The sequence below is a fragment of the Salegentibacter flavus genome (assembly GCF_900115145.1).
In the GTDB taxonomy this organism is placed as follows: domain Bacteria; phylum Bacteroidota; class Bacteroidia; order Flavobacteriales; family Flavobacteriaceae; genus Salegentibacter; species Salegentibacter flavus.
The window spans coordinates 1-57,106 of record NZ_FOVL01000022.1 but is presented as its reverse complement, the minus strand read 5'-3'; the positions used below and the strand labels follow the sequence as shown (position 1 = coordinate 57,106).

The 57,106-nt window shown below is 39.0% G+C and carries 54 protein-coding genes, 1 tRNA gene and 1 pseudogene; 37 read left to right on the top strand and 19 right to left on the bottom strand.

Going from position 1 to position 57,106, the window contains the following annotated elements:
- The first annotated feature begins 599 nt into the window (after nt 1-599).
- The 6 genes from BM266_RS14535 (at nt 600) to BM266_RS14510 (ending at nt 7,566) form a co-directional block, all read left to right on the top strand.
- The gene (locus tag BM266_RS14535) at nt 600-1,217 is read left to right on the top strand and encodes a DUF4097 family beta strand repeat-containing protein (protein ID WP_093410970.1); all 618 of its coding nucleotides are present in this window, start codon (nt 600-602) and stop codon (nt 1,215-1,217) included.
- A 324-nt stretch (nt 1,218-1,541) separates the two neighbouring features.
- The gene (locus tag BM266_RS14530) at nt 1,542-2,624 is read left to right on the top strand and encodes a sensor histidine kinase (protein ID WP_093410968.1); all 1,083 of its coding nucleotides are present in this window, start codon (nt 1,542-1,544) and stop codon (nt 2,622-2,624) included.
- A 381-nt stretch (nt 2,625-3,005) separates the two neighbouring features.
- Nucleotides 3,006-4,001, top strand: a complete 996-nt coding sequence (locus BM266_RS14525; protein WP_245760460.1) for an efflux RND transporter periplasmic adaptor subunit — start codon at nt 3,006-3,008, stop codon at nt 3,999-4,001.
- A complete protein-coding gene (locus tag BM266_RS14520) occupies nt 3,998-5,260 on the top strand; it encodes an ABC transporter permease (RefSeq protein ID WP_093410964.1) in 1,263 nt (420 codons plus the stop codon). Before BM266_RS14525 ends, BM266_RS14520 begins: the two co-directional genes overlap by 4 nt.
- Before the next feature lie 7 nt (nt 5,261-5,267).
- Nucleotides 5,268-5,942 (top strand): ABC transporter ATP-binding protein, encoded by a 675-nt coding sequence (locus BM266_RS14515; RefSeq protein ID WP_093410963.1) that lies wholly within the window; start codon nt 5,268-5,270, stop codon nt 5,940-5,942.
- A 163-nt stretch (nt 5,943-6,105) separates the two neighbouring features.
- Nucleotides 6,106-7,566, top strand: a complete 1,461-nt coding sequence (locus tag BM266_RS14510) for a glycoside hydrolase family 130 protein (protein ID WP_093410961.1) — start codon at nt 6,106-6,108, stop codon at nt 7,564-7,566.
- Nucleotides 7,567-7,582: 16 nt separating this feature from the next.
- Here BM266_RS14510 and BM266_RS14505 read toward each other — a convergent pair whose 3' ends face one another.
- Genes BM266_RS14505 through BM266_RS14495 form a run of 3 tightly spaced genes read right to left on the bottom strand, consistent with a single transcriptional unit; the run spans nt 7,583 to nt 10,604 of the window.
- Complete coding sequence (locus tag BM266_RS14505; protein ID WP_093410960.1) at nt 7,583-8,773, bottom strand: glycoside hydrolase 100 family protein; 1,191 nt, start codon at nt 8,771-8,773, stop codon at nt 7,583-7,585.
- Between the two features lie 11 nt (nt 8,774-8,784).
- Nucleotides 8,785-9,927, bottom strand: coding sequence for a glycosyltransferase family 4 protein (locus tag BM266_RS14500; RefSeq protein ID WP_093410958.1), 1,143 nt, complete (start codon nt 9,925-9,927; stop codon nt 8,785-8,787).
- Nucleotides 9,928-9,956: 29 nt separating this feature from the next.
- Entirely contained in the window at nt 9,957-10,604 is a 648-nt protein-coding gene (locus BM266_RS14495; protein WP_093410980.1) for a PIG-L deacetylase family protein, read from the bottom strand.
- 188 nt (nt 10,605-10,792) lie between these two features.
- Between BM266_RS14495 and BM266_RS14490 the strand changes: the two genes are divergently transcribed.
- A complete protein-coding gene (locus BM266_RS14490) occupies nt 10,793-11,290 on the top strand; it encodes a PepSY-like domain-containing protein (RefSeq protein ID WP_093410955.1) in 498 nt (165 codons plus the stop codon).
- A gap of 65 nt (nt 11,291-11,355) precedes the next feature.
- On the opposite strand, the gene BM266_RS14485 is transcribed toward BM266_RS14490, so the two are convergent.
- The 6 genes from BM266_RS14485 to surE all read right to left on the bottom strand — a co-directional run bounded on the left by BM266_RS14485 (nt 11,356) and on the right by surE (nt 17,068).
- The gene (locus BM266_RS14485) at nt 11,356-11,817 is read right to left on the bottom strand and encodes a 5'/3'-nucleotidase SurE (RefSeq protein ID WP_093410954.1); all 462 of its coding nucleotides are present in this window, start codon (nt 11,815-11,817) and stop codon (nt 11,356-11,358) included.
- 18 nt (nt 11,818-11,835) lie between these two features.
- The gene (locus tag BM266_RS14480; RefSeq protein ID WP_245760459.1) at nt 11,836-13,302 is read right to left on the bottom strand and encodes a glycosyltransferase family 2 protein; all 1,467 of its coding nucleotides are present in this window, start codon (nt 13,300-13,302) and stop codon (nt 11,836-11,838) included.
- A gap of 91 nt (nt 13,303-13,393) precedes the next feature.
- Nucleotides 13,394-14,392, bottom strand: coding sequence for a hypothetical protein (locus tag BM266_RS14475; protein ID WP_093410952.1), 999 nt, complete (start codon nt 14,390-14,392; stop codon nt 13,394-13,396).
- A 2-nt stretch (nt 14,393-14,394) separates the two neighbouring features.
- Entirely contained in the window at nt 14,395-15,615 is a 1,221-nt protein-coding gene (locus BM266_RS14470) for a YaiO family outer membrane beta-barrel protein (RefSeq protein WP_093410951.1), read from the bottom strand.
- Nucleotides 15,616-15,620: 5 nt separating this feature from the next.
- Nucleotides 15,621-15,983, bottom strand: a complete 363-nt coding sequence (locus tag BM266_RS14465) for a response regulator transcription factor (protein ID WP_093410949.1) — start codon at nt 15,981-15,983, stop codon at nt 15,621-15,623.
- Between the two features lie 353 nt (nt 15,984-16,336).
- Nucleotides 16,337-17,068 carry a 5'/3'-nucleotidase SurE gene (gene surE, locus BM266_RS14460; RefSeq protein ID WP_093410947.1) on the bottom strand — a complete coding sequence of 244 codons (732 nt, stop codon included), beginning with the start codon at nt 17,066-17,068 and terminating at the stop codon, nt 16,337-16,339.
- Between the two features lie 215 nt (nt 17,069-17,283).
- On the opposite strand from surE, the gene BM266_RS14455 reads away from it, so the two are divergent.
- Nucleotides 17,284-18,231, top strand: a complete 948-nt coding sequence (locus BM266_RS14455) for a diacylglycerol/lipid kinase family protein (RefSeq protein ID WP_093410946.1) — start codon at nt 17,284-17,286, stop codon at nt 18,229-18,231.
- Here the strand turns inward: BM266_RS14455 and nadB are convergent.
- Together nadB and nadA are read right to left on the bottom strand one after the other, a co-directional pair.
- Nucleotides 18,228-19,763 (bottom strand): L-aspartate oxidase, encoded by a 1,536-nt coding sequence (nadB, locus tag BM266_RS14450; RefSeq protein ID WP_093410944.1) that lies wholly within the window; start codon nt 19,761-19,763, stop codon nt 18,228-18,230. The genes BM266_RS14455 and nadB overlap by 4 nt on opposite strands.
- 123 nt (nt 19,764-19,886) lie before the next feature.
- Nucleotides 19,887-20,837: a quinolinate synthase NadA gene (gene nadA, locus BM266_RS14445; RefSeq protein WP_093410942.1), complete on the bottom strand. Its 951-nt coding sequence runs from the start codon at nt 20,835-20,837 to the stop codon at nt 19,887-19,889.
- Between the two features lie 257 nt (nt 20,838-21,094).
- Between nadA and BM266_RS14440 the strand changes: the two genes are divergently transcribed.
- From BM266_RS14440 to mgrA, 5 genes are all read left to right on the top strand, one after another.
- Nucleotides 21,095-21,322: a hypothetical protein gene (locus tag BM266_RS14440; RefSeq protein WP_093410941.1), complete on the top strand. Its 228-nt coding sequence runs from the start codon at nt 21,095-21,097 to the stop codon at nt 21,320-21,322.
- Between the two features lie 84 nt (nt 21,323-21,406).
- The gene (gene deoC, locus BM266_RS14435; RefSeq protein WP_093410939.1) at nt 21,407-22,045 is read left to right on the top strand and encodes a deoxyribose-phosphate aldolase; all 639 of its coding nucleotides are present in this window, start codon (nt 21,407-21,409) and stop codon (nt 22,043-22,045) included.
- A 13-nt stretch (nt 22,046-22,058) separates the two neighbouring features.
- Nucleotides 22,059-22,757 (top strand): purine-nucleoside phosphorylase, encoded by a 699-nt coding sequence (deoD, locus tag BM266_RS14430; protein ID WP_093410937.1) that lies wholly within the window; start codon nt 22,059-22,061, stop codon nt 22,755-22,757.
- A 59-nt stretch (nt 22,758-22,816) separates the two neighbouring features.
- On the top strand, nt 22,817-23,707 hold the full coding sequence (locus BM266_RS14425) for a serine hydrolase (RefSeq protein WP_093410977.1): 891 nt from the start codon (nt 22,817-22,819) through the stop codon (nt 23,705-23,707).
- Between the two features lie 13 nt (nt 23,708-23,720).
- Nucleotides 23,721-24,716, top strand: coding sequence for an L-glyceraldehyde 3-phosphate reductase (gene mgrA, locus BM266_RS14420; RefSeq protein ID WP_093410936.1), 996 nt, complete (start codon nt 23,721-23,723; stop codon nt 24,714-24,716).
- A gap of 150 nt (nt 24,717-24,866) precedes the next feature.
- Here the strand turns inward: mgrA and BM266_RS14415 are convergent, their stop codons facing one another.
- On the bottom strand, nt 24,867-25,838 hold the full coding sequence (locus BM266_RS14415) for a type I phosphomannose isomerase catalytic subunit (RefSeq protein WP_093410934.1): 972 nt from the start codon (nt 25,836-25,838) through the stop codon (nt 24,867-24,869).
- Between the two features lie 187 nt (nt 25,839-26,025).
- Between BM266_RS14415 and BM266_RS14410 the strand changes: the two genes are divergently transcribed.
- Nucleotides 26,026-26,099, top strand: a tRNA-Arg gene (locus tag BM266_RS14410).
- Nucleotides 26,100-26,168: 69 nt separating this feature from the next.
- Here BM266_RS14410 and BM266_RS17160 read toward each other — a convergent pair.
- Nucleotides 26,169-26,306 (bottom strand): hypothetical protein, encoded by a 138-nt coding sequence (locus BM266_RS17160; RefSeq protein ID WP_175494816.1) that lies wholly within the window; start codon nt 26,304-26,306, stop codon nt 26,169-26,171.
- A 690-nt stretch (nt 26,307-26,996) separates the two neighbouring features.
- Here BM266_RS17160 and BM266_RS14405 point away from each other — a divergent pair.
- The 15 genes and pseudogenes from BM266_RS14405 to BM266_RS14335 all read left to right on the top strand — a co-directional run bounded on the left by BM266_RS14405 (nt 26,997) and on the right by BM266_RS14335 (nt 41,099).
- Nucleotides 26,997-27,521 (top strand): sigma-70 family RNA polymerase sigma factor, encoded by a 525-nt coding sequence (locus tag BM266_RS14405; RefSeq protein WP_093410932.1) that lies wholly within the window; start codon nt 26,997-26,999, stop codon nt 27,519-27,521.
- Between the two features lie 206 nt (nt 27,522-27,727).
- Nucleotides 27,728-29,035, top strand: coding sequence for an APC family permease (locus BM266_RS14400; RefSeq protein ID WP_093410931.1), 1,308 nt, complete (start codon nt 27,728-27,730; stop codon nt 29,033-29,035).
- A 955-nt stretch (nt 29,036-29,990) separates the two neighbouring features.
- The gene (locus tag BM266_RS14390; RefSeq protein WP_093410929.1) at nt 29,991-30,398 is read left to right on the top strand and encodes an HYC_CC_PP family protein; all 408 of its coding nucleotides are present in this window, start codon (nt 29,991-29,993) and stop codon (nt 30,396-30,398) included.
- Between the two features lie 110 nt (nt 30,399-30,508).
- A pseudogene (locus tag BM266_RS14385) lies at nt 30,509-30,748 on the top strand (hypothetical protein); the annotation flags it as partial.
- Between the two features lie 119 nt (nt 30,749-30,867).
- Nucleotides 30,868-31,404, top strand: coding sequence for a hypothetical protein (locus tag BM266_RS14380; protein WP_093410928.1), 537 nt, complete (start codon nt 30,868-30,870; stop codon nt 31,402-31,404).
- Nucleotides 31,405-31,653: 249 nt separating this feature from the next.
- Nucleotides 31,654-32,103, top strand: coding sequence for a HipA domain-containing protein (locus BM266_RS14375; protein ID WP_310687357.1), 450 nt, complete (start codon nt 31,654-31,656; stop codon nt 32,101-32,103).
- A gap of 377 nt (nt 32,104-32,480) precedes the next feature.
- Nucleotides 32,481-34,373 carry a decarboxylating NADP(+)-dependent phosphogluconate dehydrogenase gene (gene gnd, locus BM266_RS14370; protein WP_093410926.1) on the top strand — a complete coding sequence of 631 codons (1,893 nt, stop codon included), beginning with the start codon at nt 32,481-32,483 and terminating at the stop codon, nt 34,371-34,373.
- Between the two features lie 11 nt (nt 34,374-34,384).
- Nucleotides 34,385-35,728: a GntP family permease gene (locus BM266_RS14365; protein ID WP_093410924.1), complete on the top strand. Its 1,344-nt coding sequence runs from the start codon at nt 34,385-34,387 to the stop codon at nt 35,726-35,728.
- Between the two features lie 145 nt (nt 35,729-35,873).
- Nucleotides 35,874-36,458, top strand: a complete 585-nt coding sequence (locus BM266_RS14360) for a DUF6448 family protein (RefSeq protein WP_093410922.1) — start codon at nt 35,874-35,876, stop codon at nt 36,456-36,458.
- A gap of 132 nt (nt 36,459-36,590) precedes the next feature.
- Nucleotides 36,591-37,298, top strand: a complete 708-nt coding sequence (locus BM266_RS14355) for a VIT1/CCC1 transporter family protein (RefSeq protein ID WP_093410920.1) — start codon at nt 36,591-36,593, stop codon at nt 37,296-37,298.
- Nucleotides 37,299-37,935: 637 nt separating this feature from the next.
- On the top strand, nt 37,936-38,145 hold the full coding sequence (locus tag BM266_RS14350; protein WP_217648165.1) for a helix-turn-helix domain-containing protein: 210 nt from the start codon (nt 37,936-37,938) through the stop codon (nt 38,143-38,145).
- Between the two features lie 490 nt (nt 38,146-38,635).
- On the top strand, nt 38,636-38,764 hold the full coding sequence (locus tag BM266_RS17410) for a HipA domain-containing protein (protein WP_245760457.1): 129 nt from the start codon (nt 38,636-38,638) through the stop codon (nt 38,762-38,764).
- A 3-nt stretch (nt 38,765-38,767) separates the two neighbouring features.
- Nucleotides 38,768-38,983, top strand: coding sequence for a hypothetical protein (locus tag BM266_RS17405; protein ID WP_245760456.1), 216 nt, complete (start codon nt 38,768-38,770; stop codon nt 38,981-38,983).
- 92 nt (nt 38,984-39,075) lie between these two features.
- Complete coding sequence (locus tag BM266_RS14340; protein ID WP_093410918.1) at nt 39,076-40,557, top strand: exonuclease domain-containing protein; 1,482 nt, start codon at nt 39,076-39,078, stop codon at nt 40,555-40,557.
- A 146-nt stretch (nt 40,558-40,703) separates the two neighbouring features.
- Nucleotides 40,704-41,099 carry a hypothetical protein gene (locus BM266_RS14335; protein ID WP_139220663.1) on the top strand — a complete coding sequence of 132 codons (396 nt, stop codon included), beginning with the start codon at nt 40,704-40,706 and terminating at the stop codon, nt 41,097-41,099.
- Nucleotides 41,100-41,280: 181 nt separating this feature from the next.
- On the opposite strand, the gene BM266_RS14330 is transcribed toward BM266_RS14335, so the two are convergent.
- The 5 genes from BM266_RS14330 to BM266_RS14310 form a co-directional block, all read right to left on the bottom strand.
- On the bottom strand, nt 41,281-42,108 hold the full coding sequence (locus BM266_RS14330) for a hypothetical protein (RefSeq protein ID WP_139220662.1): 828 nt from the start codon (nt 42,106-42,108) through the stop codon (nt 41,281-41,283).
- A 339-nt stretch (nt 42,109-42,447) separates the two neighbouring features.
- A complete protein-coding gene (locus BM266_RS14325; RefSeq protein WP_093410913.1) occupies nt 42,448-43,602 on the bottom strand; it encodes a porin in 1,155 nt (384 codons plus the stop codon).
- Nucleotides 43,603-43,974: 372 nt separating this feature from the next.
- Nucleotides 43,975-45,276 (bottom strand): ferredoxin reductase family protein, encoded by a 1,302-nt coding sequence (locus tag BM266_RS14320; protein ID WP_093410911.1) that lies wholly within the window; start codon nt 45,274-45,276, stop codon nt 43,975-43,977.
- A 235-nt stretch (nt 45,277-45,511) separates the two neighbouring features.
- Complete coding sequence (locus tag BM266_RS14315; RefSeq protein ID WP_093410909.1) at nt 45,512-45,964, bottom strand: hypothetical protein; 453 nt, start codon at nt 45,962-45,964, stop codon at nt 45,512-45,514.
- 155 nt (nt 45,965-46,119) lie between these two features.
- Nucleotides 46,120-46,500, bottom strand: coding sequence for a hypothetical protein (locus BM266_RS14310; protein ID WP_245760455.1), 381 nt, complete (start codon nt 46,498-46,500; stop codon nt 46,120-46,122).
- Between the two features lie 255 nt (nt 46,501-46,755).
- Here BM266_RS14310 and BM266_RS14305 point away from each other — a divergent pair, with 255 nt between their 5' ends.
- The 7 genes from BM266_RS14305 (at nt 46,756) to BM266_RS14275 (ending at nt 55,184) form a co-directional block, all read left to right on the top strand.
- A complete protein-coding gene (locus BM266_RS14305) occupies nt 46,756-47,418 on the top strand; it encodes an ArsR/SmtB family transcription factor (RefSeq protein ID WP_093410908.1) in 663 nt (220 codons plus the stop codon).
- Between the two features lie 18 nt (nt 47,419-47,436).
- Nucleotides 47,437-48,075, top strand: coding sequence for a class I SAM-dependent methyltransferase (locus tag BM266_RS14300; RefSeq protein WP_093410906.1), 639 nt, complete (start codon nt 47,437-47,439; stop codon nt 48,073-48,075).
- Between the two features lie 7 nt (nt 48,076-48,082).
- Nucleotides 48,083-49,336, top strand: a complete 1,254-nt coding sequence (locus tag BM266_RS14295; RefSeq protein ID WP_093410905.1) for an MFS transporter — start codon at nt 48,083-48,085, stop codon at nt 49,334-49,336.
- Between the two features lie 135 nt (nt 49,337-49,471).
- Entirely contained in the window at nt 49,472-50,848 is a 1,377-nt protein-coding gene (locus BM266_RS14290) for an MBL fold metallo-hydrolase (protein WP_093410903.1), read from the top strand.
- Between the two features lie 329 nt (nt 50,849-51,177).
- Nucleotides 51,178-51,741: a flotillin family protein gene (locus BM266_RS14285; protein ID WP_139220661.1), complete on the top strand. Its 564-nt coding sequence runs from the start codon at nt 51,178-51,180 to the stop codon at nt 51,739-51,741.
- A gap of 376 nt (nt 51,742-52,117) precedes the next feature.
- Nucleotides 52,118-54,850 (top strand): aconitate hydratase AcnA, encoded by a 2,733-nt coding sequence (acnA, locus tag BM266_RS14280; RefSeq protein ID WP_175494815.1) that lies wholly within the window; start codon nt 52,118-52,120, stop codon nt 54,848-54,850.
- 115 nt (nt 54,851-54,965) lie between these two features.
- Nucleotides 54,966-55,184, top strand: a complete 219-nt coding sequence (locus tag BM266_RS14275; protein WP_093410898.1) for a hypothetical protein — start codon at nt 54,966-54,968, stop codon at nt 55,182-55,184.
- A 169-nt stretch (nt 55,185-55,353) separates the two neighbouring features.
- On the opposite strand, the gene BM266_RS14270 is transcribed toward BM266_RS14275, so the two are convergent.
- Nucleotides 55,354-56,496, bottom strand: coding sequence for an FAD-dependent monooxygenase (locus BM266_RS14270; protein ID WP_093410896.1), 1,143 nt, complete (start codon nt 56,494-56,496; stop codon nt 55,354-55,356).
- A gap of 407 nt (nt 56,497-56,903) precedes the next feature.
- Between BM266_RS14270 and BM266_RS14265 the strand changes: the two genes are divergently transcribed.
- A partial coding sequence (locus BM266_RS14265) for a DUF4372 domain-containing protein (protein ID WP_139220597.1) occupies nt 56,904-57,106 on the top strand: 203 nt, incomplete at its 3' end.

The following is a 57,106-nucleotide window of genomic DNA, read 5'->3' as shown; positions in this document are numbered from 1 at the left end:
GAGAGGATTAATAATCCAATTATTTGTATATTTGGTTAGGTCAGAATATCAAACTGCACCAATACGTTCTATTTAAATTGTGAGTTAATCGTGAGTTCAAAAAATTGGATCTGCGTGAAACCATATAAATACTGGGGTTTGCAGCGTTTTAAAAGTGTTCTGCCACCCCGACAAAGAAAAGCCCTGCACGGAAAGTGCGGGGCTTTTTTGTTGCATCCAGGCGAAAGCTTGCTTTCAAGCCGCAGGACCAACAAAAAAGGGGTCAAGCCTGAAATTCTTCTCTAACTTTCGAGAATGATTCAAATCTTCGTAGCCCAGTAAAAACGTGGGGGTTTTCATGAATAAACATCTTTCTCCAGGCATTGCTAATATCTTAGATACTGAAAAATTCATGTATTTGCCTATAAGGGGGGTTATTGAGATGTCCCTGTTATCTGCAACTTTTAAATTTTGATATCGTCATTATAGCAAACAGGTGAAGTACCTGTTATAAAATCAATCAAAATTTACAATTATGAAAAATGTACTAATTATTCTCTTTGTTTTTGCATCAATAAATATTCAGGCGCAAAAAAATATTAAAAAGGAGACGGCATTTAATGATCAATCAGACTATTGATGTTGATCTGGATTTCGCATCTTCCATTGAAATTATCACCTGGGATCAACCTACGATCCAGGTTGTAGCAGTAGTGAAAACACAAGACCCAAAATACACCGAGCTATTTAGGGTTGAACTCAAAGAAGAAAAACATACTGTATTTATTACCTCCAATTCCAAATATGTTATGAAGGCGTACCAGAAAGATCAGGAATTACCGGATATCGGTGTTATCTACACCAATGGATTAGATCACGAATTCAATTATCAATTAATGGTTCCAAAGAATGTGAAACTTAATATATCCAGTATTACTGGCGAAATCATATCTGATTATGTTAAAGGGAATATTGCTATTGATTTAGTCAACGGGAATATCAAAATTAAACAATTTGAAGGTGACTTAAAATTAGATACCGTGAATGGAAGGATTGAACTTCCCGGAAAAGATTCTTCTGTAATTGCTAAAACTGTGATTGGAAGAATCGAAACTACTGAAGAATTAGCATTTCACCACAAAGAAAATTTTATAGGAGAAGAAGTGTCATTAGAAAATGAAAACTCCCAAAATTCTATACAATTAAATACAGTAAACGGAACTATTGTTTTAAATTAAATTCATCAAAAATTCCGCCTCTAGCTATTCCACCTGTAGTTCTAAACTCCCTGAATAAAAAGCTATACGTTTAAAACCAATTCTGAAGAAAGGTTTAAAGCGAAAAGGGAATAGTAGACAGCAGTTTCCGCCGAAGCTTCGGGGGATGTCACTCCGGTGTAGGTGTTTCATCCCTTTTGTTGGATGAAATAACGGAGGAAAGCCGGCTGAATATGCTAAAACTAATTAAAAATTATTTTAATATCTAAAGAGTTATTCGGCAGCTATTTTACGTTTTTATTTTTGTTATATGTTGCTAAAAATTAATGTCTTAGATTTGTCCATATGACTGAGACGCCTAGAAGAGATGCCCGGCAATTACGGAAACTCAATTTTGACCTATCAAATTACTTTTCTAATACTATAATTCCGCAGCTTTTTGTGGATGCAGATCTTATTTTGAGGATCTTCACCCCTCCTGCTATGAAGCAGTTTTCGCTCACCTATGATCACGTGGGAAAGAGCATCTCAGACATCAAAGACAATTTGCGTTATCCTCACGTTGTTGAAGATATAGAAGCTGTAATAGATAATACCAACAAGTTTCTCGAAAAAGAAGTGCAGACCACTGATGGTCGTTGGTTCCAGATGAATATTGTGCCTTATATAGAACACGAGGAGGATGTTATCAATGGAGTGATCATCACTTTTGTAGACATCACAAAGCGATTGAAGGCCTTGAGAGAATTGGAAAAATTGAATTCTCAATACGAGACTCTTAAGTATGCCTTATCACACGACATAAGGCAACCCATTTCAACCATCACTTTAATCGCCGATGGCTTATTATTGGCCCATCAAAAAAACGATTCCATGCAGTTTGTAAAATGGATCAAAACCCTCAAAGAGTCTTCAAAAACTCTGGATACCATGGTTGAGGATTTTACTTCGGGTAAGGTCGATGAGAATGGAGAATCTTCCGAAGAGATGGCGCTAAACATTGAAGATATCTGCCATAACATACTTACCGCCCTTAAGGGGGAAATCAAAGAGAAAAAGATAAGGGTGATTACAGATTTGAAGGTAGCAGAAATCATCTTTCCTAGGAACAGCCTCAGAAGCGTGTTCTATAACCTTATTTATAATGCTGTTAAATTTAGCGATCCCAGAAAAAATTCAAAGATTAAAATATCCACAGAGGAAGTGAAAGGTTTTGTTATCCTGTGTGTGCAGGATAATGGATTGGGTATCCCCATTAAAGATCAAAGGCGGGTATTTAAAAAATCTTCAAGGTTATCTGAGAATATCCAGGGAACCGGAATGGGGCTCTATGTAGTAAAAAGAATGATCGAGGATAATGAGGGCAAGATAAAACTCGAGAGCGAAGAGGGAGAAGGTGCCACCTTTAGTGTCTTCTTTAAAAAATAGCTTGATCTAACCGTTTGACTTAGCTTTCTGTAAATGGAGGTCTTCTACCCTACAACTTAAGTTAACTAAGAATAAAAAAAACACTGATTTCGCTACCACACCAGAGATCACCGGCCGCAGGTAAGTAAACTATTTTTCATCTAACCCTCTCTCTCCTACTATCCATGATATTTACATTTATAAAATTTGGATTAATATAAATCTCCTCATTTGCACATAAAGGCATAGCCTTCAATGACTTTCCTCATATTTTTCCAACAGAATTTTGATTTAATTTGAGAAAGATTTGATCCAATGAAAGCTGCTTTTATAATTTCTGTCTTTCTGATTTTTTACTCTTGTTCAAAGCCGGCAGAGAAAATTACACCTCAAAGGGCCAAATTGGTAGAATCTGTATATTCTTCCGTAGTTATTCAACCTGACAGTCTTTATAAGGCTTATGCTACTGTAATTGGCATTCTTGACCGAAATCTTGTTGAAGAAGGTGACCGGGTGGAAGCTGAAGCTCCTATCATTCAACTCATAAATATTGCTCCCGAATTAAGTATGGAGAACGCAAAACTCAGTTTTCAGCAAGCCAGGGACAATTACAGTGGCACCTCTGCATTACTTAAATCATTGGAAAAAGAAATTGAATCGGCGAGGCTAAACCTGCGAAATGATTCTATTAATTACCACCGACAAAAAAGATTGTGGGAACAAAAAATAGGTTCTAAATTGGATTACGAAAACAGAAAGCTTGCATATGAGCTTTCCAGTAATAAACTTCAGGTTTTAAAAGAAGAATATGAACGTACCAGAAATGACTTATCGATTCAGGTGCGACAGGCCTTAAATAATTATAAATCTTCGGAATTCACTTCCGGAGAGTTCACCGTCACCAGCAAAATTAATGGAGTTATATATGCGCTTTATAAGGAGCCGGGTGAGATTGTGAATACCGTAGAACCATTAGCCCTTATAGGAAGTGCGAATAATTTTGTGATAGAGCTCCTGGTAGATGAAATGGATATCGTTAAGGTTGAAGTAGGACAGAAAACTTTCGTCACTTTAGAGGCCTACGGTTCCCGGGTTTTCGAGGCTAAGATTAAAAAAATATACCCGGCTAAGGATGAAAGCACTCAAACCTTTAAAATTGAAGCTAACTTTTTAAAAGATCCTCCTAAATTATTTCCGGGGCTGGTGGGAGAAGCAAATATTGTTGTAGCTGAAAAAGAAGATGCTTTAATTATTCCCAAAGAGTATCTTTTGGATGAGGACCGGGTTCTTACTGAGGATGGACCGGTAAGGATTGTTCCCGGAATCCAGGACATGGAACATATAGAGATCATTTCTGGTATTGATGAAAATGAACCTATTTACAAACCGGAACAATGAGATCCTGGAAAGTAATATTAGAAATTGCGAAGACGCATCTGTTCACTAAACTGAAATCTACCGTCACAGCTTCAATTGGAGTAACCTTTGGAATAGCAGCTTATATAACTCTGGTGAGTTTTATGACAGGCCTAAATTCCATGCTCGACGACCTTATTTTAAATCAGGTGCCCCACATTCATCTCTTCAACGAAATAAAACCAAGCGAAAAGCAACCAATCGCTCTTTACAAGGAATTTGAGGATGCCATTCCTATCATTCATTCTATAAAACCCAGGCAAAACCAAAGGAAAATCCATAATGCACTACCCATATTAAATGATCTTGAGAAAAATGAAAAGGTCCTGGGAGCAAGTCCACAGTTACAGTCCCAGATCTTCTACCTCTCAGGAACTATTGAATTAGGCGGGAATTTAACCGGAGTAGATATTATGAAAGAATCCAAACTCTCCAACATTCAGGATTATATTACCCAGGGGAGCATCATGGATTTGAAAAACACTGAAAACGGTATTCTGCTTGGATCCGGCATAGCCAAAAAAATGTCTCTCTCGGTTGGGAGGAAAATAATGGTTAGTACTGCCAGGGGTGATAGATTCCATTTAAAAGTAGTAGGTATATACCAAAGCGGTATAGCCGAAATTGATGATATACAAAGTTTTGCCAATCTAAAAACAGTACAAAGGATCTTAGGCGAGGCTGAAAATTATATCACCGATATCAATATTAAGCTAAATGATATCACCCAGGCCCCTGCCCTGGCCAGAGTCCTGGAAAGGAAATATAATGTTTCTGCTATAGACATAAATGAGATTAACGCACAGTTTGAAACGGGAACCAACGTGAGAAATCTTATCACTTATGCAGTATCCATCACCCTACTAATAGTTGCGGGTTTTGGGATCTATAATATTCAGAATATGCTTATTTATGAAAAGATGAATGATATTGCTATTCTGAAAGCAATTGGTTTTTCAGGGGCAGATGTGCAATTGATTTTCCTGAGCCAGTCCGCATTTATCGGAATATCCGGAGGAATTCTAGGGCTTATCCTTGGCTTCGGACTGTCTAATTTTATAGACAATGTTTCCTTTGAAACCGAGGCTTTGCCCACTATCACCACTTATCCTGTTAATTATAATCCAGCCAGTTATATAATCGGGTTCTTCTTCGCTCTTTTATGCACTTTTATCGCAGCTTATTTTCCTTCTAAAAGAGCAAAAAATATAGATCCGGTACAAATAATTCGTGGAAACTGAAATTATTATGAGTTTAATACTGGAAACAAAAAATATCAATAAATATTTTGGAAAGGCAAAACCTTTCCATGTCCTAAAGGATATAAGTCTGGGTATCAAACAAGGAGAATTTGCAAGTATTATGGGTAAGTCGGGTTCCGGGAAATCTACTTTGCTCTATATCCTATCAACTATGGATACCGACTATACCGGGGAGCTTTTTCTCCAGAATGAATTAGTAACCGGAAAATCCCAGCAGGAACTATCCCATATTCGGAACAAAAAGATAGGTTTCATATTTCAGTTTCACTATCTCTTGCCGGAGTTCAGTGTGCTGGAGAACGTGATGCTTCCTGCGAAGAAATTAGGACTCAAAACTCCGGCGGAAATCAGGGAAGAGGCTATGGATTTACTTAAGAAACTAAATATTGGGCATCTGGACTCTCAAAAGGCCTCGAAAATTTCAGGAGGTGAAAAACAAAGGGTTGCTGTTGCCCGCGCTCTTATAAATGAACCGATTCTTCTTATTGGAGATGAGCCTACCGGAAACCTGGATAGTAATAATTCAGAGAACTTGTTCCAGATTTTAAAAACTTTAAAAGACGACAAAGGCCTTTCCCTACTTATGGTTACTCATGATGAAGATCTTGCCAAAAGAACCGACCGCACGATCTACCTGGAGGACGGCCGTATTATTGAATAAACTTTTGAATAAAACTTTAAAAGCTGATATTTCATTTAAAATATTACTGGCTTTTCCTGAAAGAAAAATTTTGATTTCAATTTAAAACTTCCTGTTAATTGATCTCTAAAAAACGCACTAATTCACTATCTTTAATAGTACTATCGCTTTTAAATTCAATAAGATGAGTGTTTCAGTTATTCGAAAAGATGTGGAGTTCCTTCCGGATTCCAGCAGAATTATTGGCCGGTTTTTTAGAGCCGGCGATTTAAGAACCCAAAAACTGGTTGCCAGAGTTCTTGCCCTGGAAGAGACCGAGGTTCAACTTGCCCTGGAACAAACCCTGCGTGAATTTGCTCACAGGCATAGAAATATTTCCCGGGTTTTCATCAGGCATTTTCAACATTTGCAGGGAATAATCGAAAAAATGCAAGTGGATATCAATCAACTTTCTGAAGAACGCAAGTTGCTGATAGGGGCATATTGCACAATGGAGTATTCAATCGAATCTGCTGCATTCTTTAATCCTTCAATAATGGAAGATTTTGATCAGACCTTGCTGGAACCTGGCGAGAAAAGGGTTATTTTATCCTTCCGGGCAACAGGAGAAGGGCACATCTCTTCAATTGTCTTCAGAAGGGCTATAATCGATAAAAACTGTAATATTAAACTTCGCAAGATTGGGGTAGATATCGATATGCCGGAGATCTCGCATAAGAAACTTTATGATAAAGAACGCTTTATCAAGAAGCTTAAAGAAATGGATATCCCCGAAAAGTATATAATGACCATCATGGAACCCCTCCCTGATAAATTTGAATATTATTCCCTAAAAGAATCAGTGGCCGAGGTGTTAAATAACAAACGAATAAAAGCAGAAAAGCAATTGGCTTTAGAGGAGATAACCTGGCTGGTAGATTCATTCTATGACCTGAAATTCCATCACGATTCCGATATTACTGAAAGGGTGATTTTCCCTATATCTGCTTCAGAAAGCCGGGGAATTGAGGACGCCCGTTTTGTTTGCTTTCACGACGAGGATAATACTGCAAAAATATACGCTACTTATACCGCCTTTGACGGGCACACAATTCTGCCAAAACTCGTCTCTACTGACGATTTTTATACCTTCAGAATTATGCCACTCCACGGGAATGGCGCAAAAGATAAAAACCTGGCCTTCTTTCCAAAGAAGGTGAATGGAAAATATGCCATGCTTGCCCGCGTTGATGGGGTAAATAATTATGTGATGTTTTCTGAAAGATCAACCTTGTGGAATGATCCAATTAAAATTCAGGAACCCAAATATCCCTGGGAATTTACCCAAATTGGAAACTGTGGATCTCCCATCTGGACCGAAGAAGGCTGGCTTGTTTTAACTCACGGTGTTGGCCCCATGCGCCGTTACTGTATTGGCGCATCCCTTTTTGATCTGGATGATCCCACTAAAGAAATTGGAAGGTTAAAAGAGCCTTTAATTACTCCTTTAGAAAGTGAACGCGAAGGCTATGTCCCTAATGTGGTATATTCCTGCGGATCTATAATTCACAACAATCACCTAATCCTACCTTATGCCGTATCAGACTATTCTTCCACTTATGCCGTAGTGAATATGGATGAGTTGTATTCAGAATTAAAAAAATAATTAATCTTAGATCAATTTAATCTTCGTCCAAAACAGGCCTTTTTCTCATCTCATCAAAAAAATCGGTTTTCCTGATAGTCACACAATTGGCGGCATAGAGATATAATGCTGCACTCCAAGTTTGCCAGTCCTGTCCTTTGGGAGTTCCATCCTGTGCCTTTATCCATTCATTAAAACCAAATTCCAGTTCCGGATCCCTGGACATAGAAACTATCCGGGTTAGTTCCAGCAGTTTTTTTTCTGCAAGAGCAAATTTTCCTGCGGCAACAAGGGCAGCTATATAAATTCCATCTATAAATGGCCAGTTCCCGCCATTATGATAATCTCCCGGAAGATTAAATGAGCTATATCTCTCGTGCCAGTCAAGGTCCCGGGGTTTAATGAATGGAAAAAAGTTTGGGGGAAGGTCCACTGCCAGATCCCCACTTAATTGCATAGCTTCGCATTCTTTTTCGATCCAGTTAATCATTCGTCGTGCTCTGGATGGAGAACTTAAACCGGAGAGAATGGCCAGACTGTTTCCCAATAGATCAAAGCGTTCACTTCTCAATATCTTGTAAGACCATAAAGCATAATAGGGTTTGTTCTTTAACACCAAACCTTCGTGCACATAATGGTGCATTTTTTCTGCGGTGATGGCAAATCTGTCCATTTCCTTGCGAACCGAATCTGCTCTTTCATTATAACCTAACATCCTCAGGTAGCTGTAAACCAAGGTATTTACAAAAAGGCCATATCCCAAAACCCATTGTTCGTCCCGCCAGTCACTTGTAGGTTGCTGGGCTACAAGATATTGATCTGCGGGACTTTGATATTCCATCCACAGAAGAGCTTTTTCTACGGGTTCCTTCAGAAAATCGGGATCTTTTAGGAGTTTCCTGTAAATCCCAACCCCAAGTAAAAATAAGGGTGTGGTGTCACTGGCGCCCCTGTCTTCCTTGTCATTGGCAAGAGAAGGAATATGTCCTTTTTCAGACTGCGTTTCAGAAAGCTTTTCTAAAACCTTCTTATAACTTGCAATCAACTCAGAATTACCGCTCACAGCGACGCCTAATATAGCAAGCATCAGGTCTCTGGTATAAGGTTCGGGGTAACCCCAGGCAGCTGTTCTGGGAAGACCATGCTTTGTTCCTCTTGAATTATTAAGCAGGACCTCCAAAGCCGCTTTTTTAGCCTCAGCTATTTTATGTTGATTTTCAGCATTCATTTTTAATAATTTTAATCAATACCCAGTTTATTCTGAATTATCTGTACAAATTTTTTTGCCACTATTTTATAGTCAAAATTATTGACCACATGTTCACGGGCTGCTTCTCCCATATTTTGGCGTAATTCGGGATCATTCATTAACTGAAGCAGATACTTAGCAATATCCTGAACATTGGCTCGGTAATCTACAGTTCGCGGAAAATCAAAGCTCACCCTATGATTCTTCTTAAATCCGGATTCCTTACCTAAGATCACTTCATTCACCACATTTTGTTTAGCGATTTCAGCAAGGAAGGCTGTTTTATTATGGATCAAAGTATCCAGCATTCCCATGGCATTTAAACTTATAACCGGTTTGCCACAGGCGCCGGCCTCTACCTGGGGCATGCCAAAACCCTCAAGCCGTGAAGGAGCAGCATAAATATCACAGGCGCCTATCAGGTAAGGCATAAAATTGCGGGAGGTTGTGTTGGTGGCGTAATAGATATTCTTTTCTATCCCCAGCTGCCGAGCCAGTTCCAGATCCAGTAGGTTCTGGACTTTTGTTCTTGGTTGGGGCCATACTTTACACACATATTTCCAGTCGGGCGCCTGTGTATCGATAATGGCCAGGGCCTGCATGACTTCCTGTGCCCCCTTGGAAGCGGCATCACCTCCAACGGTTAATATCATAATCTGATCTGGGGGAATCCCGAGAGAGTCTCTTATAGCCTGAATTTTAGGATCATCTTTCTTAAAAGGAATGAACGCAGTTGTATCGCAGCCTACCGGAAGCACTTCAATATTATCGGGTTTTATCCCATCGCGAACATACATTTCCTTAACCCAGTTAGAAGTGACCAGAATAAGGGGTAATTCATTGAGTATTTCCTGGTAATTTGCAATATACCCATCGGCTACCAACCAGGGGACAGGCTGAATACCATAGCGCTGCGGATGCAGGATAAGATGCGGGATGTGCCCCCAATAGCCCACTCCTAGCACAATATCGGGTTTGAACCAGCGGTAGTACCACTCTTTCTCCTGCGCAGATTCGAAATGAGCCGCATGAGCATCGATACCCAATTCCAGGAGCCCTTTAAACAATAGATCTCCCTGGGTGGCCAAACCTCCCGGAGAGGGTGGGTAATCGTAAAGCACCAGTACTTTCATAGTATTTCAGTTTAACAATATTAATAGCTTTATGATTGGGATCTTTTCAGCCATTTAAGCGCTTCCTCAGGCTTTTTGAATCTCCAGAAAGCTTCGGTCTTTGGTGTTGTCTCAGCCTCAAAACCACCAGGTTCGAAGCCATAGATTTCTGTGATAAATTTAAATTTCATTTCCCATATCTTCTCAGGAAGTGGCTGGAAAATTGAAGCACTTTCAATTGCTTTTGAAAAGTACATTTTCCCTCCATCTTCATACGCAAAAGTCCAGAGTTCTGTTAGCCTAATCTCGTTTTTATTCCAAAGCTGGATAACCGCGCTTCCCGTTTCCTCATGGCGCTTATGTCTGGTATATTCTCCTGAGGGATCGTGTGTAATCACAAGATCAAAATTTTGAGAAGGCAAAAGTTCGAGAATTACTTTCTTTACTTCCTTTTCCTCCAGCGGAAACTGTTCCGGGCTATCATCGAGATCCCCCATGGCTCCGGTTGCATTCAGCTTCTCCAGGACCTTGTGAAATTTAGGTGCCCTATCGGGGTCTGATTTTCTACAGAGGGAAATTATATACCAGTGATGGCCGGGATGCATAAGGATAAGACCTCCACACCATAGAGTTTCATCATCGGGATGTGCCACAATAACCGCCACCTTTCTTCCCGGGATAGTTAAGATCGAATTCATAGCTCCTACATCAGAAATAATAAAATTACCGGCAAAGCCTTTCGATAACAATGATATATATCAATAGAAACGATTTATTTTAAAAGGTGATTGGCAACCAAAATATTATTGTAATATACTGATATATATCATTTTATGAAATATAAATTTATAGTAAATTCAAGTGTTAATTCTAAAATATCAATATCATGAAAAAGCTATTAATAACTCTTTTTGTGCTGGGGTTTACCTTCCAATCTTTTGCTCAGATCACAGAATTGCCGGAAATTGAACTGGTTGCCGTTAATTATAAATATCTGGATGCAGCGGGAGATGAGGAGGCAGCTATTCCTGTAAAGCAACTTCAGCAGCAAGTGGCCCAGTATGATATTAGGAATGCAGATTTTTATGCCGATGAATATGACTTTTATACCGTAAATTTCTTTATTCCCGAAGGTAAAATCCTGGCTTCCTATGACAAGGATGGTAATTTATTGCGTACCGCTGAAAAGTTTAAAGATGTTGCCTTGCCCCAGGCTGTAAGGGATGCAATTGCGAAACGCTTTCCCAACTGGAATATAGCCGAAGATGTGTACCGGGTAAACTATCATGAAAGTGGTAATGTTAAGAAACGATATAAGGTCCTTCTTGAAAACGGTGACAAACGAATGCGGATCAAAACCGATGAAAAAGGAAATTTCCTCTAAAATGAAGTTTTAAAAAAACCAATAAGAGCGGCAAAACCGCTCTTATTTTCTTGATATATAAAAAATCACCTGGCTTTTTCTCTGCTTTGAAGGTATTCTGTATCTGTAAGATCCAGGATCATAGGTGTTATACTGATTTTCCCCTGTTTAACTGCCCAGCGATCAGAACCTTCATCTTCAGGTTCAATAGGTATTACGGTAAACCAGTAATGTTGTCTTCCCATAGGATCTTTATTGGCGATGACCTTACCGTCATAATGCCTCACAGATTGTGAAGTCCATAGGATTTCACAATCGGGAAAACGTGGGAAATTGATATTTAGAAGTTCCCGGTCTTCCTTATCGATCACTTCATCGAAGGCATTTCTCACAAAAGGTTCGAGAGCGTCAAAATCGGGTTCCCTGTCCCCTACGGAAACACTAAAAGCAATACCTCGTATTCCAAAAAGTACTGCCTGCCTTGCGGCTGAAAGTGTCCCGGAGTCCCAGGTTGAACTCCCTTCCGCTCGGCAGGTTGGGTGGCCAATAGTCCTTCCAGCCCTGAATTAGGAGTCAGTTACTGGTTGAGATTGTCCTGGTTTTGATTTAAATCCGCTTCTTTTCATTTCACCCCAGCCATTTTTACCCCATAACTTCTCCCAATTACCCAACAATGCTGCATAAACTGTAACCGGGTGAAAGTAAAATGGTTCTATAAATGCAGCCATAAGTAGCCTCTTAAGATCCCGGATTTTTGAATATTGGCTGTATGTATATTCCTCGGTTAAAAGTGCCAGGCAAGAGATCATTACTGCAAAGATATATACCATAAGAGATACCAGTAAGAAAAATTTCCAGCTTATAAAGCCATAGACTATCAAATAAATAGTGACTATTATTCCTACTATTTCCAACAAGGGGGCGAGATATTCAAAAAATGTCCAGTATGGTATGCTTAATAATCCCAGGATCTTGTATTTAGGATTAAAAAACATCTTTTTATGTGCCCAGAGGGTTTCCATGGTGCCCCTGGTCCACCGACTTCTTTGTTTTTTAAAGACAGAAAAGTCTTCTGGTGCCTCAGTCCAGCAAATGGGATCCGGAATATAAAAAACACTGTATTTAAGATTATTTTCTATCATATATCTGCGCATTCTTACAACCAGTTCCATATCTTCCCCAACAGTGGAGGGGTTATAACCTCCAGCTTTTATAGCAATCTCCTTATCAAACATACCAAAGGCACCGCTAATGAGAAGTAATCCATCCAGCTTGCTCCATGCCATTCGGCCCAGCAGGAAAGCTCTTAGATATTCCAATACCTGGATACGGGGCAGGTATTTTTGTGGCGCTTTTATTTTAACCAATCGTCCGCCATCAGCAATACAGGAATTTGCTATCCTTACTACACCACCGGTGGCGATCACCCTACTATCTGATAATTCCAGGTATGGTTTTGCCAGTTTCAGCAAAGCATCTTTCTCCAGGATACAATCCACATCTATACAAACCACAAATGGATTCTGAGAATAATTTATTCCCACATTCAGGGCATCGGCCTTCCCTCCATTTTCTTTATCAATTACTGTTAATTTTTTAAAGGCTTTATTTTGAGATTTATAAACCTGGTTAATTTGTTTCGTGGGAATTTGTTCGGTTACTTCAGAATCTACTGGTACAAGACCATAAGCATTAATAAGCAATTGAAGGGTATTGTCACGGCTCCCGTCATTTACCACGATTACCTCAAAATTATTATAGTTCAGGGAAAGTAAAGACTGGACATTTTCTTCTATGGTAAAACCTTCATTATACGCCGGGGCAATAAGAGAGAGCCTGGGTGCCATCTCACAATTTAAAATCACCTGGTAGTTTACGAAACTATTTTCCTTAAGATATCTCCTAAGAGAGAAAATGGAGATGGTACCCAAAATCACATATGAAGACATGATAGTCAATGCAAAAACCAACATAAAAAGATGGTAACCGTTCAGGATTTCAAGTATGGCTATATCATTAGTAAACCAGAACATAGTTTAATTTATGGGGACAATTATACCACCAATGTAATAAAAAATAATTAAAAATTACCGTTTGTCGAAAAAATAAGCCTTTTATCGATATTTATTTCGGAGAGGGATATAAAAATACCCAGAGAACAATAGCAAAGGTTATCACTATCAACCCACTAAATAGAACAATTAGCAACACGGTGCCACTATAGGAGTTTTCCTGTGGTGATTTATTTAGCTCATGGGGAATTTGTGGGAAAGTGTTTTCGCTTTCTACAAGCTCTCCTGCTGAAGTTGCTGAAAGTTTATGGTAGGCGATTCCTGCCTGCAAATTGATCTTTCTTGACGAGGTATTCAGAAGAGCCTTAACGATCGGAAGATGATGACTTTGATGAAAGAGTGATATAAGCCTTAATCCAAACACCACAATTGTTTCATTAGTACATTTGAGAAGATAACCAAAATCCGGTACTTCGCTTATATTGGCTTCTTTTATAGATTCCAGCAGGTTTAATTGAATCCAGTCGTTTAGAGGTTCGGTATAATCTTCCAGAAAAGATAAGCCTTTTAAGCCGCTGAGGTTTATAACCTCTATAAGAGCTACCATTTTAAGGGTATCATTACTGGATCTGGTATGTTCCAGGATAACAGGAACGGCTTTCTTTATTTCCATTTCCCCCAGTTCCTGTATTCCGGCACATTTAACTTCCCATCTTCTACTCCGTACTTTTGAGTAAGAGAGTTGAATTAATCTAAAATCTGTATAACATTGCCGTAATTTATGCGCAATTTCACCGTCGTAGAGCCTGTGAAGTTTAATAAGCTCTTTAAGGAATTGCCTTTTATACAGCTTTCTTCTCCAGTTTCTTTTAAATAGACGGTCATCAATAAAATCCTCTCGGGTAGCACCATCAAAAGCAATGGCAAAAAGGGTTTGATTGATGTGTGCGGTATTCTTTTTTCTGTAGATTTCCTTTCGAATTTTATTTAATCTGCTCGTTATAATTAAACCTATGAACAGGATTATTGAGAGGGAAAATAGAAGAATACAGACAATAAGAAATTTTTCTACATCCTGAAGGTCTATGAAATAATTCCAAAGGCTATTCATTTCTAGAATCTAAAAAAGGTTATTATCTGGCTGTTGAACCGGTTTCTGTATAGAGAGGGGAAATACTCTTCGTATTCATACATAACCACCGGCTGGATAAGTATATTTTCTGTAATCCTAAAATGATATTGCATTCCAAGCCGCAGGGAGGTCACTTCAGTAAAAGCGCTGGAGGTGACAAAAGCGTAGGGAATGGAACCGTACTGAAGGTCAACCTGAATAAAACTTTCTTTCACCGGGTTGTTGATCCTTAAGGCAAGGGTGTGAGAAGTAAGCCAGTTGCTTTTTGTATGGGTGAAGTAAGGCTTATAATTGAAACGTAGATTATTTTCGGTTGCGTAGGTGATTCCTCCTGTTAATAATATCACTTGGGTCTCCTGAAAACCCAAATATTTACCTCCCAGCGAAATTTCAAACTTCTCATTTAAGGATTGGAAATACTCCACACCGGCTTTAATTTCTGGAAAAATAGGAGTATTTATTGCCGCCCCGGCATTGATGTACAAATAGCTGTTAGAACCTGATTTAGGATAAGCATCTACTTCAAAAAGACTTCCTTCAAGTCCAAAAAGATTTCCATAATTTAAGCGGGCAAGTACAGGAACATTTCCAATATCTTTTTTGTATTCCAAATGAGCTAGATGCCAGGGCTTAAAACCGGGATCGCTAAAAGAGGTATTTAAATAGGAAAGGGAAATATATTCTTTATTTTTCTGAAAAATTCTGGTTTGCAATGCCTGGGCTTCCTTATTCTCTGGTTCCTTCAGCATCATTTCTTTCAGGGTTTCTTTTGCCTCTTCATCGCGATCCAGCGCCTCCAGGGCTATTGCCTTTTGTAACTGAAAATGCGGTTTTTCATATTTGGTGAGGGCCATATTGGAATATTTTACCACTTCCTCAAAATTCCCCGCCCATACTTGCGTAGTCACCATAACTTTAATGGCTTCTTCAGAGAAATCTTCTGCCTCGGTCAAGGGAATTAGGGTTTCTATAGCCGCAGGATAATCTTTTTTCCAGCCATACACCCTGGCAAGATATATTTTGTAATCCTTGTTATTGGGAAGTGAGTCCTGCAGGATCTCCAGGATTTCTATTGCCTGCTCATAATTCTCGGCACTAGCCAATTCTCTTGCCTTTTCAAAAGTTCTGTCCGTAGCGGCTACCTGGGCTTTAGCCGAAACAATTACACCCACCAATAGGAGTAAAGTAAAAAATAATTTCATTTATCTTAAGATATGGGAACAAGCCGTTGTATCCTGGTATTAAGAACAGAGGGGCTAAAGGGTTTGGAAATAAATTCACTGGCACCAATGGCAAAGGCGTCCAATTCTGTTTGTTCCACCCCGGAGGCGGTAAGTACAATAACCGGCGTTTCCAGTTTGAGGTCATTCCGAATTATATGAATTAATTCCATACCCCCAATTTTTGGCATATTGAGATCTGTGATGATCAAATCATATACTTCTGTTTTAAGAAATTGAAGTGCTGCCTCTCCGTCCTCGGCGTGCACGACCTCGTAACTTTTTGCTTTTAAAAAGTAGGTAAGGGATTGCGTGGTTAGCGCATCATCCTCTGCTAGTAAAATTCTCATGATGTAGGGATCATTTGTTAAACGTTTCAAAATCAAGTATGCAATGTACTAATTCACAACTAAAAATTGGGACAATAATTTATTATGCTACAATTTAATATTCATTGGTAAAAATCATTGGGCTTTTGCTTAGTCGGTAACATCATTAGGGAGGAAAACCACTCCTCTTTTAAAACAGGAACGGGAATAGGTAAAAAAAACCTTCAGTGTACTATCCCCATCAAAAAAATTAAAATACTGACAAAGCCTTCTTCAAGCCACTGCTAGTATTTAATATTTTCCATAAATAAAGTATTATAAAAAAATAAGAGCGGCAAAAAACCGCTCTTATTTTTTTATATAGATGGTAAAAGTCACCTGGCTTTTTCCCTACTCTGAAGGTATTTTGTATCTGTAAGATCCAGGATCATGGGCGTTATACTGGTTTTGCCCTGTTTAACTGCCCAGCGATCACTACCTTCATCTTCAGGTTCAATGGGGACAACGGTAAACCAGTAATGTTGCCTTCCCATAGGGTCTTTATTGGCGATAACCTTCCCGTCATAATGTCTCACAGATTGCGAGGTCCACATGATCTCACCATCCGGAAAACGCGGGAAATTGATATTTAGAAGTTCCCGGTCTTCCTTATCGATAACTTCATCAAAAGCATTTTTAACAAAAGGTTTGAGAGCGTCAAAATCGGGTTCACTATCCCCTACCGAAACGCTAAAAGCAATACCTCGTATTCCAAAAAGTACTGCCTGCCTTGCGGCTGAAAGTGTCCCGGAGTGCCAGGCCGAATTCCCAATATTGGAACCTATATTAATTCCGGAAACTACCAGATCTATATCTTCCATAAGATGAGTACCCAGGGCCACACAATCGGCCGGGGTTCCATTTACCCTGTAAGCTTCTATTCCTTCAAAATGTATGGGTGAGGTTTTATAGGTAATCGGTTTACCCGAGGTAATTGCCTGCCCCATCGAGGATTGCTCAATATCGGGAGCCATCACAATTACCTCTCCGTAATTTGAAGCTACCCTGGCCAGGCAGGATAAGCCTGGGCTGTATATACCATCATCATTAGTGACCAAAATTTTCATAGCTTAATTATTAATTTTCACAGTTTTATAAAATTTAATTTACGAAAATATATACGGCTTAATGTCCTTAATAAAGTACAGAGTCCAAAAATTATCATTATTTTAATAGAGTAGCGGATTTCGTTTTAAAAGCTTTAAAACTTAAATCATAACTTATCGTTAAGTGGAATAAAAAACTTACTGCGGTAATTTAAATTTGAAGGAAAGATCAAATCATGAAGAAAGCTCAAATTATACATAATCCCACAGCAGGAAATGCTGCTCATTCCAAAGAAGAAATTATAGAGCTGATAGAAAATGAAGGCTTTACCACAAAGTATGTTTCTACCGATGATAAAGATTGGGAATCCTTCAGCAAAAATGAAATGAATGTGATTTTCCTGGCAGGAGGAGATGGTACGATTCGAAAACTAGCCTCGTCACTGATTGAGAAAAAGATGTGCCACCTGCATATCCCAATTTACCTTTTACCCATGGGTACTGCCAATAATATAGCCACCAGCATTGGAATTTTTAAAAAACTAAATACTGCATCTTCAAAAAAGGAAGATGAAATTCAGAAATTCACTTGTGGTAAGCTAAAGGGGATTAACGACGAGAATTTTTTCCTGGAGGGAGCAGGATTTGGGGTGTTCCCCGAGTTGATCCGGCAAATGAAAGATACAGGGAAAGATGATGAAACCTCCGATGAAAAACTTAAACGCACTTTAAAAGTGTTACTGGAAATAGTGAAAAATTACAAAGCCCAAAAGGCTAATATCAAAGCCGATGGTTTGAAGATCAAAGGAACTTTCCTCCTTGTGGAACTAATGAATATTAAATATATAGGTCCGAACCTTGAATTTGCTCCTAATGCCAATGTTGGAGACGATTTTCTGGACCTGGTTCTAATCCCCGAAGAAAAAAGGAAAGCTTTTGTAGAATATGTGGAGAGCCTTATCAACGGAACTTCAAAATTTCAGGATATTGGTAATTTTATAAAGGTCCTGCGCGTTCAAAAGCTAAAAATAAAATGGAAAGGTTCAAAACTGCACGTAGACGATATCCTGATTGAGGACTACGATGGAAAAAAGATCAGGATGGAAATGAATTCAAAAACCCTTGAATTTTTCACTAATAGCCCTGTCTATAAGGAAATCTTAAAGGACAAATTGGAAGCTTAATTTCCAATGAGCTTCTTGGCATTTTTAAGTAAACTCTGAAGCCGGGATATTGATTCTTCCAGGATCAAAATTGCCACTTCGGTCATATTTTTTAGTTCGTAAAATGCGACAGAAAACTTTCCTTCTGTATTAATTTCAGTTTTTAGCTGAAGCAATTCTTCCAACACCCCTTCTTTTAACGCTAGATCAGTTCCCTGAACTGCTTCATATCCCATCAATTCATTCAACCTGTAAAGCTTCCTTTCAATAGAAACGGTAATTTCCTCTATTTCATCGAGCTCAGATTCAAAAGTTTGCAAACCAAACATTTCTATTTTATCTATTTCATTAATAAGGTTTTCAAAAGCCTGGTGAGAATAGACCAGAGCCTCCAGAAGGGAATTGGAAGCCAATCGGTTTGCTCCGTGCAAGCCGGTGTATGCACATTCTCCTGAAGCATGAAGGTTTTTAATCGAGGTTCTTGCATTAGAATCTACTTCAATTCCACCACATTGATAATGAGCAGCAGGAACAATAGGGATAAGATCATTTTCAGGATTGATTCCAACGGAATTACAATAAGAAACTATTGTGGGAAAGTGCCGCTCAAAGTCCTTAGAGTAAAGGTGTCTGCAATCCAAAAAAACAGATTCTTCCCTGGATTCTTCCAATTCCTTCACGATCGCAGAAGAAACTATATCTCTGGTAGCGAGTTCACCCCGGGAATCATATTTAAAAAGAAAGCGTTTACCGGCTTTATTGACCACATAGGCTCCGAAGCCCCTAACCGCTTCTGAAATTAAAAACAAAGGATGTTTATCAGGTTCATATAATGCGGTAGGATGAAACTGAATAAAATCCATATCCTTTATTCTGGCTCCTACTCTATTGGCAATGGCAACACCATCGGCAGTGGCCACTGAAGGATTTGTGGTATTCCCGAAGATCATCCCGCTTCCCCCGGTAGCCAGAAAAGTGATCCTGGTTTGAATAGGGATAAATTTATTTCTGTTTTTGTCAATGGCTTTAACCCCTATGCATTTGGTTTGTTCCTTCTCCCCTATAGTCAAAAGATCGGTTACAAAATAATGATCCTGAATGCTAATATTTGGTAAAGCTGCCACTTTTTTCAAAAGCGTTGTTTCCATCTCCAGACCGGTTAAGTCCCGATGATGAACTATTCTGGCCTGGGAGTGGCCACCTTCAAGTCCAAGTTCCAGTTCGCCATTGTTATTCTTATCAAATGAGGCTCCCCATGCCATTAACTCTTCCAAACGAGCCGGGGCCTGCGACACTACCATCTCTACAACCTTTCGGTTACTCAAACCTTTTCCAGCCTTCATCGTATCTTCAATATGCTGATCGAAACTATCTTTAAGTTTATTCAACACCACGGCTATTCCCCCCTGCGCCCGGGCGGTGTTGCTCTCCTCCCCGGCACTTTTGGTAAGAATCAAAACGGAAAGATCGGGCCGACTTTCCGCAATTTTAATTGCAAAGGAGAGTCCGGCAATCCCTGAACCAATAATAAGGACATCGCTTACTTTTTTCATCTGTTTATATTTTTATCCCAAACAGGGAATTAGGCCCAGGCTTATAATCATTCCCCTCCCGACTTAATCGGGACAAGTTGTGTGTTGCCAATTTTTGGGTCCAGTAGCATGGCTGCTTTCATCTTAATAAGATAATTCCATCATACGTTTTATTGGCTTGTGAGCTTTCTCCATAAGATCTTCTTCCAGCAAAATTTCAGGAGTTTCATCTTTCAAACACTTATATAGTTTTTCCAGAGTGTTCATTTTCATAAAGGCGCATTCGCTACAGGCACATGAATTATCTTCCTTTGCCGGAGCGGGAATTAGTTCTTTTTGTGGTACATCCTTTTGCATCTCGTACAGGATCCCGGCCTCGGTAGCTACAATAAAGCTGTTCTTCGGACTTTCCTTCACATACTTGAGCATTCCCGAGGTTGAACCTACGTATTTTGCGGTTTTAAGGATATGCTCTTCAGATTCGGGATGAGCAATGATCTCTGCCTGTGGGTTTTCCTTGTGAAGTACTATTAATTTATCCAGCGAAAAGGCTTCGTGCACAATACACGCTCCATCCCATAAAAGCATTTCCCTCCCGGTTTTTTCAACCAGGTATTTCCCCAGGTTCCTATCTGGAGCGAAAATGATCTCCTTATCCTTTGGAATAGAATTGATCACCTTTTCAGCATTCGAGGAGGTGCAAACAATATCGCTTAAAGCCTTGATCTCTGCAGAGCAGTTTATATAAGTTACCACCACATGATCGGGATATTCTGCTTTTAATTCCCCAAAAGTATCAGGAGGACAACTATCTGCCAGCGAGCAGCCCGCCTGAAGGTCGGGCAAAAGAACTTTGCGGGAAGGGTTGAGGATTTTAGCGGTTTCGGCCATAAAATGAACGCCTGCAAAAACTATTATATCCGCTTCAGTTTGGGCCGCTTTTTTCGCCAATTCCAGACTATCGCCTACAAAATCTGCTATTTGCTGAATTTCAGGCTCCTGGTAATAATGTGCCAGGATCACGGCATTCTTTTTCTCTTTAAGCACATTGATCTTTTCTTGTAATTCGGCAGTATTCGGTTTGAAAACGTTCATGGGTATATTTTGCAAACAAAGCTACAGGCATTAGCTAAGGTTTTTTATGATTGTAATCAGTATTTAAAAAGAACTTGCGCTATTTTTACTTCAGTTTAAGCTTATTTTAGCGAAGCTTTAATAGTGATCGGGCCGCATTCTTCGTAAATTTAAGTAAGATGAAACCAGCAAGCTGCTGGACCCAAAAAGGGCAACACACAGGCACTTGATTACAAGCCTGTCCCTGATTCCCAAATTGGAATTTAAATTATAAACAGATGAAAAACAGGCCCATCATATTGCTTATAATCACCAGTATAATCCTGGTACTGGTAACCGTTTTGTCCTATTTTAACGTTCAGTTTCCCCTGGTATTTTATTTGACAGTAATTGGTCAGGTCTTTTTAATTTATACGGTTTATAGCGTACTTACCAATAATTATAAAACCACTAAGACCTTTGATGATTGGTATGAAGACCATCCAATAGGTGATGAAGACTTATAAACTAAATAAAATATAACCTGATTCTTATCATACTATACATGTTTATAAAATCCCTAAATTTGCTGTAAAGACTAATTAATTTATATGGAACTCAACCAATATATAGACCATACCTTACTTAAACCCACAGCAACACCTTCAGAAATAAAAAAACTTTGTACAGAAGCCGTTCAGCATAAATTTTATGCGGTTTGTGTAAATGGCTGTTATGTGGAAACCGCTAAAAAAGCCGTTCAAAATTCAGATGTGAAGGTCGCTGCCGTAATAGGTTTTCCACTTGGTGCCTCAACTACAGCATCAAAAGCTTTTGAAGCCGAAGACTGTATTAAAAATGGCGCCGATGAGATCGATATGGTAATCAATATTGGGATGCTAAAAAGCGGAAACCTGAAATACGTTGAAGAAGAGATCGCAGCCATAAAAAACGCTATTGGAGAAAAAATCCTGAAAGTGATCATTGAAACCTGTTTTCTTACCGATGAGGAAAAAACACTGGCTTGTCGTGCGGCCTTAAACGCAAAGGCCGATTTTGTAAAAACTTCCACAGGTTTTGGACATGGAGGTGCAACTCCTGAAGATATCGAAATTATGAAAGATGTTGTTGGTGATAAATTGCAGATCAAAGCTTCTGGTGGAATTAAGGATAGCAAAACCGCTAAGAGATATATCAAATTAGGTGTTTCCCGTCTCGGCACTTCATCCGGAATCGCCTTAATCAGTTAAATTCTAGAATTGGATGAGTGTACATATACAAGCTAAAAAAGGTGAAATTGCAGAAGCTGTTTTAATGCCCGGAGATCCACTGCGGGCTAAGTGGATCGCTGAGACTTTTTTCGAAGATGCTTTTCTTTATAATTCGGTTAGAGGTATGTATGGCTATACAGGGACCTATAAAGGCAAAAAAGTTTCAGTGCAGGCTTCCGGAATGGGGATTCCCTCGGCTTTGATCTATTGCAACGAACTTATTACAGATTACGGAGCTAAAAAACTTATCAGGGTAGGCTCTGCCGGTTCCTATCAAAAAAATTTAAAGGTAAATGAAGTGGTGATCGCTATGGCCGCCTCTTCCAATTCTGGTTTTAACCGTGCCAAATTCTCTCACGCCGACTTCGCTCCTACTGCAGATTTTGAGCTTTTTATGAAGGCTGTTAAGTATGCTGAAGAAAACCAGATTAAGTTTCGTGCCGGAAATGTATTTTCTTCTGATGTTTTTTATGAAGACGATCCTCTGGAATATGAAAAATGGGCTAAATACGGAGTTTTGTGCGTAGAGATGGAAACCGCCGGTCTTTACACCATTGCAGCCAGGCATAAGGTGCAGGCCCTTTCTGTATTAACTATTTCAGATTCGCTGGTTACCGGCGAACATTTACCTGCTAAAGACAGAGAACAAAGTTTTAGCCGTATGGTAGAGATTGCCTTGGCTACAATTTAATATAAATGGAATACTTCTGTGGAAATTTTTTTAACTTCAATTTTTTAATTTTAATTCGCATGAAGTATTCCTTTTTTCTCTCTTTTCTGATCATTTCAGGATCTGTTTTCTCCCAAAACACAACTCAAAACCTTAAACAGCAAATCGATTCGGTTTTTGCTGAAACCCAGGGAGACTTTGCAATTGCTTTTAAAGAACTTTCCGAAGAAAAAAGAACGATTCTCATCGATGAACATGAAAATTTTCATGCCGCCAGTACTATGAAAACCCCAGTAATGATCGAGGTCTTCAAACAGGCTGAAGCAGGGAGGTTTTCTCTTGATGACTCCTTGCTTGTTAAAAATGAATTTAAGAGCATTCTGGACGACAGCAGTTTTAGTCTTGAACTTGGTCGGGATAGCGGCGAACATTTATACAGCCTGATTGGGAAAAAGCGTAGCATAAAAGATCTTGTGGTCGATATGATTAGCCAAAGTAGTAACCTGGCAACTAATATAATTATAGAACTCGTTGATGCTAAAAACGTTAATAAAAGTATGCGCGAACTTGGGGCTAAAAATATCAATGTGATTAGAGGTGTTGAAGATATGAAGGCTTATGAGGCCGGGCTGAGCAACTCCACCACTGCCTATGATCTTATGCTGATTTTTGAAGCCCTGGCCAATGGAGAGGCGGTAAACCCGGAATCCGATAAGGAGATGCTGGACATCTTAAGGCTTCAGCAACATACCGATCTTATTCCGGCCTTGCTTCCAAAAGATGTGAAAATAGCCAATAAAACAGGTTGGATCACCGGCGTGCATCACGATTCAGCGCTTGTGGAATTACCAGACGGTAGAAGCTATGTGCTAATTTTGCTTTCCAGGAATATGAAAGATATGGAAGCCGGCACTCAAATGCTTGCGGGCATATCTAAAAAAATATACGATCTTATAATCAATAATCCTTAAATCTAAAAATATAATGAATACCTACACCGCAAACGAAAACCGATACGAGAAAATGCAATACCGTCGCTGCGGAAAAAGCGGGATCCTGCTTCCTTTACTTTCCCTGGGCTTATGGCACAACTTCGGAGACAAAGCTAACCAGGATAACGCCCGTAGCCTTTTAAGAGCGGCCTTTGATAAAGGGATTACTCATTTTGATCTGGCCAATAATTACGGGCCACCTTATGGCTCAGCTGAAAGAAACTTCGGGAAGATCTTTGCTGAAGATTTTAAACAATACCGCGATGAGCTTATCATTTCTACCAAAGCCGGCTGGGATATGTGGCCTGGGCCTTACGGTAATTTCGGTTCAAGAAAATATCTTATTGCCAGCCTTGATCAGTCTTTAAAAAGAATGGGATTGGATTATGTTGATGTTTTTTACCATCACCGACCCGATCCCGATACACCCCTTGAGGAAACTATGGGCGCCTTAGACCAGATCGTAAGGCAGGGGAAGGCTTTGTATGTAGGAATCTCTCAATACTCAGCTAAAGATACCACCAGGGCTGCTAAAATCCTTAGAGCACAGGGCACCCCATTCCTCATACATCAGCCTCGTTATAATATGATGGACCGCTGGGTGGAAAATGGTCTGATGAATACTTTGGAACACGAAGGCATTGGAAGTATTGTATTTTCACCGCTGGAACAGGGAATATTAACTTCAAAATATCTTGATGGCATCCCTGAAGACAGCCGCGCGGCTACTGAAGGCACCTACCTGGACAAATCGCAGATCACTCCCAAAGTGGTAGCGCAGATCCAGGAATTAAATAAAATGGCTGAAAAGCGCGGACAAAGCCTGGCTCAAATGGCCGTGGCCTGGTTGCTGAAAGATTCAAGGGTAACTTCGGTTCTTGTAGGCGTGAGTAAGGTTTCCCAGTTAGAAGATAATATTAATGCATTGCATAACCTTGAATTTAGTCCGGAGGAATTAAAGACGATCGACAGGATCCTCGGTTTCTAGCATTACATAAACAGGATAATAGAATGTCAATTTGGGCGCAGTCGGGTTTATGTGTTTTTATAAATCAATACATTTCGACTGTGCCCAATGTAACAATAGTGAATCCTGAGCCTTGCCGGCGGACTCTTCAGAATAAATATTTAAAAAATTCTAATTGATAAAAACCTCCAGTAATTCACAGTCCTCAGCCTGTAGGATCACTTTTTTGTTTTTGGCAGGAATAAGCAGACTTTCCCCCTGGTTAAGTTTTTCGCTATACCCATTGGTAGCAATTTCGGCGCTTCCACTCACACACATGTAGATCACAAAAGAATCCAAAGCGCTGTAGTCTTTACTTACCTTTCCCCCTATCGGAAGATAATTGGTCGTGAAATATTTACAACTTGCTATCTCCGAAGAATGATTTTTCTTCTTCTTGTAACTGAGTTTGAAATCATCCCGTTTTTCAAAATCTATAGCGTCAATAGCCAGTGCGGTATGTAGCTCTCTTCCATTTCCCTGATCATCTACCCTGTCCCAGTCATAAATACGGTAGGTGATATCTGAAGTTTGTTGAATTTCAGCCAGTAAAACTCCGGCGCCTATAGCGTGCACCTTTCCGGTATTAATAAAGAAACTATCTCCTTTCTTAACTTTTTCAAAATTCAGCACTTCGGTAATAGTTCCTTCTTCAAGGTGTTTTATATAATCTTCCTTAGAAATGCTTTTCTTGAAACCAATATTGATATTAGCATCCTCGTCGGCCTGCATGATGTACCACATTTCCGTTTTTCCGAAGGAATTATGCCGCTGTTGTGCCAGCTCATCATTAGGATGCAGCTGTACCGAAAGTTCGGTCCTGGCATCTATATATTTTATTAGAAGAGGGAATTCATTGCCGAACCGCTCATAGATGTGGTTCCCTACAAGTTTGCCGTCATATTTTTCCAGCAGGTCGTTCAGGGATTTTCCTTTTAAAGATCCGTTAGCTACCAGGGAAACATCCTCCTTAACTCCCGAGATTTCCCAACTCTCCCCTAAATTCTCCAGGCTACTGTCTTTGTTTAAAATTGTTTTGAGCTTATTACCACCCCAAATTTTTTCTTTTAAAATTGGCCTGAACTTTAAGGGATAATCTAACATGGTTTTGACTTTGGTGGGTTAAAAGCAACGTAAATATACTCAATAATAATGATGGTAGAAAATGGAGGAAAACCTTTAAAATCCTAATTCTTTCAGCTTAACTCACTTAGGAACTAAATACAGAATTTTAAATAAAAAATATTGTTTTATTTACAAAGAGGTTTATATTTGCAACCGCAAAAACAATGGTCGCGTAGCTCAGCTGGATAGAGCACCTGCCTTCTAAGCAGGCGGTCCCAGGTTCGAATCCTGGCGCGATCACTTTTTGGAGACACTACAAAAGCAAAACCCCTTGATTTTTAAGGGGTTTTGTGTTTTTATGGACTAATTTTATAAGATTTTAGATGGCAAATCAAAATGGCCTTGTCGGTAGTCCCAGGCAAAGTCTACTTGTCCGGCGGTGGCCAGATCGGTGGTTCCGTTGAGTACTCCTGAAAGTGGCGGGGTTAAAATTCTGACTAACGCCAAATTTTGTTGTTGATAATCAATTAGATGAAAATTTAAAAAATTGTATTTAATTCCCTTTTTCTCTATCCTTTTCCTTGGCGTTAGCCTAAGAAATTAACGGAGTTTTTCGTGTGAGGAATGTGCTACAAGATGTATCCGAAATTGACACCTTTAATTTTATTTTAACTAAGAAACAGAGCTATATTTTTTTATATTAATTGCTCGTGTATTCTCTCCCGGGAAACATTCGTACTTTTTATCCTTTTTCGCTAAAGACCAACTGCGGACCTCATAAATATAACGACATCCTTCATTTTAATGTCCGTGAGAGTTCTGACTTTTCTGCATTTCTGAAACCAGAATATGCTTTTTGCAGATGACCAAAATACCTAACCTGTAACTAACAACCTAGCTATATCCCGGCATTAATGGGGATATTCTTTTATATTTAGTGTGTTATAACTAACTGCACACCGTAAAAAAACAAAATTTAATGTATCTTTTTTAGTGTTTATTAGTCTACTTATTAAACAATAAAATTTTAAAATTATGAATAATTGTAAATGCACTAATTGTGAATGTAATAAATGTAATTGCAAAAATTGTTTAGAAAGTAACTGTCCTTGTCCCAAATGTGATTGTGATAAATGCAATTGTTGTTAAATCAGATAAAGGTTAGTCAATGAACTAACCTTTATTATATTTTTAAATATGGAGACTCAAAAAATATGGAATAATTTCAGCGATGAACTATATTTTTTCATTCTTAAAAAAGTGAAAGATAAAAATGCGGCAAATGATATTTTCCAAAACACCTTTTTGAAAATTCATAAAAACCTATCTAAGCTTAAAAAAGAAGAAAAAATAAAAGCCTGGATCTTTCAAATTGCCAGGAATGAAATAGTGAATCACTTCAATAAAGGATCTGTTTATCTGGAGCAGTTAAATACAAATAAGGAAACTCCTCTGCAAAAATATCAGGATATATGCTGTTTTGATAAATTTATAAATGATCTACCCAAAATTTACAGGGAAGTTATTGAACTGGTTTATATAAACGGCCATAAGCAAAGAGATGTTGCAGGAATATTGGGAATAAGTCTTGAAAATGTAAAAGCAAGAATAAGGAGAGCGAAAGATATTTTAAAGAAAAATTTTAATGAATGTTGTAAATATGAATTTGATAAAAATGGTAATTTAACTGGAGAACCGAATTGTTCTATATGTAAAACATAGTAAAATTACCCGCTGCTCAAAGTCCCCTGACATTGGGCTTAATCACCCTTTTTTTCTTCAAGCCCGAAATAGAAGCCTGCTGACTTCCATCCATTAACTTTTGGTTTTCTCCTATATTATCCAAATAACATCTTCACCTTATCCCTGCAATACTGAAGATTTTCTTTATATTAAGGTTGTTTGAATGATTAGATAGCAGAATATAAATGGAAGACTACAAAAAAGAAAGCTTGACGCTTAAAGGTGCTGTAGCTCTAGGCACGGGAGTAATGATTGGCGCGGGAATTTTTGCATTGTTAGGGCAGGTAGCAGAGCTATCGGGAACCTGGTTCCCTTATATTTTTATTGTTGGAGCTATTATCTCTGGTTTCAGTGCATATTCTTACATTAAAGTGTCTAATACCTATCCTTCATCCGGAGGGATTGCCATGATTTTAATGAAAGCCTACGGTAAAACAACGATAACCGGAGCTGCTTCCGTGTTAATGGCACTTTCTATGGTTATAAATGAAAGTTTGGTGGCCAGAACTTTTGGGTCTTATACCTTGCAGCTTTTTAATGTAGATGATAATGCACTGTGGGAGCCTGCCTTAGGAGTCGCTTTATTGATTTTTGCTTTTATCATAAATATATCCGGAAATAAAGTTATCGGGAAGACTTCACAATTTATGGCTGTTATAAAAATTGCAGGCATCATTGTGTTCGCCATTGGGGGGCTTTGGGCCGCGCATTTCGCATTAGCTGATCTATTACCGGTCACATCAGATACAACTAATTATTCCGCGGCAAGTTATATAGGAGCCATTGCACTGTCAATATTGGCATATAAAGGCTTTACAACGATTACCAATAGTGGGGGAGAAATCACCAAACCTCGCAAAAATGTTGGAAGATCAATCGTTATTTCCTTACTCATTTGTACCGTAGTATATTTCCTGGTTGCTATTGCGGTAAATAGTAGTCTTTCAATTCCGGAAATAGTCAATGCAAAAGATTATTCTTTAGCCGAAGCAGCAAAACCTGCATTTGGAAATTACGGCCTTTATTTTACTGTAGGAATAGCAATTATAGCTACAATCTCAGGAGTAATTGCCAGCATTTTCGCTGTATCTCGTATGACTGCAATGCTAACCGATATGAAGCTTATCCCTCACAATCATTTTGGGATGTCGGGAGGTATTCAAAAACACATGTTAGTATATATTGTGGTTATTGCAATTACCCTGACTATTTTCTTTGATTTATCACGTATTGCTTCAATAGGAGCAATTTTCTACTTAGTGATGGACATGATTGTTCATTGGGGTGTCTTTAAACATTTAAGAAGAGATGTAAATGCAAATGGAATAATACTGATTTCCGCATTATTACTTGATCTGGTAGTATTAGCTGCTTTTCTTTGGATTAAAGCCAGTTCTGACATTTTTGTTGTAATTGTTTCAGCAATCGGAATTATTTTGGTGTTTGCGGGAGAGAAATGGTTCTTGCATTGGAAAGAGAATGAAGAAGATTAATGAATTCAAAACCCAACAGCGATTCCTATTTAGGGTGAAAGAACTGGCGGCCACTAATCAAAAAAAGCACAAATAGACTTAGACAAAAGTTATACAATTCCCGAAGACACCAGAATGGGCCATATTCACCTCAAGATTGCTAACCTTCAGCACTCGAAAAACTTTAACTTAGACCTCTTAAACTTTGAGTTAACAACAACTTACGGAAAGGAGGCTGCCTTTATTTCTGCCGGTGGTTATAACCACCATATAGGGTTAAATACCCTGGTACAGTAGACACAGCCCCGGCCCCCAGAAATACACACGGTCTATTCCACAGCGCTATCCTTAATCCTACTAGAAAGGATCTAGCAAGCATTCTTAATCGATTTCAATAATCTTATCATCCAATAACAGGAGCATCAGATCTCGGGGTTTCAGAAGCTTTGTATTTTGATGACCCTGATAAGAATGGAGTCGAAATCTATAAGGATAAACCAAACGAACAATGGCCAGAAAAATCAAATGGCTCCTTAGAAGTGTATACAAAACCTCTTGATCTTGATATTCTAATGCAGAAAATAGAGTAACTAACGACTCAGGCTGTTATTAACTAAGAATATCCAAAACAATTCTTTAGATTTTCTTTTTACCAAATAATCCATCTCAACTATAAACTATAATCATCATTTCGTGAGAAGTTTAAAATTTTAACGACTTATTCCTGGGAGGTATCTTTAAAGTCCTTAATTAATTCTTTAAGAAGAAGTTAAATATTGATTTTGGAGTGGTTGAAAACCAAAAAATATGATTTGCCTGACTCCTCCCTAATTTATTGAAAAAGTCCACATGTGATTTAAATCATATTTCAGAGAGCATAAACTAACTATTTTTGAATTATTGATTATCCTGGAAATGATTCTTTATCTATAGTTCCACAAAGAGCAACGAACCGAGAGGTAATGAGAACAATGTTATGAAAGGTTTACTATTTAAAATATCATCTTTTCTTTTAGCATTTCTGGTGTTCTTCTCTACTATGTCTTTTACTGTAGACAAGCATTTTTGCAGTGAGGAGTTGGTCGATCTGGCTATTTTTTCCGAGGCGGAAAGCTGTAGAATGGAAACACAAGGGCATCAGGATGTAGACTCAGTAGTAGAAGATTGTTGTGAGAATCATCAGACCACCGTCGAAGGACAAGATGAGCTGGCAAACAACAAAGACCTTCTCGAACTTGAACAAGTGGTTTTCCTTACTACATTCACTTTTTCATATATCAATTTGTTCATTGAATCTACAGAGCAAATTGGTCCTTCTAAAAATTATAACCCACCCCTACTCGTTCAGAATATTCACATAGTGAACGAGACATTTCTGATCTGATTCTAAGCATTTTAATTTGTGCCTTGGTTGTCTATTATTAGAACCAAGCTTCTTTTATTGTTGTTGCAGTAACTGTAACATTCAGAGGATATTAATTAGGAACAAAGAAAATGCTGAACAAAACAATCAAGTTCTTTTTAGAGAAAAAATTGGTGACAGTATTATTGACGGTTGACTTCCTAGCCTGGGGGGTGACTACAGCACCTTTTAACTGGGAGATAGACTGGATGCCAAGAGATCCGGTGCCCGTGGATGCTGTAGCCGATGGTGAAAACCAACAAGTAGTCTATACAGAGTGGATAGGGAAATCGCCCCAGGATATTGAAGAACAGAAAACCTATCCTCTAACTTTACTGGCGCCCTAATTGGAGCTCTCTACAATGAACACCTAAAACTAAAAAATAAGTAAAAATTATTTGAAGTAGTAAAATACTACTCATCTCACGTTCAATTCTTAAATATAAATAAAATGAAAAAATTAAGCTTAAAAATTATCGCTGTTACTCTAACCATGTTTGTTTTAACGGCCTGCGAAAAATCAGAAACAGATTCTATAAAATCTATTGATGGAACCTATATTGGAACATTAACTGATCTTAATGGTCTAAAAAGTGAAATGCTTATATCGGCCAAGGAGAATGCTACTGCAAACATCACAAAAATTGATGACAAAACTATTGAAGTTCATATGAGCAGTAACAATTTAGATACAATTTTCCTATTGAATTACTACGAACATCGGGATAGTGTGAACGTATGCTACACCGGTGATGACTTTGAAAATATGTATGGCCATATGTTGGGTCAAGGACACATGGATGGAGGTATGATGAATGATATGAGAAAGGATGAAACAGAATGGATGCATCACATGAACGATGAACACCAGGATAGTGATGAGCATTTTGGAGGTTTTGAAATGCAAACTCACACCTTTGGATACCAACTGAATATGATGGATGGAACCAATTCTTACACCCTGAAATTTCAGGGAAATAGGGAATAACAATAATTGTAAGCTTCCCTTAAAACCTAACTGTTTAAAAGTAGAATAATTCTTAATTTTAAACAGTTCTAATTAGGGGAAGCTTACACTGGTTAATAGGGAAATTCCTGATGCAGACGACACAATATCTTCCCATCCCTTGAAAAACTGTCGAAGGGAGTGGATGAAGGTATTATCGGTAAATATAAATTCAAAGAATTGCCATTAACGGAATATGTTACCAAATAAAAAGGAAAGTTCCACCTCGAAATACCGGGGGCAACAAGGCGTATAGATCGCAGTGTAGATAATTTAAAGTACGCAATGGAAGATGCCTGTCAGTTTACAGAACGATTAACAGAACATAAATATCGGGGGTCATACGAACAAATAGCAAAAGGGATAATAACTTATGCACAAAACCCAATATTAGAAGTGGTACGGTTTTACCAGCAAGTAATTGTATCATTTCTTATAGGAAACAACGACATGCATTTGAAGAATTTTTCATTAATAGCTTTTAATAATGATCAATATCATTTAGCTCGGGCGTATGATATGATCGCAGCGAAATTATTGATGCCGGAGGATTCCGAAGAATTAGCCTTAAAACTTAATGAAAAAAAAAGAAAACTAAAGAGAAACGATTTTAATGAAGCTATGTCCAAAGCGTGTATTCCGGATAAGGCTATAAAGAATCTTTGGAACAGGATCCAATGAGGGATGCAAAGTTGACCTGAATTAATTGAAAATAGTTTCCTAAGTAAAGATCTAAAAGAAGGTCTTGTAGACCTTATAGAAGTGAGAGCAAGACAAACTGATATTGATTTTAATAAGCACAGATTGTTAAAAATTAATAAGGTTAGCAGGTCTCTTGATCTCGCGCTATCTCAATATAACTTGAAAAAAATCCTGAAAAACGAAAACTAAAATTTAAATTTAAAATAATAGGAGTATTCGGGAACAACGTTAAAAGGAATAAAATTCTTTTTGTGGTTCCTCTTTCCTGTGTTTTAACCGGAAAAAGATGGAGAAATAATAGAGTTGGATTTAGACTCTGAAGTTTGTAAGTTTCAAATCTTAAAATTTTTCTACTAATGGCAGTATTTATCGTTATGGGAGTTTCGGGGGTTGGGAAGACAACAGTTGGAAAATTACTGACCCTGCAAATGGATCTTCCGTTTTATGATGCCGATGATTTTCATCCCTCTGGAAATGTGGAAAAAATGAAAGCGGGAATTCCACTGCAGGACGAAGACCGAAAAGACTGGTTGGAAATTCTCGCCGGAAAAATTAGCGAATGGAACCAAAAGGGCGGCGCCGTTCTTGCCTGTTCGGCCCTGAAGGAAAAGTACAGGAAGCAACTTCAGTCTATTCCCGAAGAGGAACTTGTCTGGATATATTTACATTCTACTTTTGAATTGATTAAAGAGCGACTTTTACTTCGGAAAGATCATTTTTTTAAACCCGAATTACTTACTTCTCAATTTGAGACCTTAGAACCACCAACCTACGGGATACATATTGATGCCAATGCTTCCCCGGAAGAAATAATACCACAGATCATGCAAAAATTAAATAATAAACCTTCCCGAATCGGGCTTTATGGGCTGGGAGTGATGGGAAAAAGCCTTGCTCTTAACATGGCCTCAAAAGAGGTGCAGGTATCGGTTTTTAACAGGAATCTGAAAGGCGTGGAAGAAGATGTTGCCAAAGATTTTGCTGCCACGCATATCAATGATTTCAATTTTAACTGGTTTGATGATCCTGAAAAATTTGTCGCTTCCCTGGAGCGTCCCCGAAACATTGTATTAATGGTAAATGCAGGGAAAACAGTAGATGTCGTCATAGAGAGTCTGCTCCCTTATCTGGAAAAAAATGATCTGATTATTGATGGTGGAAATTCCCATTATAAAGAAAGCGGGAGACGTGAACAGTTTTTAAATGAAAAAGGCATTCTGTTTTTGGGAACGGGAATTTCAGGGGGAGAAGAAGGCGCATTAAAGGGACCTTCCATAATGCCCGGAGGGGAACCTAAAGCTTATGATCGAATTGGCGATATTCTGGAAAATATTGCGGCAAAGGATAAAAACGGCAAAGCCTGTTGTGCTTATATTGGTCCGGGGGGTGCAGGTCATTTTGTGAAAATGCTGCATAACGGTATTGAATATGCCGAAATGCAGTTTATTGCAGAAATTTATCACTTTATGCGATTTTCCCTTAGGCTAGATCAGGAAAGAATTGCCGGTATTTATGAAAAATGGAATAAGGAAATGCGATCCTACTTGCTGGAGATCTCCATTGAAATTCTAAGGAAAAAGGAAAAGGATGAATTTCTTCTGGATAAGATCCTGGACGCCGCAAAACAAAAAGGAACCGGAGGTTGGTCTACCAAGGCAGCTTTGGATTTAGGCGTGCCTTTAGATACCATAACCTCTGCTGTGATGGCCAGAATAATTTCGGGGAAAAAAGAACAGCGGGTAATGGCAGCAGAAATTTATAAAACAAAGCCGGATAAAAAGGAATTTGAAAAGATAGAGAAAAGTTTGTTCCAGGCTTTTAAAGCTGAGCAAATAATTAATCATGCCATAGGTTTTGAAATGCTTAAATCTGCCTCTGAAGAATACCGCTGGGATCTTAACCTTTCTGAAATCTCCCGCATCTGGACCAATGGATGTATCATCAAGTCTGGTTTAATGGAAGATCTGGTGAAATTTTTCAGCGAAAATAAAGAAGACAATCTTCTGCTTCATAAAGAAATTGTTGATTTTATGAAAGATGCCCGTCAGGATTTAATCATCGTGACCACTCAGGCCCTACAGGCGGTAGTTCCGATGCCGGGAATGTCTGCAGCGCTAAATTATTTTTTAAGTTTCACCTCTGCACAAAGCTCGGCAAATATGATTCAGGCACAGCGGGATTATTTTGGCGCTCACACCTATGAACGCGTAGGTAGGCCCAGAGGAGAATTTTTTCACACTAAATGGTAAAAACCTAATTGATGGATATACAATTACTGCTGGCTGTTTTCTTTGGCATTGCACTCCTGCTTTTTCTTATTTTAAAATTAAAGATCCAGGCTTTTCTGGCCTTGCTTCTGGTATCTTTAGCTGTTGGAATTATCGCCGGGATGCCTCCTTCAGATATTTTAAGCAGTATGCAGGAGGGCATGGGAGGTACCCTTGGTTTCGTAGCGACGGTGGTAGGTTTAGGAGCTTTATTTGGAGCCATTCTGGAACATTCGGGTGGGGCTCAATCCCTTGCGGCTTATATGCTTAAAAAAACCGGAGACAAAAAATCTCCCTGGGCCATGATGCTAACCGGATTTGTAATAGCTATTCCTGTGTTTTTTGATGTGGCCTTTATTATCTTGGTACCGGTAACTTACGCTCTTAGCAGGCGCACTGGAAAATCCTTATTGCTTTACGCTTTACCATTACTCGCTGGACTTGCTATAACTCATGCTTTTATCCCGCCAACCCCGGGACCCATTGCTGTGGCCGATATCCTTGGAGTAGATCTGGGTTGGGTAATTGTATTTGGGGTACTCACGGGAATTCCTACCGCAATTGTTAGCGGACCTCTATTTGCAAAATTTATTTCTAAAAAAATTCATATTGAAGCAAAAGTTTTTGATGAAAAAAAAGAGGAAATTTCCAATGTTCCTTCCCCGGGAATGATCTTATGGATTATTGTCACTCCAATTTTTCTCATTGTATTAAACACTCTGGTTAACAGCCCATTTTTTGCTGAAGCTGCCATTCCGGGTCTTATTGTATATATCATCGAATTGATAGGGCATCCATTTTCAGCTTTAATTATTGCAAATCTCATTGCCTGGTATTTCCTGGGAATAAAAAGAGGGATGACGAGGGATTACCTGTTAAAGATCTCTACCAGGTCCTTTCAGGCCGCGGGGGTTATAATTCTTCTAACAGGCGCAGGTGGCGCATTTAAACAGATCCTGGTTAATACAGGGGCAGGAGAAATGATTGCGGAAGCTTTGAATAATTCTTTTTTTAATCCACTGGTTTTCGGCTTTATTGTCGCAGCATTAATACGCATCCTGCAGGGGTCTTCTACGGTAGCCATGATAACTGCAGCCGGAATAACCGCACCGGTTTTGGTAGGTGCAGGTTTATCGCAACCCCAAATTGCCCTTATGGTGATCGCTATTGCATCTGGCGCAACTATACTTTCTCATGTAAATGACAGCGGATTTTGGCTGGTAGGCCAGTATCTGGGTTTAACCGAAAAGCAAACCTTTAAGTCCTGGACTGTTATGACCAGTTTAATTGCAATTACAGGACTCGTTTCATCGCTTTGTTTATGGTATTTGATTTAAAACCTATCTTGAAAAACTCCACTTTGCTGAAGAGGCATTTCCTATAGATGGCAGAACCCGGCATTTGTTAGCCTGACATTTGTCATTGCTTTTATGCTGATCAAACTCTACTTTAAAGGACTTTTTAATCTAAAATATAAAAGTCATGAAAACAAAAAATATGGCTGTTAGGTTTATTTTCCTTCTGATTTTTAGTTTAGGGGTAACTGAGGCCTGGGCCCATTGCGACAGAAAAAACGGCCCGGTGGCAATTGCTGCCCAGGAAGCACTTCAATCTGGAGAATTTGTGAAAATAGCAATCTGGGTAGGGAAAAAACAGGAAGAAGAGCTGAAGACAAAATACAACGAAGCACTTGCGGTTTATAAAACCGGCGGGGACGCTCGTAAATTGGCTACGGAATACTTTATGGAAACCGCTGTTAGGTTGCACCGCGAAGCTGAAGGCCTGCCTTTCACAGGACTAAAACCAGCCAGTCCCAATCCTCCGGATATAGCTAAAGCAGAAGAAGCTCTGGAGACAGGAGATATTGGTCCCTTACAAATACTTCTTAAGGAGGAATTGGAAAAGGAAACTTCCAGGTGGTTTCAAAAAGCTCTGGAAGCAAAGAAAAATAACAAAAGTCTAGAAGCCGGACGACAATGGGCAGATAGTTATGTGAAATATATCGTTTTTACTCATAAACTCTACCAGCAAATTCAAGCCGGACCGCCTCACGGAATGGGGGAATAGAAATTGTGAACTAATAATGACAGAGTAATTTTAGAATTTTCCCTCATGAATTCAGGGAAAGAAATCTTATTTTTAGATTAACAAAGATGCAGGGACCCTAAATTCGTATTTAAAATAACAGACTGATAATAAATGAAAAATGTAACGATAGACAATTACTTAGATCCTCATTACATACACCGAAGCAATTGGTTAAGAGCTGCTGTTTTGGGGGCAAACGATGGAATAATATCTATTTCAAGTCTTGCAATTGGTGTTGCTGCCGCAAGTTCAACAAGAGAACCAATTGTTTTAGCGACAGTAGCAGGACTTGTTGCCGGTGCATTATCTATGGCTGCCGGAGAATATGTTTCTGTAAGTTCCCAAACTGACACAGAAAAAGCAGATATAGAAAGAGAAAAACAAGAGCTTGAAGAAATGCCCGAAACAGAGTTGAATATTTTAGCCCAGATCTATGAAAATAGGGGATTAAAAAAAGAAACAGCAAAGCAAGTATCCCTTGAAATGACTGAGTACGATGCATTGGGGACACATATTAGAGATGAATTAGGAATAAATGAGATTAGTCAGGCCAACCCAATACAGGCAGCCGTAGCATCAGGAGCATCATTTATTGTTGGGGGTGTCTTGCCACTTTTGGTAGTACTTTTTTCTCCAATAAAAGGAATGGAATACCTGCTTTACGGTTTCACAACCATTTTTCTAATCATTTTAGGAGCAACCTCGGCAAAAACAGGTGGTTCAAGTGTGATAAAAGCTATTTTACGAATTACAATATGGGGCACAATAGCAATGGGACTATCGGCTTTAGTGGGATATCTCTTTGGCGTAAATGTATAGCTCAAAAAATTTAATAAAAATGAATGAAGTCCATTGCAGCCTGGAATCGCCCAAAAACCGTTATTCGTTGCCAATTCTATCCACGTAAATAAAAATGTGGTTTAGAAAAAACTAAAACAAAGAAGTGAGGAGATCAAAATCAGTAAAAATAGAACCCGATAGTATAGGATTGGTGCACTTTACAAAATATCAATTTGGGTTTAATCACTGAATTTTCTAGAAAACACATTGTTTTCATAAGTCTCATTGAACACATCCTTTATCTTGATCAACATCAAGGTATAGTTAGCCAGCTCCTTCCTTTTCCTGATTTTGCTAGTATAATTAATGTCCAGAAAATCACTTTGGTTTTAAGTACTAATCTCTAGCCTCTAGCCAGAAACCTACCTTCACTTCTGATTATTATTATAAAAATGGATATCGCGAATAAATACCCGTATGGCTCCACTCTATTATTTAAAAACATTCTTTGGAATCACATTATAATGTGATTTTAAACATTATTAAGGCACTATTCATAGAAAAAACACTAATTTTCACATTAAAGTGTGTGTTTTGATATATTTTTACGTTTATAACAATTTTTGAAGTTATATTCCATAATATAGTGTGGATTTAAGATGGTGAAATCAACTCTATGGGAGCAATGCAAAAAATTGGAGAGCTGATTCAGCAGCGTCGTGATCACTTGCGAATTACGCAGAAACAATTAGCCGATATGGCTGATGTCGGGATCAATACGCTATACAAGATCGAAACCGGGCAGGCCAACCCTACCTTTAAATCCTTACAAAAAATTACAGATATCCTCGGGATGGAAATTACGCTACAGGTCAAAAAAGTATAATTAATAAATGAGACAAGCGACTATATCCCATATCTGGAGTACAGGAGAAATTCTCAGTACTCTTAGAAAAAAATAAGTTACGTCTCATTAAAGAAGGTGAGCAAGGAACCTATATACTGAAACCCATTCCCACTGTTGGTAAGAAGCGTGACCAAATGCCTGCTAACGAGCATTTAACTATGCAGATCGCACGCCAGGTATACAATATTGAAACTGCGAAAATGCCCTTCTCCTTTTTCAAAATGAATCTACGGCGTATATTACCAAACGTTTTGATGTAAATCCCGACGGCTCTAAAAAAGCCAAAGAAGATTTTGCCACCCTTGCCGGCAAAACTCCGAAAACCCACGGTGAACATTATAAATATGTAAGGTAATTACCTTGACTTATTTCAGTTAATGAAAAAATTCCTGCCGGCTTATCGCATTGAAACGCCTAAATTATTTAACTACTGGTATTTAATTATTTGTTTTCCAATGGTGACGCCCACTTGAAAAACTTTGCCATTCTGGAAACACCTATGGGAGATCACTGGTTAAGCCCGGCTTACGACTTACTGAATACCCGTATCCATGTGGATGATAGTGATTTTGCCCTGGAAGAAGGACTGTTGCCCTAAAATTTGTCGCAGACAACTATTGCCGGGCAGTTCAAAATTCTAACAGAACAAGTGGAAATAAAACCGAAACAATTCAATAAGATCATGACAAGCATGATGGAGCATTCGAAAGAAGTTATTGAACTAACCCAGGCGTCCTTTTTAGAGGAATCCACCCAGCGAAATTATATTCAGGATTATGAATACCGATTGAAGCAACTGCAAAAAATAAAGGCGTAACAGAGATTCAAAATCTCATTCCCTATTTCCAGATCACATTTTTAAGATAGGACTTTCTCCATCCCTATGGATTTTTTCCTACTTTTGTCAATATGGAAGACCAGTTATTTGCAGTCATAGATGTTGAAACCACGGGAGGAGGAATTAACGGAAATCGTCTTACCGAGATCTGTATTGTGCTGCTGCGTGGCTCTAAAGTCATTGACAAATTTACCAGCCTCATTAATCCTGATAAAGAGATTCCGGGACATATCACTGCACTAACCGGCATCGATAATGCTTTGGTTGCCGATGCCCCGAAGTTCTATGAGGTGGCAAAAAAAGTGGAAGAATTCACCCGCGACGCGATCTTTGTGGCTCACAATGTGAATTTTGATTATAACGTGCTCCGGAATGAATTCAAAGATTTAGGTTTTGAGTATACCCGCAAAAAGCTTTGTACTGTCCGCCTTTCCCGAAAACTTATCCCCGGATTATTCTCCTACAGCCTGGGCAAATTATGCGACTCAATCAATATACCTATTTCCAATCGCCACAGGGCCGAAGGAGATACCGATGCCACGGTAATCCTGTTTCAGCGGCTGTTATCCCTGGATGATGATTACAGTGTGATTAATTCTTTCCTGCATGCCAGATCCCGACAGGCTACCTTACCGCCACATATTGATTCTGACCAAATTAATAGCCTACCTGAAAGTTCAGGTATTTATCTGTTCAAAGACAAGAAGCATAAGGTGATCTATGCCGGGAAAGCCAAGGATATCAAAAAACGGGTCGTTTCGCATTTCTATGATCGCATGAGCAAGGAATATCAACTGGGGCAGGAAACCTACCATATCGACTATGAAACTACCGGCAGCGAACTTGTTGCCCTGCTCCTGGAGGCCGAATGCATCAGGAAATATTATCCTAAATTCAACAGGGCACAAAAAAGGCCGGGACCGGTGTACCAGATCGTGAGTTATACCAACCAGCTAGGTGTCTTGCAGCTGGCCCTGGAAAAGACCAACAAACGCAGGGAATCCATAGGCATCTTTTATAGCCGCGCTTTAGCACAGGAAAAGCTGGAGTTCCTGTGTCGGGAATTTAAACTCTGCCCTAAATACTGCAGCCTGCAAAGCAACGTAGGAGAGTGCTCTCATTATAGCATCAGCTGTGAAGGGATTTGTTCCGGAAAGGAAGAGGTGGAAGTCTACAACGGGAAAGTAGCGGCAGCCATTGCTTCTATTACAGAGGAATCCACAACTTTTGTGATCAGGGAGAAGGGAAGAAACCTTGAAGAAGAGGCTTTTGTCCTGGTGAAGGAAGGTAATTATCAGGGCTTCGGATTTATTGATACTGAAACCCAGGTGACTCGACCGGAAGATTATGAACCTTTTCTAAAGCGGCAAACAGCAACCTATCATACTCACAAGATTCTTAGTAACTACATGCGCAAGCAGGGAGCACCAAAAGTGATCTTTTTTGAAAATCCATCGGACTCTCAAATAATACAACCAGTTACAAAGTTAAGTAAGAACGCATTGATTATTTCAACTCATGGCACCTTAGCCCTGGAGTTTTTAGATAACTAAGCTCCTTTATATTTTTTTGAAATAAAAATGCCCATTTCCGTGTTTTGGGGTTAACGATGAAATGGGCAGGTTCCTGGGTTTTGCAAAGAAACTATTTATAAATGTTTTCCTTATGGGGGATTTCCCCCATTTTTCACCAAATTGTTATGCCTAGAATACCTTTAAGAGAAGTTACCAGATATGATTATGTTGATCAGAGTGAAATCTTTGATGATATGCTTGATTTTTCTTTTGGCTACTTCTATAATGGTTCCCGGCAAGGTCCGAAATCAGATATCATTGAGTTATCGGTGGTGACCTGGGTGATGGATTTTCAGGAGAATTTGTTTATACGGTTTTGTCGATTCAGCGGATCTAAGCACCCCTGGAAGGAGAAGATCACAGAACAGATAAAGATCTTTATGCGGGATATTAATATCAGTGAAGGATTTATCAGAAGACGTTTGGTTGATTTTGAAGTCGGGAAAGAGGAGTTTTACAAGAGAGAACCTTTTGAAAAGAAATTCCTGGAATTGAAATCCCGGATGAAGTCGGTTAGGTGATCTTTACTACTTCCCTCCTATTTTCTATTTGCTTTTTTATTTCAATTTCCAATATCTAAAGCTGAAAAATAAGATGATTTCAAGTACTAAAAATAAACCCGCAACGTTCATTGCGGGTCTTTCTCCATGAAAAAAGGAGGATCTTCCATTATTTTAAAGAATTTTAATATAACGACTTAAACTATTTTCCGGGTCGCAGGAAGTATTCATCCACAGGCAGGCTCACTCCCTCCTGTATAGAGACGAACCAAATATAGCCACTTCCCAGGCCATCAGCTAAAAAGGAAGTTGTGGATTCTGCTGTCAGTAGCGTCTGGTCAATAGAAGTGGAATATAATACTTTTCCATTTTTTAACAGTTCAAAATCAACTTTCAGGTTTCCTTCGTCATCCCGGGAATTAACATGTCTAAAGGTATACCAGCCGTTTTCACTCACCTGGTAATCCTCCACCCATAGGATAGCTTCTGTCTTGGTCACGTCTATGGAAAAGTACCGGAAGGGATAATCTGCTGCTTCATAAAACAGGGAATTCGCGTAGGTAAAAGCTGCTCCCGATTCAAAGCTTCCCGGGTCAAGATAGATGTCCAGCTGATGGATAAAGCCGCTCTCAGGGAAATTCATACCCCACAGGGCAGGATCAAAGGTTGCCGGACCACTAGTTTCGAATCCTTGTTCTGTATAATAATCATTACAAGTCCCATTCATCAGAATCGCAAAACCTCTTCCTGCTGAAGGAGATATGTCACTGTTCTTTCGGTCGGCCAATTCAATGGAACCACACCAACCCAATTCTCCTTCAATGCTGTTATCTACCCATGGTCCCAAATTATCATTGAAATTATGATGAAAGGTGGGAAAGCGGGCATTTTCGGTTCCCATAGTGGTTTTGGCATGAAATACTTCATACTTTTCCTGTGGTAGTTTTTCGGTTTCGCAGGAAACAAATCCAAAAATTAAAGAAAGAATACCTGCAAATAAAAATAGACGGATGTTTTTAAAATAAATCATAATAAAAGGTTTAATGGTTACAATTTCAGTTACCATAGAAAGATCAAATTCAACATCGGGTAAGATTCCAGGCTTTGCAGGGGGTGTGTAGGGAATTGAAGGGGGCATGGATAAGATTGAAGGGGCGTGTAGGATATAATCCTTTTTTTCAAAGTTAAATTTTTTTTTAAAATAAAAATAAAACTCTGATTTGTAGGTATTTGCGCCTATTTTAGAGGTAAGGAGTTTTAAAAAGCTTGTACCCGACAACAAAGGCCACAGGCTCATTTGCCAAACCGAGTCGGCTTTACTCTCATATTCTGGAAGACATTCAACTCATAATTTAATGTTGATGGTATCTTAAAATAACAACAGCGGAGCAATAAAGCCAAGCCTTACTTCATTTTTATTATAACTGGACTGATCCAGATTTTCTATGGCATATTCTGAATAATCGAAATACCGGCCGATATAAGCTAAGAAAAACCGGATATCAATGTTTTTAAACGGACTGTAATAAATGGTTGGAATCACTCCATAGCTTGTTCTCATGTGGTCCTGGTCGGTTATCACGTTACCATAGGCACTGCTGGTCATAAGGCTTAATAAACCTTTAAATTTTGGGCTGAAGCGGTATTCTGCTCTTAACCAGTTTTCGATATACAACACCTCTTCAGCCACCCAGTCGTCCCCAAGAATATTGGTCATAACGCCTTTGGTATCGACCTGTTCATAGCTGTAATGAAAGTCATACATCAAGGTAAGATTTTGGTTTTGGTATTTATGGCCTAAAGTAAAAAAATAGGTTCCTCTGTTTTTTACTTCATTGCCATAACTCATACTATAAATGGTTTGGAATTTTTCATCAAAAAAGCTTCCCCGCCAGTTTCCAACAATTGCTACAGGCCAGTCAGGTTCCTGGATGTTTTCTGCAACTATATCGCCGTAAAGGTCGTCATAATGCATGGTGCGCGAGTTCAATACCTGCAATCCGAATTTATGATTTTCTAAAGCCTGATACGTTATTCCGGCGCCTGTAACAAATGCCAGAACATTATTGTAAATATCATTAAATTCCAAAACCTCTAAAGCACTGAACTCGTATTCATAACCCCCATAGAACGCAGGCATTTTTCCAAGTAAAATATTAAGGACCGGACTGGCTTTAACATCTATATAGGCCAATTCGATATTACTTCCCAGTTGGTCCAGGGTTTGCACATTTCCGCCTTTATTAAAGCGGTTTCTAAAATTAAAATTCACTCTTTCGTGTAATTTCCCGGAAATCCCAAGTGCTGTATGCCCATTTTGAAACTGTATCCCGTTGTAATAGTGGTCACCTCCCCGAAAGGTATAGGCGCGAAATTCCATGCGCATATCGAAAGTGAAATTTATATTTTTTAAGAGGTTTGTTTTTTCTATGGGGAGAACAGGTTCAGCCAGGCTGTCGTTTGGTTGCGAAAATCCCAATATAGTACTTAATAAAAACACACTTGCTAAAAATGACTTTATCATAAAACAACAGGAATTTACGGTTTAAATTTCAGTAAGATTCCGAGCAGAAGTTTCCGTTTAGTTTAATAAGGAAACTTTATTTCTGAGGTATCCTCATAAATTTACTGAAATTTTATTAAAGTTAGAGTAATTTTTAGTCAACCTATGTAAGCAAAGCGCATGTCTTAAACTAGTTGCCAACTCATTATAAACGTCTGAATATAAAAGAATATCACCAGTAATGCCGGGATAAGGCGAGCTTGTTAATTAAGATAGGTTTAGTGGAAGAAAACCAAAGACAAAGTTGGAAGTCAGGATACATCTATTCAAAAGTGCTGTAGCCCTGTCTACTTTCTTCTCTTCTTACGCAGGGAATTTTTTTCCTTTTCTCTTTTAAAAAAAATCGAAGTCCTCGTAGTGGATATTATTTCTGTTTAGATTCAGTTTCCTGCTATCCAATAACAAAGCTTTTCTCATATCACTGGGGCCGCAAATGAATATATCTTTCATTGCAATATCTTCCACATCACTCAGTTTGACAAACCCCTGCACATCTCTAATGATCAAGTGCAAGTGAGCCGAAGGCATCACTTTTTGCAACTCCTGAAAGACGGAAGCATGGGTAGCTTCTGAGGAGTGGTTCACACAATAAAATATATCTACTTTCAAATCATTAGAGGGGTGTTTAATCAGGTCATTCGCCCAACTGATAAACGGAGCTATCCCCACCCCTCCTCCTATCCACACCTGCCTGTGGGATCCGTTTTTGTAATCAAACCTGCCATAAGGGCCTTCGATTAAACCAACTGCACCCGACCGCAGTTTGTCGTACAACCGACCGGTATAATCCCCCAAGGATTTAACCATAATAAAAATAGTGCCATTTTCTTTCACCTGAGTGATCGTGTAAGGATGCGCTTCCCTTGATATAGCAGGTGATCTGAAGCTGAAGAAGCAAAATTGACCCGGAATAAATCTGACTCCCTCATGCAATGGACTAAGTTCAATCTCCATCACTTTTTCGTTCAAACGATTTATTTGAGTAACCCGGTAGCTGAATTTTTTCTTAACGAAATTAAACAAGAGTGTCTTATAAGTCCAGGCAATGAAAGCCGCAATTGAAAGTGACCATATATAAATTTTCAATCCCAGATTACCAAGCATTGTTGGATCTGTAAGAAATATATGCACTACAGCAGCAATAAAAAAAACACCGAGGAACTTATGCGTGTATTTCCACCAATGATAGCGAAGCCTGACCACCAGGGTAAAAAACAATAACACCACTACGCCCCACATAGCCCAGCTACCAATATTGATTTCCATCCGCCTGTGCACTGGAAAAAGATACCAAAGCGCTTTTGAAATATCTTCCGGTACCCAGCGCAACGCCAGAAGCAATGGATGCGCTACCATGAATAGCAGGGCCATCTTTGCCATGCTATGGTGTGCATGGTATACTTTGTCCAATCCCCCGAACAAATCCTCGATTATGTTTAAGCGCGTAGACAGCACAAAACTCAGCGCAAAAAATGAAAAGCCCAGTAAGGCGGAAATTTGACTGCCATAGACATGAAACGACTTAAAATTATGTTTGACGGATGATTCAGGATAAGATATCCACCAGATAGGAATTACCAGGAGAGCAACAGCCCAGAAAAGATAAACTCCGGTATAATGACTCCTTTTATTCATAAACCATTTTGTAATGAGATAAACTATCCGATTTTTGTAGAGGCTTAGGCTTGTTGTTAAGATAAGAGTTAATTGTTGAAAAAACCAATTTCCTGAACTTCATAAGTTCAGCTTGCTATCTTCCTTTTTTGGCTTTTGGTTTGTCATTCCTCTGTCGCTTTATAGCTGCCGTATACTCGTTTTGGATATATTTTCGTTGTGTTAAAACCTGCAGAATTTTTTCCGCAGTAGGTTTTTACTCTTTGAAGTCCTTTTTATTTGCATCATTTTTTTTCTCGGTAAAACCAAAGAGTTGAATTATACCGAAAGTTGCTAATAAGCCAAGAAGTGAGGCGACAATGTCGTAAGGGTCGTAGACATTATTTCCACCAAGGTTATGAAGTTTTATTTCCTGAGAGATGACATAAATTGAAGCTAGGCATACAGCTGATATATGGATATATCTATCCTTTATGGAGCCAAATTTCCTATTAAAAAGTTGACGTATCTGCAAAAGAATTCCAGTTAATAAAAGTGTTACAACAGTTGCTTCTATCAGGTTTGGAATTGAATAAGTAACAATTAAAAAAATGCCAGGCACGTCATTTTCTAAAAGCCATGGTCTTATAAATAACTTATTAAGAATAAATACAAGGATCGCTATTCCGAATAAATATCTAACATATTTCTTTACTGGTATTTCTTTCACTCTCTTAATGTGCTATAAGGTCCCGTATATAAACTGTGCAAGCTGGCAAGATTGACTATACGCAGGTTCCGACCGAAGGGAACAGTTAGTTATGCAATGGATTTTCAGTTCTGATTTTTTTCAATTTATTATTTGCGAATTCAGATCAATTATTCCTACAATTCTTGTTTTTGATGAAATAATTGGGGCTGTCTGATGTACGAAGCGAAAATAGTTGCCATAAGTATAAGAATTACAATTTCAGATGGCTTTCCTTTATACATATGAATTAAAACAATAAAAATCATATATAAAACTAACATTGAAGTTCCAATCAGTATAGTTTTCTTGTATAAGAACAAAGCCGTTGCAATTAGCAGAAAGATTCCAGCTATAATCATTACAGCAGCATTTTCTACAATTTTTCCCGTTTGATTTGGGTCAAGTAATTTATCCAAAGCATTAGGAATATAATAAAAGGTAATTATTAATGAAGGTAACCAAATCAATATTCTGCTAAGTGTTTTTTCTTTTCCTACTTTTTCGTGTTCAGTCATTATTTAATTATTGGAGGTTTTTTTAAAATGTTTGCCAGCGGTTTCATATAATGACAAGTGACGCGGAGTCATGGATGCGGTTTTGTCGGCTTAACGATTTTGGTTGTTTTGAAAACTAATTTAGTTCTTTTCTGGCAAACCCGCCATTTGCGTGTAGGCACTCTCCCCTATTCAGGGGAACTAAATAACTCTATTCAATTATTTTATTGAATAGTTGAAAAATATTTTTATATTAGCAAACTAATGATCAGGACAATGGATAAGAGGGAGTTTAAAAATAAGGCTTATAACGAGTTGGCAAAAATAACCAAGGCCCTGGGTAATCCACGACGAATGGAAATCATTGATTTGCTGGCCCAGGGCCCTTTTTCTGTAGAGAAAATAGCCGAACAGACGAATTTGAGTGTTGCAAATGCCTCTCAACATTTACAGGTGTTAAAAGGGGCGCGTCTGGTAGAAATCAGTAAAAAAGGCAATTTTATTTACTATCAACTTACCAATGATAAAGTGTTTCAGGCCTGGCGTGCCTTACGGGAACTGGGACTTGATCTGAACGCTGAAGCTGAGAAACTGGTTAATGATTTCTATCGTTCCGGAGAAAAGATGAAACCGGTAACAATTGAGGAATTACGTCAGAAAATTTCCGGGCAGAATGTTGTAATACTGGATGTTCGCCCCGGGGAAGAATACCAACGGGGTCATATTAAAGAGGCTGCTTCTATTCCTATTGAAGATCTTGCCGAACGAATAGATGAACTGCCAAAAGGAGTAGAGATTATCGCATATTGCCGTGGACCTTTATGTGTATATGCCGATGAAGCAGTAAGCTTGCTGAGAGAAAAAGGCTTTGATGCAAGAAGATTAAAAGAAGGATTTCCGGATTGGAAGGCAATGGGCTTTCCTGCTGAAATAAATTAATATAATTCAGAGAGACTTATGGAAGAAGTAAAGGCTTTTAACCGTGCAGCCCTGGAATACGACAAGTGGTTCGAGGAGCACGCTAAATGGTTCTCCTCTGAACTGGCAGCTCTTAAACTAGCTGTTCCAAAAACAGGAAAAGGGATTGAAATTGGAGTTGGAACCGGGAGGTTCGCCGGGGAATTAAGAATTGAAACAGGTGTGGACCCATCTGAGAAGATGGCGGAAGTCGCGTCTAAAAGAGGCATCAGGGTTTTTAAAGGATATGCTGAGGATCTACCGATACCTGATGGTTCATTTGATTACAGCCTAATGGTAACGGTAGATTGTTTTCTGCAGGACGTAGCTAAAGCTTTTAAAGAAGCATGGCGTATTACGAAACCCGGTGGTTCTATTATTATTGGTATGATCGATAAATCCAGTCCCCTGGGCAGGAAATATCATGAACACAAGAAAGATAATCCGTTCTATAGATCTGCCAACTTTCACGATGTTGAAGAAATTAAAAATTTACTTGAAGAAGCCGGCTTTCAGGATTTCAATTTCTGGCAAACCCTGGTCAACGCCAAGGAGGAGATTTTAGAAGAACCGATAAAAGGCTATGGTAAAGGAGGTTTTGTTGTAATAAAGGCTCTAAAAAAAGTGGATAAAAAATAAGCAGCATATGAAAACAGATTCTATAGAACTTGGTTTAAAAGAAAACTGGAAACAATTTACCCTGCTGGTAATTGTGAATGCTTTTGTGGGTGGAATGGTAGGTTTGGAGCGTAGCATCCTTCCCGAGATTGCAGAAAAAGAATTTGGGATAGCGGCCACCAGTGCAATCCTGTCATTTATTGTGGTGTTTGGTATTGTGAAAGCTATTTCCAATTATTATGCAGGTGCCCTGGCCAATAGGTTTGGGCGAAAGAACCTTCTCGTCCTGGGGTGGATCTTTGCTATCCCGATTCCATTTATATTAATGTATGCTGAAAACTGGAATTGGGTAATCGCGGCCAATGTTTTACTGGGAATCAATCAGGGGCTTGCCTGGTCTAGTACCGTAGTTATGAAAATTGACCTGGTTGGGGAGCGACAGCGAGGATTTGCGATGGGTATTAATGAGTTTGCCGGATACCTTGCTGTAGGGGTTGTGGCCTTTTTAACCGGATGGATAGCAGATATGTATGGGCTACGCCCCTATCCGTTTTACCTGGGTATAGGTTTAATGGTACTGGGGCTTTTGTCCAGTATATTCCTTATAAAAGATACCCATGGCCACGCCTTAAAAGAAGGGAGTACCAGTGAAATGCCCCTATTGAAAAATATATTCTGGGATACCACCTGGAAAGATAAGAACCTTGGATCTGTTACTCAAGCCGGACTTATTAATAACCTGAACGATGGTATGGCCTGGGGGCTTTTTCCCATTTTACTGGCTACCAGGGGTTTCAGCTTAGAACAAATAGGAATTGTGGTAGCCGTCTACCCCGGGGTGTGGGGAATTGGGCAGTTATTTACCGGTAGAATGGCAGACAAGTTTTGTAAAAAAGATATGCTTTTCTTCGGGATGTTATTACAGGCAGTGGTGTTAATTGCTCTTGTATGGGCAAACAGCATGTGGCTATTCGTTGGATTAATGAGCCTTCTGGGTTGGGGGACTGCTATGGTCTACCCTACCTTTCTGGCTACTATAGCCCAGAACACCCATCCCAGGGATCGGGCAAAAAGTATAGGGATTTTCAGGCTTTGGCGGGATTTGGGATATTCCATAGGGGCAATCCTTACCGGGGTCATTTCAGACTTGATAAGTATTGAAGTCGCTATCTTACTGGTGGGGGTTCTAACTTTATTCTCTTCCGCAGTTATTTATGTAAGGATGAAATGCGGGGAGGGCACTTCTGTCAGGTTATTATCTTTAATACGACAATCCTGTTAAGTATCGGCGAGAAATACTGAAAATCCTAAGGGGCAAAATCGAAGATAATTTTTTTCAAACTAATTAATGCATATCACAGATATTAAGGCTGTATTTTCAGCAGATTTTAAATAAAATAACTTAAAACTAAATATTATGTTTTTTCAACACGTTTATGATAAAAGTCTTTCCCAGGCAAGTTATGTAATTGGATGTCAAAAAACCGGAGAGGCAATCGTTATCGATGCTAAACGGGATATTGACACCTACCTTGATATAGCCGAAGAAAATAATCTGAAAATCACTCATGTGACCGAAACGCACATTCATGCCGATTTTCTGGCTGGAACCAGAGAACTTGCTGCGGTGACCGGAGCTAAGATGTACCTTTCAGATGAGGGGGGTCCAGACTGGGCCTATAATTTTGAGCATATTGGCTTAAAAGATGGAGACAAAATTAAGGTTGGAAACCTAAGCCTTGAAGTGATGCATACCCCGGGCCATACGCCTGAAAGTATTTCCTTTATTCTAACCGATAACCCCGCTACTAAAGAGCCGGTAATGGTTTTTACAGGAGACTTCGTTTTTGTTGGGGATATAGGGCGTCCTGATCTTTTGGAAAAAGCAGCCGGTTTAAAAGGAACCCAGGATAAGGGAGCCGAAGAAATGTATAATTCCATCAAAAAGTTCAGTAAGCTACCTTCTCACCTGCAGGTATGGCCCGGGCACGGCGCAGGTTCTGCCTGTGGGAAAGCTCTTGGTGCGGTACCAAGTACTACAGTTGGTTACGAGAAGATACAAAACTGGGCGTTTCATTACGAGGATAATAAACAGGGATTCATTGAATATCTGCTTGAGGGGCAGCCAGAGCCTCCTAAGTATTTTGCAATGATGAAAAAATTAAACAAGGAAGATCGTCCGTTGCTCACTGAAGTTCCAAAGCACAAGAAACTTTCTGCCGGGGACTTTAAAAAGGCTTATGAAAAGGGTGTTAAGGTAATTGATGCCAGGGATAGAAGTGAATTTACCGAGGGGCATATTCCCAATACTTTCCATATAGAGGGGAATAATTCATTTGCCACCTGGGCAGGCTGGTTCCTTAACTATGAGGAGGAGTTTATTCTTATAGCCGATGATGACCAGATGGAAGACCTCACAAGGAAACTTATGCGGATTGGACTGGACAATATCATGGGATATATTTCAGATTTGAAGGCTATGGGGATTCCCCTGGAAAAATCTGAGATCATTTCTATGGAGGAGTTCAAAACATATTTTGGAAAGGACAATGCACAAGTAATAGATGTTCGCGGAGTTTCTGAATATAAAGAAGCTCATATAGATGAGGCAGACAATATTTTTGTGGGTACCATCCAGGATAATCTTGATAGAATTGATCGGGACAAACAAATAGTGATTTATTGTCAAAGCGGTGCCAGAGCCGCCATTGCTGAGTCAGTGTTAGCACGAAATGGAGTGAAAAACGGGAAGGTGTTTTCCGGAGGGATGGACGAATGGACGGTACAAAATTAACTTTGTGTCTCAGATTTCAGGACTTACCTAACCTCCTGCTTTAAAATTCATTTACTGGAAAATCCCGGAATGCTATAATTTCCGGGATTTTTTTATCCTTAAAAAAGAAGGTTTTCCAAACCAGTATAAATATGCAGAAATAGCCTGGGTTCTTAGTCTTAAAATGCCTTTAATATTTGAAGTATCGAAGGGAAAGTCAGTAGAGTTCTATTACTGGGAGAATAGTTCAGGCCCGCGGATTGTAGCTAGGATTATTCAATTCTTTTATTTGATAATTATAGGATTAATTGCGGTACAGTGCTTGTAATGTATATTCAAAATATAATATCATGAAGAATTTGAGATTATTTATATGGATAGCAGTATTTGGGATGTTAAGCACTTCTGTAAACGCTCAGGTCAAGGCTAAGAAATGGGAAGACAAAGCCGAAAAGGGAATGGATAAAGAGGCTAAAAAAGCTGAAAAAGAAAGAGAGAAATACTTCAGGGAACAGGCTAAAGCCGAAGCTGAGTGGCACCGGGAGCGAATGAAAGAAATGGCTGAGTTCGACCGGGAACTGGCTAAGGAAGATGAGGAGCGGCTGCGGGAAATTGCCAAAGCAGAGAGAGAATTTTATCGCGAAAGAGCGAAAGAAGCAGCTGAATATGAAAAGGAAATTAGAAAGTCGGAAGATGAATATTACCGGGAATTAGCCAAAGAAGAAACCGAATGGTACCAGGAACGCGCCAAAGAAGCCTCAGAAAGAGAAAGAGAGATGATGAAATCCGATTTTGAATTTGACAGGGAATATGCTCAAAAAGAAGCAGAATGGCATAGGGAGCGCGCACAAAAGGCCGCGGAACGTGAAAAAAAATTAATGAAAATGGATAGTAAGAGGTATAAGAATAACTAGGTCTTTCTGAAAGTTTTTTAAGTAAATTAATGCCCTGGAACTAAGCGTTTCAGGGCATTTTTTATTGAAAAGTTTCGATTTCATTTGAATGAATAATCCTCCTGAAACTTAAGGTTGATAGGTGCTGAATTTAAATTTTCCAAAAGACAGCTTATTATTCAAACAATTTAATTTTTCAAACAGGTCTTTCCCCAAAAATCCCGGGCAAAAGGACATACTTATCTTATATGGTGATTATTTTGTAAATTGAACTTCCCTTCAATACTTTAGAAGAGTTATTGCAGAAGTTATTAAATTTTAAAAAACGCAATAAAGCATCAATTAAGGAAACAAAAACTAAGACTTACAAGAGCTCTTTCAACTAAAATTATCAATTATGGACTATAAAATTGCCTCCCTTAGAAAATTGGAAGATGACGGTGTAAACATAGACAGATTGCCTTTTTCCATCCGCATCTTACTGGAAAATGCGCTTCGTAACCACGATGGCTTTGCTATTACCGATGAGCATTTGGATACGCTTAAAAACTGGAATGCTTCGGGGACCGATAAAGAAATCCCCTTTAAACCGTCCCGCGTACTAATGCAGGATTTTACCGGGGTTCCATCAGTTGTGGATATTGCTTCCTTACGCTCTGAAGTGATTAGAAAAGGAGGTGATGGCACAAAAATAAATCCAATGATTCCTGTTGATCTTGTGATTGACCATTCGGTACAGGTAGATTTCTTCGGAACAAATTATTCTGAAGGTAGAAATGTAGAACGGGAATATGAACGGAATAGCGAGCGCTACAAATTGTTGAAATGGGGACAAAAAGGAATGGATAATTTTACGGTGGTTCCTCCCGGAATGGGAATTTGCCACCAGGTAAACCTCGAATACCTTGCCCAGGGAGTGATACAACGCGATGGCTGGGCTTTCCCCGACAGCCTTGTAGGTTTAGATTCCCACACCCCTATGGTTAACGGAATTGGCGTTTTAGGCTGGGGTGTTGGGGGAATTGAAGCAGAAGCGGCCATGCTGGGCCAACCTGTATATTTTTCCTGCCCTCAGGTAGTTGGCTTAAAACTCACCGGTGAAATTCCGGAGGGATGCACGGCTACCGATATGGTGCTTACCATTACCAGGCTATTGCGGGATTTAGGAGTAGTTGGAAAATTTGTGGAAGTGTTTGGGGATGGCCTGGATCATCTCACGGTAACTGACAGGGCAACAATCTCTAATATGTCTCCGGAATTTGGTTGTACGGTCACCTATTTCCCGATAGATGAGCAAACCCTTGAGTATATGAAGAAGACCAATCGCTCCCCGGAGCAAATAGATTTGGTGAAAAAATATTGTGAGGATAATTTATTATGGCGTACAGGAAATGAAAATATAGAATATTCAAAAATAGCTGAACTTGATCTTGGAAGCCTCAGGCCTACGGTTTCAGGACCTAAACGGCCCCAGGACAAGATTTATGCAGAGGAACTGGCAACCAAATTTCAGGAATTGCTGAAGGAGGAATTTGCCAGACATTATATTCCCGTAGAAGACCGGCAGGAAAATCGCTGGCTGGCCGAAGGTGGTTCCCAAACCCAGTTTACCGAAAATGAAGAACACGAAGCCCCGGATGTAAGTGTCGAAAATGAGAAGAAATTGCGCTCGGTAAAGATTAAGTATAAAAATGCAGAGTATCATTTAAGCGATGGAAATATTGTTATAGCGGCCATAACCAGTTGCACCAATACCTCAAATCCTGCCGTAATGGTGGGTGCAGGCCTGGTGGCAAGAAAAGCCATAGAAAGAGGCTTGCGTACGAAATCCTGGGTAAAGACCAGTCTGGCGCCCGGATCTAAAGTGGTGACAACTTATCTCGACCGGTCGGGCCTATCAGAAGACCTGGATGCCCTTCGGTTCCATACGGTGGGATATGGCTGTACTTCCTGTATAGGTAATAGTGGTCCGCTTCCCAAGCATATTGCCGATGCAGTAGATGAAAATGAACTCGTGGTAGCATCGGTATTATCAGGAAACAGAAATTTTGAAGCCAGGGTACATCCGCAGGTGAAAATGAATTTTTTAATGTCGCCTATGCTCGTTGTGGCTTATGCCCTTGTTGGGCGTGTTGACATCGATCTTATTAATGATCCCCTGGGATATGATCCTAACGGACTTCCGGTGTACCTTAAAGACATTTGGCCCTCACAGGAGGAGATTAATCAAACTATAAAGGAATGCATGAAGGTTGAGGACTTTAAGCAGGTTTACGATGTGATCTTCGACGGCGAAGAACAATGGAAAAATCTTTCAACCGCTGAAGGAAATCAATACATCTGGGAAGACAATTCTACTTATATAAAAGAAGTTCCTTTCTTTAAAGGTCTCTCAGAGACTCCTGAAAATCCTGAAGATATTAAAGATGCCCGGGTGCTTTTGCTATTGGGGGATTCTGTGACTACAGATCATATTTCGCCTGCCGGTGCTTTTAGTGAAAACTCTGCAGCAGGTAAATATTTGAAAAGTAAGGGTGTTGCGTTGAAAGACTTTAATTCTTATGGCTCCCGCCGCGGAAACCATGAGGTTATGATGCGAGGAACTTTTGCCAATGTGCGAATCAAGAACAAGATCACCAGAAAGGAAGGTGGCTATTCCACCTATTTTCCCTCAAATGAAACTATGACAGTTTATGATGCAGCTATGAAATATGCTGAAGATAATACGCCGCTTATAGTGATTGCAGGAAAGGAATACGGTAGCGGATCGTCCCGTGACTGGGCTGCAAAAGGAACAAATTTACTGGGAATAAAAGTTGTTCTTGCAGAAAGCTTTGAGCGTATACACCGCAGTAATTTAATGCAAATGGGAGTATTGCCCCTTGAGTTTATGAACGGAGAATCTTCTGAAAGCCTGGGAATTAAAGGTGATGAAAAATTCAGCTTTACAGGGATTTCAAAAGATTTTTATCCCGGTAAGATTATCAAAGTTTTGGCAGGAAAAGAGAACGGTGAAAAAGTGGAATTTGAAGCTAAATCCCGCCTGGATTCTGGTATAGAAGTTGCTTACTTTACCAATGGTGGGATTCTCCAGTATATTTTAAGACAATTCCTGAAAGAATCAAAATAATTTATATATTTCAAGATTACCACAATATTTTCTCTTGAATTGGCTTGTAATAGTTATTTTAGGCCGAATTAAAGAATATTAAGATCAAATACTATTTTATTTTTAAACATTAATTATGGGCAGACGTTCCACAAAACCTAAAGATCTAAGAGACGGATATTATATTGAAGTCCGGAATAAAAACCAAAGAAGCGGTATTAAAATTCGAAGGGATACCAAAGAGCAACTACTACAAGCTATTGATGAATATAAAGAAAGTAAAGAGGTTATTGTTTTAGGTAAATCTGAAAATGGAAAAATGAAGGAGATTCCAGATCTTAAAATCGACAAATAGCTGTCAAAGCCAATAGTATATTTTGTAGGCAATCACAAACTAAGCTGGAAGCCGGCAGACTTCTATTACTTGCCTAAAAAAACAAATGTAAGCTGGCTCGTGGTCGGGAGACTTTGAGCCAGCTTAGTTAGATTGAACACAGCATCCTGCATTATATATAAGATGTTAACTATTGCACTTTTTCAATTTTATACAATTCAATCATCTTTTTTTCTAGTAATTTATTTGGCATCTGCTTCAGAATAAAATTTCTAATCCCTCTTCCATATTTCCAATGCGCCATCTTTCCTGTAATCCAGGATTGCTTTACGATAGAATTTACTTTTTTAATTCTTTTTTGTTGAAATATTTCAAAAATATTTTCTTTGGGTTGACGCTTAATAATTTCGCTTAAATAATACGCGTCTTCAATTGCCTGTGCGCCACCTTGGCCCAAATTCGGAGTTGCACCGTGAGCTGCATCTCCTATAAGGCAGATATTGTTTTTATACCACTTGCTTAGAGGTTCTAAATCGATAATATCGTTTCTGATAATGGTATCTGGTGATGTTGATAAAATTAGTTTGTTTACTATGGGATGAAATGAACTAAACATTTTAAATAATTTTTGTTGGATTAAGTCAACCTTATCATCTTGATTAGGGGCATCTAATGCTACAGCAAACCAATAAATCTTATTTTCCGCTATTCTTGATAACCCAAATCTTATTTGATTTCCCCAAAGTTCTACACCTCTGTTTTGAAATTCTTTATCAATTTTAATATTAGCAACACCTCTCCAACAGGTTTGTCCAGAATATCTCGTTTGGCTTTCTGGGAAAAGTTGTTTTCTAACTTTTGAATGAATTCCGTCGGCACCTATTAAAAAATCTGTTTCATATTCTGAATTGTCATCAAAAAATATTTTAATACTCCCATTGCTTAGCTCTTCGAAATGATTAAATCCTTTACCGAGATGAATTTTTTCTTTTGGAATTTTACTATAAAGTATGCTATGGAGTTCTGCTCTATGAATTGCTATAGTAGAATAGCCGAACATCTGTTTTATTGTATTTTGATTATTATCTGAAATAGTTGATAAATCAGCTTTTCCCAGTGTAATCCTGTCAATTGAATTGCCTTTTTGCTGAATCTCATCCAAAACATTTATATGTTCTAAAACTTGCAGCGCATTAGGAGCAAGCCAAATACCTGCTCCAACAGTAGCGATGCTTTGAATTTTTTCAAAAACCTGGTACTCAATGCCTGCTTTTTCAAATACTAAGGCTGTTGTCAACCCCCCTATCCCTGCTCCGATTATTGAATATTTCATTTCAGTATTTTGTGTTATAGCTAACTCGCTATAACACCCTAAATATAAAAGAATATCTTTAGTAAGACCGGGATAAGGAGCCGGTTGTTTATTTTAAAAGTCACATAAGTGCATTACTGAATGGGCGAAATGATTTAGTAGGGATCGGGAGCGAACAAAAGGCGCACGGCGTTGCGAAGCTTACACTATCAACTTCTTCATAAAAACCGGTAAAAAGAAATCAAATGAACTCGGAAAGGTTTTTCATTTTGATCTATATGGAAAACGAGATTTAAAATATGATTTCATTAGTGTCCATTAAAAATTTTTAATTGTTCTTTGAAATTACTGATAATCTATACTTTACAAGCCTAATAGGCGCGTGACGATTTGAATTGATTAGGTTTAGCCTCTAAAATTTGGCGGCCATGAATCAAGGAAAATACGTTTTCTCCCAATTGACGGGATATTTACCCCAACGGGTTTTTGATGGGTTTGTCAAAAAGCATGATGGAAACAGGTATGTGAAACATTTTACTTGCTGGAACCAACTACTCTGTATGCTATTCGGTCAGCTGACTAATCGAGAAAGCCTCCGAGACCTAATCGTTGCGCTTGATGCTCATAGTGG

Bases quoted from the DNA above. Each gene is read 5' to 3' on its own strand.
- BM266_RS14490 (WP_093410955.1), top strand. From the start codon at position 10,793: ATGAAAAAGCTATTAATAACTCTTTTTGTGCTGGGGTTTACCTTCCAA.
- BM266_RS14365 (WP_093410924.1), top strand. From the start codon at position 34,385: ATGGATATACAATTACTGCTGGCTGTTTTCTTTGGCATTGCACTCCTG.
- mgrA (WP_093410936.1), top strand. From the start codon at position 23,721: ATGAATACCTACACCGCAAACGAAAACCGATACGAGAAAATGCAATAC.
- BM266_RS14290 (WP_093410903.1), top strand. From the start codon at position 49,472: ATGTTTTTTCAACACGTTTATGATAAAAGTCTTTCCCAGGCAAGTTAT.
- BM266_RS14480 (WP_245760459.1), bottom strand. From the start codon at position 13,302: ATGTTCTGGTTTACTAATGATATAGCCATACTTGAAATCCTGAACGGT.
- BM266_RS14285 (WP_139220661.1), top strand. From the start codon at position 51,178: ATGAAGAATTTGAGATTATTTATATGGATAGCAGTATTTGGGATGTTA.
- surE (WP_093410947.1), bottom strand. From the start codon at position 17,068: ATGAAAATTTTGGTCACTAATGATGATGGTATATACAGCCCAGGCTTA.
- BM266_RS14270 (WP_093410896.1), bottom strand. From the start codon at position 56,496: ATGAAATATTCAATAATCGGAGCAGGGATAGGGGGGTTGACAACAGCC.
- BM266_RS14330 (WP_139220662.1), bottom strand. From the start codon at position 42,108: ATGATTTATTTTAAAAACATCCGTCTATTTTTATTTGCAGGTATTCTT.
- BM266_RS14305 (WP_093410908.1), top strand. From the start codon at position 46,756: ATGGATAAGAGGGAGTTTAAAAATAAGGCTTATAACGAGTTGGCAAAA.
- nadB (WP_093410944.1), bottom strand. From the start codon at position 19,763: ATGAAAAAAGTAAGCGATGTCCTTATTATTGGTTCAGGGATTGCCGGA.
- BM266_RS14520 (WP_093410964.1), top strand. From the start codon at position 3,998: ATGAGATCCTGGAAAGTAATATTAGAAATTGCGAAGACGCATCTGTTC.
- BM266_RS14535 (WP_093410970.1), top strand. From the start codon at position 600: ATGATCAATCAGACTATTGATGTTGATCTGGATTTCGCATCTTCCATT.
- BM266_RS14295 (WP_093410905.1), top strand. From the start codon at position 48,083: ATGAAAACAGATTCTATAGAACTTGGTTTAAAAGAAAACTGGAAACAA.
- BM266_RS14405 (WP_093410932.1), top strand. From the start codon at position 26,997: ATGGAGACTCAAAAAATATGGAATAATTTCAGCGATGAACTATATTTT.
- BM266_RS14310 (WP_245760455.1), bottom strand. From the start codon at position 46,500: ATGACTGAACACGAAAAAGTAGGAAAAGAAAAAACACTTAGCAGAATA.
- BM266_RS14350 (WP_217648165.1), top strand. From the start codon at position 37,936: ATGGGAGCAATGCAAAAAATTGGAGAGCTGATTCAGCAGCGTCGTGAT.
- BM266_RS14335 (WP_139220663.1), top strand. From the start codon at position 40,704: ATGCCTAGAATACCTTTAAGAGAAGTTACCAGATATGATTATGTTGAT.
- BM266_RS14505 (WP_093410960.1), bottom strand. From the start codon at position 8,773: ATGAATGCTGAAAATCAACATAAAATAGCTGAGGCTAAAAAAGCGGCT.
- deoC (WP_093410939.1), top strand. From the start codon at position 21,407: ATGGAACTCAACCAATATATAGACCATACCTTACTTAAACCCACAGCA.
- BM266_RS14320 (WP_093410911.1), bottom strand. From the start codon at position 45,276: ATGAATAAAAGGAGTCATTATACCGGAGTTTATCTTTTCTGGGCTGTT.
- BM266_RS14390 (WP_093410929.1), top strand. From the start codon at position 29,991: ATGAAAGGTTTACTATTTAAAATATCATCTTTTCTTTTAGCATTTCTG.
- BM266_RS14495 (WP_093410980.1), bottom strand. From the start codon at position 10,604: ATGAATTCGATCTTAACTATCCCGGGAAGAAAGGTGGCGGTTATTGTG.
- BM266_RS14440 (WP_093410941.1), top strand. From the start codon at position 21,095: ATGAAAAACAGGCCCATCATATTGCTTATAATCACCAGTATAATCCTG.
- BM266_RS14275 (WP_093410898.1), top strand. From the start codon at position 54,966: ATGGGCAGACGTTCCACAAAACCTAAAGATCTAAGAGACGGATATTAT.
- BM266_RS14470 (WP_093410951.1), bottom strand. From the start codon at position 15,615: ATGAAATTATTTTTTACTTTACTCCTATTGGTGGGTGTAATTGTTTCG.
- BM266_RS14400 (WP_093410931.1), top strand. From the start codon at position 27,728: ATGGAAGACTACAAAAAAGAAAGCTTGACGCTTAAAGGTGCTGTAGCT.
- BM266_RS14300 (WP_093410906.1), top strand. From the start codon at position 47,437: ATGGAAGAAGTAAAGGCTTTTAACCGTGCAGCCCTGGAATACGACAAG.
- BM266_RS14515 (WP_093410963.1), top strand. From the start codon at position 5,268: ATGAGTTTAATACTGGAAACAAAAAATATCAATAAATATTTTGGAAAG.
- BM266_RS14530 (WP_093410968.1), top strand. From the start codon at position 1,542: ATGACTGAGACGCCTAGAAGAGATGCCCGGCAATTACGGAAACTCAAT.
- BM266_RS14340 (WP_093410918.1), top strand. From the start codon at position 39,076: ATGGAAGACCAGTTATTTGCAGTCATAGATGTTGAAACCACGGGAGGA.
- BM266_RS14355 (WP_093410920.1), top strand. From the start codon at position 36,591: ATGAAAAATGTAACGATAGACAATTACTTAGATCCTCATTACATACAC.
- BM266_RS14510 (WP_093410961.1), top strand. From the start codon at position 6,106: ATGAGTGTTTCAGTTATTCGAAAAGATGTGGAGTTCCTTCCGGATTCC.
- BM266_RS14475 (WP_093410952.1), bottom strand. From the start codon at position 14,392: ATGAATAGCCTTTGGAATTATTTCATAGACCTTCAGGATGTAGAAAAA.
- BM266_RS14380 (WP_093410928.1), top strand. From the start codon at position 30,868: ATGAAAAAATTAAGCTTAAAAATTATCGCTGTTACTCTAACCATGTTT.
- BM266_RS14500 (WP_093410958.1), bottom strand. From the start codon at position 9,927: ATGAAAGTACTGGTGCTTTACGATTACCCACCCTCTCCGGGAGGTTTG.
- BM266_RS14360 (WP_093410922.1), top strand. From the start codon at position 35,874: ATGAAAACAAAAAATATGGCTGTTAGGTTTATTTTCCTTCTGATTTTT.
- acnA (WP_175494815.1), top strand. From the start codon at position 52,118: ATGGACTATAAAATTGCCTCCCTTAGAAAATTGGAAGATGACGGTGTA.
- BM266_RS14325 (WP_093410913.1), bottom strand. From the start codon at position 43,602: ATGATAAAGTCATTTTTAGCAAGTGTGTTTTTATTAAGTACTATATTG.
- BM266_RS14465 (WP_093410949.1), bottom strand. From the start codon at position 15,983: ATGAGAATTTTACTAGCAGAGGATGATGCGCTAACCACGCAATCCCTT.
- gnd (WP_093410926.1), top strand. From the start codon at position 32,481: ATGGCAGTATTTATCGTTATGGGAGTTTCGGGGGTTGGGAAGACAACA.
- BM266_RS14425 (WP_093410977.1), top strand. From the start codon at position 22,817: ATGAAGTATTCCTTTTTTCTCTCTTTTCTGATCATTTCAGGATCTGTT.
- deoD (WP_093410937.1), top strand. From the start codon at position 22,059: ATGAGTGTACATATACAAGCTAAAAAAGGTGAAATTGCAGAAGCTGTT.
- nadA (WP_093410942.1), bottom strand. From the start codon at position 20,837: ATGAACGTTTTCAAACCGAATACTGCCGAATTACAAGAAAAGATCAAT.
- BM266_RS14455 (WP_093410946.1), top strand. From the start codon at position 17,284: ATGAAGAAAGCTCAAATTATACATAATCCCACAGCAGGAAATGCTGCT.
- BM266_RS14415 (WP_093410934.1), bottom strand. From the start codon at position 25,838: ATGTTAGATTATCCCTTAAAGTTCAGGCCAATTTTAAAAGAAAAAATT.